Origin of the sequence: Neobacillus muris (genome assembly GCF_943193175.1) — a bacterium.
In the GTDB taxonomy this organism is placed as follows: domain Bacteria; phylum Bacillota; class Bacilli; order Bacillales; family Cytobacillaceae; genus Neobacillus; species Neobacillus muris.
On record NZ_CALPDF010000022.1, the window covers coordinates 1 to 57,671 of the forward strand.

General features: G+C 39.8%; 61 protein-coding genes, 1 tRNA gene and 1 riboswitch (1 of these 63 running past the window's edge). Of the genes, 12 read left to right on the forward strand and 50 right to left on the reverse strand.

Features of this window, described 5'->3' with window-relative positions; genetic code table 11:
• Positions 1-107: 107 nt before the first annotated feature.
• The gene (locus tag NFS43_RS14465; protein ID WP_251552405.1) at positions 108-917 is read right to left on the reverse strand and encodes a nucleotidyltransferase domain-containing protein; all 810 of its coding nucleotides are present in this window, start codon (positions 915-917) and stop codon (positions 108-110) included.
• 149 nt (positions 918-1,066) lie between these two features.
• The gene (locus NFS43_RS14470; protein WP_251552406.1) at positions 1,067-1,261 is read right to left on the reverse strand and encodes an IDEAL domain-containing protein; all 195 of its coding nucleotides are present in this window, start codon (positions 1,259-1,261) and stop codon (positions 1,067-1,069) included.
• 224 nt (positions 1,262-1,485) lie between these two features.
• Here NFS43_RS14470 and NFS43_RS14475 point away from each other — a divergent pair, with 224 nt between their 5' ends.
• Complete coding sequence (locus tag NFS43_RS14475) at positions 1,486-2,325, forward strand: alpha/beta fold hydrolase (RefSeq protein WP_251552407.1); 840 nt, start codon at positions 1,486-1,488, stop codon at positions 2,323-2,325.
• Between the two features lie 85 nt (positions 2,326-2,410).
• Here the strand turns inward: NFS43_RS14475 and NFS43_RS14480 are convergent, their stop codons facing one another.
• The 3 genes from NFS43_RS14480 to desA form a co-directional block, all read right to left on the reverse strand.
• Positions 2,411-3,010 carry a response regulator transcription factor gene (locus NFS43_RS14480; protein ID WP_251552408.1) on the reverse strand — a complete coding sequence of 200 codons (600 nt, stop codon included), beginning with the start codon at positions 3,008-3,010 and terminating at the stop codon, positions 2,411-2,413.
• Complete coding sequence (locus NFS43_RS14485) at positions 3,007-4,146, reverse strand: sensor histidine kinase (protein ID WP_251552409.1); 1,140 nt, start codon at positions 4,144-4,146, stop codon at positions 3,007-3,009. The genes NFS43_RS14480 and NFS43_RS14485 overlap by 4 nt, the downstream gene beginning before the upstream one ends.
• Positions 4,147-4,210: 64 nt before the next feature.
• Positions 4,211-5,221: a Delta(5) desaturase DesA gene (desA, locus tag NFS43_RS14490; RefSeq protein WP_251552411.1), complete on the reverse strand. Its 1,011-nt coding sequence runs from the start codon at positions 5,219-5,221 to the stop codon at positions 4,211-4,213.
• A 257-nt stretch (positions 5,222-5,478) separates the two neighbouring features.
• Between desA and NFS43_RS14495 the strand changes: the two genes are divergently transcribed.
• Entirely contained in the window at positions 5,479-6,258 is a 780-nt protein-coding gene (locus NFS43_RS14495; protein WP_251552412.1) for an alpha/beta fold hydrolase, read from the forward strand.
• A gap of 78 nt (positions 6,259-6,336) precedes the next feature.
• Here NFS43_RS14495 and NFS43_RS14500 read toward each other — a convergent pair whose 3' ends face one another.
• The 22 genes from NFS43_RS14500 to NFS43_RS14605 all read right to left on the reverse strand — a co-directional run bounded on the left by NFS43_RS14500 (position 6,337) and on the right by NFS43_RS14605 (position 30,797).
• Entirely contained in the window at positions 6,337-7,407 is a 1,071-nt protein-coding gene (locus NFS43_RS14500; protein ID WP_251552413.1) for an alpha/beta fold hydrolase, read from the reverse strand.
• Positions 7,408-7,428: 21 nt separating this feature from the next.
• The gene (locus tag NFS43_RS14505; RefSeq protein WP_251552414.1) at positions 7,429-7,992 is read right to left on the reverse strand and encodes a polyhydroxyalkanoate biosynthesis repressor PhaR; all 564 of its coding nucleotides are present in this window, start codon (positions 7,990-7,992) and stop codon (positions 7,429-7,431) included.
• Between the two features lie 14 nt (positions 7,993-8,006).
• Complete coding sequence (locus tag NFS43_RS14510) at positions 8,007-8,612, reverse strand: hypothetical protein (RefSeq protein ID WP_251552415.1); 606 nt, start codon at positions 8,610-8,612, stop codon at positions 8,007-8,009.
• Between the two features lie 3 nt (positions 8,613-8,615).
• A complete protein-coding gene (locus NFS43_RS14515) occupies positions 8,616-9,071 on the reverse strand; it encodes a hypothetical protein (protein ID WP_251552416.1) in 456 nt (151 codons plus the stop codon).
• A gap of 8 nt (positions 9,072-9,079) precedes the next feature.
• Complete coding sequence (locus NFS43_RS14520; RefSeq protein WP_251552417.1) at positions 9,080-9,859, reverse strand: SDR family oxidoreductase; 780 nt, start codon at positions 9,857-9,859, stop codon at positions 9,080-9,082.
• A 20-nt stretch (positions 9,860-9,879) separates the two neighbouring features.
• Entirely contained in the window at positions 9,880-11,514 is a 1,635-nt protein-coding gene (locus NFS43_RS14525) for a long-chain-fatty-acid--CoA ligase (protein WP_251552418.1), read from the reverse strand.
• A 453-nt stretch (positions 11,515-11,967) separates the two neighbouring features.
• Complete coding sequence (locus tag NFS43_RS14530) at positions 11,968-13,650, reverse strand: ABC1 kinase family protein (RefSeq protein WP_251552419.1); 1,683 nt, start codon at positions 13,648-13,650, stop codon at positions 11,968-11,970.
• A gap of 188 nt (positions 13,651-13,838) precedes the next feature.
• Positions 13,839-15,032, reverse strand: a complete 1,194-nt coding sequence (locus NFS43_RS14535; RefSeq protein WP_251552421.1) for an ABC transporter permease — start codon at positions 15,030-15,032, stop codon at positions 13,839-13,841.
• Complete coding sequence (locus NFS43_RS14540) at positions 15,029-15,721, reverse strand: ABC transporter ATP-binding protein (protein ID WP_251552423.1); 693 nt, start codon at positions 15,719-15,721, stop codon at positions 15,029-15,031. The genes NFS43_RS14535 and NFS43_RS14540 overlap by 4 nt, the downstream gene beginning before the upstream one ends.
• Positions 15,718-16,842, reverse strand: coding sequence for an efflux RND transporter periplasmic adaptor subunit (locus tag NFS43_RS14545; RefSeq protein WP_251552424.1), 1,125 nt, complete (start codon positions 16,840-16,842; stop codon positions 15,718-15,720). Before NFS43_RS14545 ends, NFS43_RS14540 begins: the two co-directional genes overlap by 4 nt.
• Before the next feature lie 86 nt (positions 16,843-16,928).
• Positions 16,929-17,600 (reverse strand): YknW family membrane protein, encoded by a 672-nt coding sequence (gene yknW, locus NFS43_RS14550; RefSeq protein WP_251552425.1) that lies wholly within the window; start codon positions 17,598-17,600, stop codon positions 16,929-16,931.
• Between the two features lie 182 nt (positions 17,601-17,782).
• Positions 17,783-19,414 (reverse strand): peptide ABC transporter substrate-binding protein, encoded by a 1,632-nt coding sequence (locus tag NFS43_RS14555; protein WP_251552426.1) that lies wholly within the window; start codon positions 19,412-19,414, stop codon positions 17,783-17,785.
• 161 nt (positions 19,415-19,575) lie between these two features.
• Positions 19,576-19,678: riboswitch (SAM riboswitch) on the reverse strand.
• Positions 19,679-19,819: 141 nt separating this feature from the next.
• Complete coding sequence (locus tag NFS43_RS14560) at positions 19,820-20,680, reverse strand: MurR/RpiR family transcriptional regulator (protein ID WP_251552427.1); 861 nt, start codon at positions 20,678-20,680, stop codon at positions 19,820-19,822.
• A gap of 39 nt (positions 20,681-20,719) precedes the next feature.
• Positions 20,720-21,493 carry an HAD family hydrolase gene (locus NFS43_RS14565; RefSeq protein WP_251552428.1) on the reverse strand — a complete coding sequence of 258 codons (774 nt, stop codon included), beginning with the start codon at positions 21,491-21,493 and terminating at the stop codon, positions 20,720-20,722.
• Positions 21,493-22,233 carry a carbohydrate ABC transporter permease gene (locus NFS43_RS14570; RefSeq protein WP_251552429.1) on the reverse strand — a complete coding sequence of 247 codons (741 nt, stop codon included), beginning with the start codon at positions 22,231-22,233 and terminating at the stop codon, positions 21,493-21,495. Before NFS43_RS14570 ends, NFS43_RS14565 begins: the two co-directional genes overlap by 1 nt.
• Before the next feature lie 97 nt (positions 22,234-22,330).
• Positions 22,331-23,293 (reverse strand): carbohydrate ABC transporter permease, encoded by a 963-nt coding sequence (locus tag NFS43_RS14575; RefSeq protein ID WP_251552430.1) that lies wholly within the window; start codon positions 23,291-23,293, stop codon positions 22,331-22,333.
• 158 nt (positions 23,294-23,451) lie between these two features.
• The gene (locus tag NFS43_RS14580; protein ID WP_251552431.1) at positions 23,452-24,744 is read right to left on the reverse strand and encodes an ABC transporter substrate-binding protein; all 1,293 of its coding nucleotides are present in this window, start codon (positions 24,742-24,744) and stop codon (positions 23,452-23,454) included.
• 292 nt (positions 24,745-25,036) lie between these two features.
• A complete protein-coding gene (locus NFS43_RS14585) occupies positions 25,037-25,963 on the reverse strand; it encodes an aldo/keto reductase (RefSeq protein ID WP_251552432.1) in 927 nt (308 codons plus the stop codon).
• Positions 25,964-26,135: 172 nt separating this feature from the next.
• Positions 26,136-28,214, reverse strand: a complete 2,079-nt coding sequence (fdhF, locus tag NFS43_RS14590) for a formate dehydrogenase subunit alpha (RefSeq protein WP_251552433.1) — start codon at positions 28,212-28,214, stop codon at positions 26,136-26,138.
• Between the two features lie 56 nt (positions 28,215-28,270).
• The gene (fdhD, locus tag NFS43_RS14595) at positions 28,271-29,065 is read right to left on the reverse strand and encodes a formate dehydrogenase accessory sulfurtransferase FdhD (RefSeq protein ID WP_251552434.1); all 795 of its coding nucleotides are present in this window, start codon (positions 29,063-29,065) and stop codon (positions 28,271-28,273) included.
• 80 nt (positions 29,066-29,145) lie between these two features.
• Positions 29,146-30,405 (reverse strand): L-lactate MFS transporter, encoded by a 1,260-nt coding sequence (locus NFS43_RS14600; protein ID WP_251552435.1) that lies wholly within the window; start codon positions 30,403-30,405, stop codon positions 29,146-29,148.
• Between the two features lie 319 nt (positions 30,406-30,724).
• Positions 30,725-30,797 (reverse strand) — tRNA-Val (locus NFS43_RS14605).
• A gap of 162 nt (positions 30,798-30,959) precedes the next feature.
• On the opposite strand from NFS43_RS14605, the gene NFS43_RS14610 reads away from it, so the two are divergent.
• The 4 genes from NFS43_RS14610 to NFS43_RS14625 all read left to right on the forward strand — a co-directional run bounded on the left by NFS43_RS14610 (position 30,960) and on the right by NFS43_RS14625 (position 33,067).
• Positions 30,960-31,205 (forward strand): hypothetical protein, encoded by a 246-nt coding sequence (locus NFS43_RS14610; RefSeq protein WP_251552436.1) that lies wholly within the window; start codon positions 30,960-30,962, stop codon positions 31,203-31,205.
• A gap of 83 nt (positions 31,206-31,288) precedes the next feature.
• Positions 31,289-32,017 (forward strand): alpha/beta hydrolase, encoded by a 729-nt coding sequence (locus NFS43_RS14615; protein WP_251552437.1) that lies wholly within the window; start codon positions 31,289-31,291, stop codon positions 32,015-32,017.
• A 108-nt stretch (positions 32,018-32,125) separates the two neighbouring features.
• On the forward strand, positions 32,126-32,638 hold the full coding sequence (locus NFS43_RS14620; RefSeq protein WP_251552438.1) for a YjcG family protein: 513 nt from the start codon (positions 32,126-32,128) through the stop codon (positions 32,636-32,638).
• Positions 32,639-32,644: 6 nt separating this feature from the next.
• Entirely contained in the window at positions 32,645-33,067 is a 423-nt protein-coding gene (locus NFS43_RS14625; RefSeq protein WP_251552440.1) for a GNAT family N-acetyltransferase, read from the forward strand.
• Between the two features lie 43 nt (positions 33,068-33,110).
• Here NFS43_RS14625 and spoVIF read toward each other — a convergent pair whose 3' ends face one another.
• The 7 genes from spoVIF to NFS43_RS14660 form a co-directional block, all read right to left on the reverse strand.
• Positions 33,111-33,365 (reverse strand): sporulation-specific transcription regulator SpoVIF, encoded by a 255-nt coding sequence (gene spoVIF / locus NFS43_RS14630; RefSeq protein WP_251552490.1) that lies wholly within the window; start codon positions 33,363-33,365, stop codon positions 33,111-33,113.
• A 114-nt stretch (positions 33,366-33,479) separates the two neighbouring features.
• Positions 33,480-33,602, reverse strand: a complete 123-nt coding sequence (locus NFS43_RS14635) for a YjcZ family sporulation protein (RefSeq protein ID WP_251552442.1) — start codon at positions 33,600-33,602, stop codon at positions 33,480-33,482.
• A gap of 108 nt (positions 33,603-33,710) precedes the next feature.
• Entirely contained in the window at positions 33,711-34,067 is a 357-nt protein-coding gene (gene spoVAE, locus NFS43_RS14640) for a stage V sporulation protein AE (RefSeq protein ID WP_251552443.1), read from the reverse strand.
• Positions 34,068-34,080: 13 nt separating this feature from the next.
• Complete coding sequence (spoVAD, locus tag NFS43_RS14645; protein ID WP_251552444.1) at positions 34,081-35,097, reverse strand: stage V sporulation protein AD; 1,017 nt, start codon at positions 35,095-35,097, stop codon at positions 34,081-34,083.
• Positions 35,098-35,571 (reverse strand): stage V sporulation protein AC, encoded by a 474-nt coding sequence (spoVAC, locus tag NFS43_RS14650; RefSeq protein ID WP_251552445.1) that lies wholly within the window; start codon positions 35,569-35,571, stop codon positions 35,098-35,100. It abuts the gene before it with no gap.
• Between the two features lie 15 nt (positions 35,572-35,586).
• Positions 35,587-36,054, reverse strand: a complete 468-nt coding sequence (locus tag NFS43_RS14655; RefSeq protein WP_251552446.1) for a YhcN/YlaJ family sporulation lipoprotein — start codon at positions 36,052-36,054, stop codon at positions 35,587-35,589.
• 312 nt (positions 36,055-36,366) lie between these two features.
• The gene (locus NFS43_RS14660; RefSeq protein WP_251552447.1) at positions 36,367-36,723 is read right to left on the reverse strand and encodes a DUF1360 domain-containing protein; all 357 of its coding nucleotides are present in this window, start codon (positions 36,721-36,723) and stop codon (positions 36,367-36,369) included.
• Positions 36,724-36,865: 142 nt separating this feature from the next.
• Here NFS43_RS14660 and NFS43_RS14665 point away from each other — a divergent pair, with 142 nt between their 5' ends.
• Positions 36,866-37,378: a CotY/CotZ family spore coat protein gene (locus NFS43_RS14665; RefSeq protein ID WP_251552448.1), complete on the forward strand. Its 513-nt coding sequence runs from the start codon at positions 36,866-36,868 to the stop codon at positions 37,376-37,378.
• 89 nt (positions 37,379-37,467) lie between these two features.
• Here NFS43_RS14665 and NFS43_RS14670 read toward each other — a convergent pair whose 3' ends face one another.
• From NFS43_RS14670 to NFS43_RS14680, 3 genes are all read right to left on the reverse strand, one after another.
• The gene (locus NFS43_RS14670; protein WP_251552449.1) at positions 37,468-37,977 is read right to left on the reverse strand and encodes a CotO family spore coat protein; all 510 of its coding nucleotides are present in this window, start codon (positions 37,975-37,977) and stop codon (positions 37,468-37,470) included.
• Between the two features lie 118 nt (positions 37,978-38,095).
• Complete coding sequence (gene fabI, locus NFS43_RS14675; RefSeq protein ID WP_251552451.1) at positions 38,096-38,866, reverse strand: enoyl-ACP reductase FabI; 771 nt, start codon at positions 38,864-38,866, stop codon at positions 38,096-38,098.
• An 87-nt stretch (positions 38,867-38,953) separates the two neighbouring features.
• A complete protein-coding gene (locus NFS43_RS14680) occupies positions 38,954-40,825 on the reverse strand; it encodes a monovalent cation:proton antiporter family protein (RefSeq protein WP_251552453.1) in 1,872 nt (623 codons plus the stop codon).
• 47 nt (positions 40,826-40,872) lie between these two features.
• Here NFS43_RS14680 and prpE point away from each other — a divergent pair, with 47 nt between their 5' ends.
• The gene (prpE, locus tag NFS43_RS14685; protein WP_251552455.1) at positions 40,873-41,613 is read left to right on the forward strand and encodes a bis(5'-nucleosyl)-tetraphosphatase PrpE; all 741 of its coding nucleotides are present in this window, start codon (positions 40,873-40,875) and stop codon (positions 41,611-41,613) included.
• Between the two features lie 86 nt (positions 41,614-41,699).
• On the opposite strand, the gene NFS43_RS14690 is transcribed toward prpE, so the two are convergent.
• The 4 genes from NFS43_RS14690 to NFS43_RS14705 are packed head-to-tail and all read right to left on the reverse strand — an operon-like array spanning position 41,700 to position 44,485.
• Positions 41,700-42,605, reverse strand: coding sequence for an RluA family pseudouridine synthase (locus NFS43_RS14690; RefSeq protein ID WP_251552456.1), 906 nt, complete (start codon positions 42,603-42,605; stop codon positions 41,700-41,702).
• A gap of 15 nt (positions 42,606-42,620) precedes the next feature.
• The gene (locus NFS43_RS14695; RefSeq protein ID WP_251552457.1) at positions 42,621-43,415 is read right to left on the reverse strand and encodes an NAD kinase; all 795 of its coding nucleotides are present in this window, start codon (positions 43,413-43,415) and stop codon (positions 42,621-42,623) included.
• Between the two features lie 42 nt (positions 43,416-43,457).
• A complete protein-coding gene (yjbM, locus tag NFS43_RS14700; RefSeq protein ID WP_251552458.1) occupies positions 43,458-44,096 on the reverse strand; it encodes a GTP diphosphokinase in 639 nt (212 codons plus the stop codon).
• A gap of 29 nt (positions 44,097-44,125) precedes the next feature.
• Complete coding sequence (locus NFS43_RS14705; protein WP_251552459.1) at positions 44,126-44,485, reverse strand: UPF0738 family protein; 360 nt, start codon at positions 44,483-44,485, stop codon at positions 44,126-44,128.
• Positions 44,486-44,590: 105 nt separating this feature from the next.
• On the opposite strand from NFS43_RS14705, the gene NFS43_RS14710 reads away from it, so the two are divergent.
• The 3 genes from NFS43_RS14710 (at position 44,591) to NFS43_RS14720 (ending at position 46,707) form a co-directional block, all read left to right on the forward strand.
• Positions 44,591-45,178, forward strand: coding sequence for a CYTH domain-containing protein (locus NFS43_RS14710; protein ID WP_251552460.1), 588 nt, complete (start codon positions 44,591-44,593; stop codon positions 45,176-45,178).
• 255 nt (positions 45,179-45,433) lie between these two features.
• Complete coding sequence (locus NFS43_RS14715) at positions 45,434-45,841, forward strand: globin domain-containing protein (RefSeq protein ID WP_251552461.1); 408 nt, start codon at positions 45,434-45,436, stop codon at positions 45,839-45,841.
• A complete protein-coding gene (locus tag NFS43_RS14720; protein ID WP_251552463.1) occupies positions 45,838-46,707 on the forward strand; it encodes a ClpXP adapter SpxH family protein in 870 nt (289 codons plus the stop codon). Before NFS43_RS14715 ends, NFS43_RS14720 begins: the two co-directional genes overlap by 4 nt.
• Before the next feature lie 501 nt (positions 46,708-47,208).
• Here the strand turns inward: NFS43_RS14720 and pepF are convergent.
• The 5 genes from pepF to spxA all read right to left on the reverse strand — a co-directional run bounded on the left by pepF (position 47,209) and on the right by spxA (position 53,498).
• Positions 47,209-49,026: an oligoendopeptidase F gene (pepF, locus tag NFS43_RS14725; protein ID WP_251552464.1), complete on the reverse strand. Its 1,818-nt coding sequence runs from the start codon at positions 49,024-49,026 to the stop codon at positions 47,209-47,211.
• A gap of 131 nt (positions 49,027-49,157) precedes the next feature.
• On the reverse strand, positions 49,158-50,366 hold the full coding sequence (locus tag NFS43_RS14730) for a competence protein CoiA (RefSeq protein ID WP_251552465.1): 1,209 nt from the start codon (positions 50,364-50,366) through the stop codon (positions 49,158-49,160).
• A gap of 118 nt (positions 50,367-50,484) precedes the next feature.
• Positions 50,485-51,996, reverse strand: coding sequence for a cardiolipin synthase (cls, locus tag NFS43_RS14735; protein WP_251552491.1), 1,512 nt, complete (start codon positions 51,994-51,996; stop codon positions 50,485-50,487).
• Between the two features lie 91 nt (positions 51,997-52,087).
• Entirely contained in the window at positions 52,088-52,756 is a 669-nt protein-coding gene (mecA, locus tag NFS43_RS14740) for an adaptor protein MecA (protein WP_251552466.1), read from the reverse strand.
• 346 nt (positions 52,757-53,102) lie between these two features.
• Positions 53,103-53,498, reverse strand: coding sequence for a transcriptional regulator SpxA (spxA, locus tag NFS43_RS14745; RefSeq protein WP_251552467.1), 396 nt, complete (start codon positions 53,496-53,498; stop codon positions 53,103-53,105).
• A gap of 546 nt (positions 53,499-54,044) precedes the next feature.
• On the opposite strand from spxA, the gene NFS43_RS14750 reads away from it, so the two are divergent.
• A complete protein-coding gene (locus tag NFS43_RS14750) occupies positions 54,045-54,230 on the forward strand; it encodes a hypothetical protein (RefSeq protein ID WP_251552468.1) in 186 nt (61 codons plus the stop codon).
• 49 nt (positions 54,231-54,279) lie between these two features.
• Here the strand turns inward: NFS43_RS14750 and NFS43_RS14755 are convergent, their stop codons facing one another.
• The 4 genes in view from NFS43_RS14755 to opp3b are tightly spaced (at most 17 nt apart) and all read right to left on the reverse strand, a layout consistent with a single transcriptional unit that may run on beyond the window.
• On the reverse strand, positions 54,280-55,218 hold the full coding sequence (locus NFS43_RS14755) for an ABC transporter ATP-binding protein (protein ID WP_251552469.1): 939 nt from the start codon (positions 55,216-55,218) through the stop codon (positions 54,280-54,282).
• A complete protein-coding gene (locus tag NFS43_RS14760) occupies positions 55,219-56,262 on the reverse strand; it encodes an ABC transporter ATP-binding protein (RefSeq protein WP_251552470.1) in 1,044 nt (347 codons plus the stop codon). It abuts the gene before it with no gap.
• A gap of 17 nt (positions 56,263-56,279) precedes the next feature.
• Complete coding sequence (gene opp3C / locus NFS43_RS14765; protein WP_251552471.1) at positions 56,280-57,308, reverse strand: oligopeptide ABC transporter permease; 1,029 nt, start codon at positions 57,306-57,308, stop codon at positions 56,280-56,282.
• Positions 57,309-57,671: the 3' end of an oligopeptide ABC transporter permease gene (gene opp3b / locus NFS43_RS14770; protein WP_251552472.1), read on the reverse strand. The gene runs 567 nt beyond the window's last position; only the last 363 of its 930 coding nucleotides appear in the window; the start codon falls outside the window, past its right edge; its stop codon occupies positions 57,309-57,311. It lies immediately after the preceding gene.

Below are 57,671 nucleotides of genomic sequence, written 5' to 3' on the forward strand. Positions count from 1 at the left end.
ACGGAAATCAACAGGCCCATTTGCATGGACAATCAATAAATTTGGTATTTAGATTCTGTGATAATAAAAAATTGCCGGAAAAATACCCTTTCTCGACAATCTGACCATCATAAGATGGTCTTTTTGATTGAACTGTTATTTTTAAACCATAGTTCTCGAAGAACTAGTCTAAATAATTCATTGAGTTCTGCTGTATAGTCATGTTCCCTTTTCCACACGGCTAAACTATTGATACTATCCTCTAACTGGCTGATAGAGATTGGAATAAATTCAGTTACGGACAGGATCTGTTCCTTTAATGCCGTTTCATATCCTTTCATTTTTCTATCTAACAGGAAGTGAATTTCCATCTTAACCTTTTCATTGTCAACCAAATGGTTCACCAGCTTCTGAAAGCTTAGAGGCGGAGCAGATTGATAGGCTGCAATCCACTTGCCAGCCAAGATTGGCCGAAGAATATTTAAATAGGCCTTAATGGCTGCCTCTTCTCCATGGATATTTTTTCGGCAGTTTCCCTTTGCCATATTTATATAGTGAAACAAGGAGGCTTTAGGCAAAAACAGCTTAGGCTGCATTTTTTTCATTTTGTCGGTTAAAGATGAAGATTGATAATAGACGATTGTAGATTGAAGCCATTCCATAATGGACGGATTAGACTTTTTAAACAATCGCAGCGCCTTTCGTAATTCCCATCCGCTTATATCAAGCCCCTCACTAATGGGCCGTTCTATCACTTCTTTTTTCTCCTCAATTGATAAATACCATTCTGGTTTGTGAACATAGATAAATCGGATATCGTAGTCGCTATCCGGTGCTGGATAACCCCAAGCCCTGCTTCCGGATTCAACTGCGCAGCACACTTTTATATGAAATTGTTCCTCTAGTTTATACATTTCCTTTACGATTGCTTCGCGCATGGCCATCTCTCCTATATCGATAGCATATCCATTTTTTTAATACTCCAATGCGGGGAAAACATAACTATCCGCTGCTATAAAAGGCCAAGAAGCCCTGTCCGTGATGGACAGGGCTTCTTCTTAGTGTCAGGGACAGTAATGAGACAGTGTCAACAAATCTTTTTAAGTTCTTCCGTGAGTTTGAGGAATAATTCCTTATTACCCTCTAGCAGCGTTTGGTCGATTTCCTTGCGGATTTTCTCCCTTTTAAATTCAAGCAGGGCATTTTTAAGGAACATCTCGGCTACAAATGAATCAGTGCCTTCATCAGAATGTTGTGGTGAATTAAGCAATTTCTTATCCATGGAAATCAACTCCTTAAGCTTTTTTCCATTATACAGTCTATTTTCAAAAAATTCAAACATTTTATTTTTAAAATTCATCTTTTTTTGGAAATTCAAGCAACAATCCTTGTTACAAACTGTTTGTCGAATCACTTTTTTGAAAAAACGTTTTAGGTGTAAGGTGAAATTTTTGGGGAACATTAATGACATCTGCTAGATAATCAAAGAATCAGGAGGAAGGATAGATGGAGAACGATGTATTGTCAGGGCATAAGTCAGTTAACAACATAGAAATTTACTATGAGTTTTACCCAAATCCAGGCACTGATCAAACCTTTGTTTTATTGCATGGTTTTCTTTCTTCCACGTTTACATATCGGCATTTAATTTCATTATTAAGGAAAGAATTTCAGGTGCTGTCGGTCGACCTTCCCCCTTTTGGAAAAAGTGCCAAGTGTAACCGATATGTCTATTCATACAAGAATTTGGCTGAAACCGTCATTCAACTGATTGAATCATTTGGATTGAAAAAAATGATGTTTATTGGGCATTCAATGGGGGGACAAATTGTCTTAAACATTCTGCATTTACGTCAAGAACTGGCAGACAAAGCGATTTTGCTCTGCAGCTCAGCCTATTTAAAACGGGCCAAATTTCCGCTCATTCTCACAAGCTATCTCCCTTTCTTTCATCGGTTTGTAAAATACTGGTTTGCCAGAACAGGTGTAAGAAAGAATTTGCAAGGAGCCCTTTATAACCATTCCCTTATTAACGAGGAAATGATCAACGGCTACCTTCAGCCATTCCTGCAGGATGAAATTTTCGTGGCGCTTACCCGGATGATTCGTGACCGGGAAGGGGATTTGCCACCTGTAGTTCTTAAACAAATTCAAACCCCTTGCTTATTAATTTGGGGAGACCATGACAAATCAATGCCGCTTGAGGTTGGAGAGAAACTGAACAAAGATTTGGTAAACTCCGAATTAATCGTATTAAAAGAAACAGGCCATGCCTTACCGGAAGAACGCCCATTTGAGGTATATCAATATATTAAAAATTTCATCAGTTCTCCGACCCTTTGCTGAGACTAGAGCGTATTGTTTTAGACTAGAAGGCGGAACGGCCGTCCTGCAGCTGGATCGACCGTTCCAGCTGTTTTTCAAACACCGTTTACTTAAACCAGCCCTTTTCCTTCGACTGGGTAATCGCCTCAATTCTGTTCTTTACTTCCAATTTATCAAGGATGATGGAAATATAATTTCGAACTGTACCAGCTTTAATTTTTAGTTGTTCTGCAATTTCTTTTGTATTCTTTCCATCTGCAACCAATTCCAGAACTTCCTTCTCTCTGTCGGTCAGCGGATTTTCCTCTGCATATACATCGTCCATTAATTCAGGTGCGTAAATTCTTCTGCCTTCCATCACGCTCCTAATCGAAGCCGCCAGTTCTTCACTGGGACTGTCCTTAAGCAAATAACCGCTAACACCGGCCTTTACTGCCCGCTGAAAGTAACCGGAACGGGCAAACGTGGTTAGGATGATTACTTTACAGTCATATCCCTTCAGTTCTTCTGCCGCCTCAAGACCGCTTTTTCCAGGCATTTCAATGTCCATTATGCAAATATCAGGTTTGAATTTTTTTACCAAAGCTACGGCTTGATCTCCGTTTTCTGCTTTTCCGACTACTTCCATATCGTCTTCCAAATTGAGTAATGAACCAAAAGCGCCTAACAGCATTTTCTGATCTTCCGCAATTACAATTCTAATCATTCTGTTTCCTCCTGATTATGACGAGGCTTTTGAACATTGGGAACTTTTATATTCAGGGCCGTTCCTTCAGATGTCTCAATATCTAAACTGCCATTGATAAATTCCAGACGCTCCTTCATTCCAATCAGCCCATGACCTTCCGCCAAGTGCCCATCAGACCCTTTAAACTTGCCATTGTCCCGGATTGAAAGCTCAATGCCGTTCTCAGACTGATTAATGGATATGCAGCAGTTCTTTGCCCCACTATGTTTAACCACGTTGTTTACGGCTTCTTTTAAGCACATGCTTAAGATATTTTCGATAAATAAAGAAACATTTGATAAGGAAAAGTCTCCTTTTATTTCCAAATCAATCTGGGCAGCATTTAAAATTTCTTTAATTCTATGAAGCTCCTCTTTAAGCCGGATTCCACGCATCGAGGAAACCATTTTCCTCACCTCGCTTAATGCAGTCCTGGCTGTTTCCTGAACCTCCTTTAGTTCATTTCTTGCCTGTTCAGGATCTTTTGTAATTAATTTTCTCGCTAAATCGGATTTAAGTCCGATCATAGACAGCTTCTGTCCAAGTGTGTCATGAAGATCGCGGGCAATCCTCTGCCTTTCTTCCAACTTTACCAATTCACCTATACGCTTATTAGCATCCTCCAGCTTTTCTTCCAGCTGGTCTCTTTCCTTTTTGTTATGGATACTAAACGGAAGTAAAATGACACTAATCCAAACAATAATAACAAATGGCAATTGCTGCAAGAATAATTTTTCTTGCATGACAATGCTGTAATTAATCGAAACAGAGGTACTAAGCAAGTGGATGAAATATAATGTCAGGAATGCTATCCTGTCCTTAATGTTACCTAAGAAATAGGCAAGGAAAAAGGCAAAATACACATAACTGAATAAACTGGTTGCTGTTATCGAAATCGCTATCAAGATCAATGTCCAAACATATACCAGCCATCCTTTGGAAATAAACGCTATTCGATACAGGATAAAGAATGATAATGTTAATAAGAGACCCACCACGATTTGTACGGTTGTCGGCGCTTGGAAGATAAAGTAAAAAGGCAATATACAAAGAATTGTCCAGATATAGGGTGCTATCCCATTGCTTTTCTGAAAGGTCATATACTTTTTAATCATGAACGGCTCCTTTTGGACAACTATTCCTCTTCTCTATCTTAACTGAAAATGGAATCGAATTCCTTTATACGCTCTTTATTTTAGCTAAAAGTTTTGCATCTTTAAACCCAATAAATTGCTTGTTATCCTCATCCCAAAGATGGAATTTCAAGGAGGACAGGCTTGTCGCCAAAGTAATGGTTGGGACATTTTGCAAAACTAAAGTTTGATTATGAACCTGTTCCAGCTTATAATTGGGCACCCTTGGGCTTAAATGGTGAACATGATGGTATCCGATATTTCCTGTCAGCCATTGCAGGAGTTTTGGCAGCTTATAATAAGAACTGCCCTCAACAGCCGCCCGCACATATTCCCACTGCTGGTCTTCTTCAAAATACGAATCCTCAAATGTATGCTGAATATAAAACAGCCAAATCCCTGCAGACCCGGCAATAAAAAAAATCGGCCCTTCCACTAAAAGAAATGATTCCCAGCCAAGCAGCCAGCAAAGAGCTCCAGCCAATCCGATTATCCCAATGTTTGTAAGATATGTGTTTAAACGCTCTTTTATCCGGGCACCTTTTCGGTTAAACCGGTTCTTTACGACAAAAACATAGATTGGTCCTAAAACAAACATGATAAATGGATTTCTATATAGACGATACTGGATTTTTTTCCAAACTGATGCCGACATATATTCCTCAACTGTAAGCATCCATATATCCCCCGTTCCACGCTTATCCAGATTGCTGCTTGTAGCATGATGAACGGAATGTTCATATTGCCACTGGCTGTATGGAAACAACGTCAAAATGCCCGTGATGGTCCCAAGAATTTTATTTGCTGTCCGATTTTTAAAAAATGAGTGGTGACAGCAGTCATGGAAAATAATAAACGTCCGAACCAAAAAACCTGCTGCCGCCACTGTAAATATAAGTGACAGCACATAAGAAAACGCCAGGCTCATATAGCTTAGAACCCATAAAAGGAAAAATGGCAGGAGGGTATTCATGATCTGCCAAATGCTTGATTTTGTGCTTGACTTCTCATATGGAGCTACCTGTTTTCGTAACGCTTTAACATTCTCTTTGTTCATTTTGATTCCCCTTCATTATTAGATATAAGCATTATAATGAAAAGGAATCACAAGCGGCAGTCATACATGTCATGTCCAAATCATGATAGTTGTCATGTCTGTTGATTTGTTTCAGCTTGTCCATATATGTAAATTACATCTATATGTAATGTTTTGTCACCTTCCGTTATATAATAAATTAACCGCAGCATATTTTAGGTTTGCACTGTAAAATTTTTGGGAACAAAGTCTAATAAAAACCAACGGGAGGAATAAAGTTGAATAAAGCAACGGAAAACTGGGCCGAGATCCCCTATATCCGTCTTGGTTCTGGAGAGCCTCTAGTGTTTATTCATGGACTTGGAGAAGTAAAAGAGGGCTGGGTCAAACAATTTGTGTTAGCCGATGAATATGAGTTAATCATTCCGGATTTAAGGGGGCATGGAGAGTACAATAATCCCGGTGAAATCTCGATTCAGAACTTTGCAAAAGACATCCTCTGTCTGCTTCATGAGCTAGGGATTGAAAGCGCTCATATTTGCGGCTTATCAATGGGAGGCATGGTTGCACAAGAAATTTACAGGCAGGCGCCTGAGAAGTGCCGGTCCTTAATGCTCGTCAGTACCTTCCATTATGCCCCAAAAAACCTTGGCAAATTATTTGTCAAGTACCGGAGGAACCGTGCAGAAAATAAATCCGTTGAAGCTATAAGAGAAACCGCTGCTAAGGTCTGTCTTTATTCATGGTCGCAAGAAAATATTGAAGCCTTTCATCAATACTATCAGCCAAATCGGGAATTTTATTTCAAGGCAATGGAAGCCTGTTTAAAAGTCAATAACTTGTGGCTTTTGCCAAAAATTCACGTCCCAACACTTATTATTGGCGGCCAATATGATTCCGTCATACCGGTATGGGTGCAATTCCTGATGCATAAACAGATCCCTCACTCGGAATTTGTCATTTTCAGGAATACGGGCCATGTTGCCAAATTGGAAGCCGCGGAAGCGTTTAATGGAGTCTTGCGAAGCTTTTTAAACAAGCATAAAAAAGCAAGCTAAAAGAGAAAGGGATAGGTACTTCCTTTCCCTTTCCTCAAGAAATATATATTACTTTGTACACTAAATTATGACACAAACCTAATTCAAGGGCTCAGAACGGCTTGCTGCCCATTGGTCTACTATTTTTGCAAATAATCCCGATAAAGCTAAGCCGACATGCCCTGTTTCCACAACTATATAGGTTTTATCTTCACTGGAAACCAAATCCATGATTGGCTTACTTTGCTCTTCCAGAATTAAATTATCTCTGGAACCCGAAATAACAAATAGATTAGCCTTAATGTTTTTTAGGTCTGCCTGCTTATTTCCGATTACTATTTCTCCTTTGACCAGCTTATTATCCTTAAACAAGTCGGTGGAAAGCTGCCTGTAGGCCTCCCCTGCAAAAGGAACCTGGTCGAGCGTCCATTTATTCATTCGCCGCCATTTATCCACATAGCGGTGATCATGGGCACGATGCAATAACATGGTATAGTTTGTAAAATAGATCGGGGCTCCAATAGCTCTAAACATTCCTTCTACAAACTTAGGCGGTATGTTTCCATATACATCAATAAAATGTTCAATATTCAAATCACCATTCCTCATGCCCTCTGCCCATTTGTCAGGGCCAATAAATGCGGAAAAGTCAATGGGAACAGTGGCAACGATTAAATTTTTGATCGGCTCGTCGGCAACGGATGCATAAATAGAAGCAATGGTTCCGCCTAAGCAATAGCCAACCAATGTAATCTCTTCTGCACCTGAATGTCGAATGGCTCGTTTAACCGCTGTCCTTAAATATTTGTCAATATACGTATCCAGACCGATTTTCTTGTCCTCGTAACCTGGTGTACCCCAATCTAATAAATAAACTTCATACCCTAGATTTGTCAGGCCCTCAATCACGCTTGTTTTGGGTGACACATCTAAAATATAGGGCTTGTTGAACAAGGAATATACGAAAAATAACGGTATTTCAAATTTGCGTTGTTTAGCAGGATAATGCCAAAGGACCGATTTATTTTTCCGCCATACTTCCACTCTTGGTGTATGTCCCATCTTTGGCTCCGGCTCCGTAAAAATTTTTAAAACATTTCTCCAGCGGTTAAGCTCTCTTTCATATGCTAAATTTGGCATTATGGTATTCTCCGATTTGTTTACAGCCATTTCCTGCCCTCCTTCTTATGCTTACTTTGATGTGCCAGCCCCAGTCAACTCATGTGCTGGATCTTTTTCCATAAGGCTTCTTAGAGCTTCAAGCTCCTCTTTAAATCCTGCCAGCTTCATTATTTCGAACTTCATTTCCTGAAGCTCTTCATGTAAATTTTTGGTGTCAGTAAGTTCTTTTTTCGTTTTAACTAATTCTGTCTTCAGCTGTTTCGTCAGTTTAATAATATCCTTGGATACTTCTACAACACCTTCGATTTCTTTGGCTTGGACTTTTACGGAGTCCTGCAGGTCCCAAAGCTGTTCCTCTAGTGCTTCGATTTTCTCCTCTGTCTGGATGGTCAGGTTTGCCACATTTGTTACATCACTTTTTGTTGGCAAATTAAGAACGCTGGCAAGTGCTTCTTGATTTTTTTTCATAGATTCCAAATAACGGGAATGAAGTTCTGTTCCTAAATTAGCCGCTTTCACAAATTCATTATTGTTGGTCCAAAGATAGATAAAATCATTGATTTGCTTTTCCCACAACAAACTGAACTTATGGAGTGTTTCAAACGGATCGTAGGTTTTGTTATTATCCGGCATATCTATTCACCTCATTAGGATTTTGTTGGCTCGGTCGGGTTATTCATGTACTTTTGAAAAGGAAAGATTGCTGCTTTCACTTGCTTTGATACAAGATCAACTAAAATTTTTTGATTTTCATAAAGAACATTGGTTGTCTTCTTCACACTATCGATATATTTTTCGCGGGCATTTTTTCTAAACTCTAAATATTTCTCCACTGTTTCCAAATACGTATCCAAGGCTTTGCCGCAATTCACAGATTTAATCGGGGCCAGGAGAAAGGAAGCTGTTTTATCCTGGATATCATCTGCAGCCTTATTGATTTGTTCATACGATTTAATCGGAAAGAAGTGCTGCAAAGTGGTGGTTGTAACAAGCAGTTCCTCACGGGCTGCTTTCTCCCATTCCTTCAATTCTTTGCTAAATTGCTCCGTAATCGTTTTAGCATTTTCCTGATTTTGCTTGACCCTGTCCACAAAGCTTCTTACCGCTTTCAAAAACAGTTCATCCCGCTTATTAAACCTCGCTGCCCAAGCATCCAATTCATCAGAACCAAGTTTCCAGATTAGGTCAAGGCTCGAGAGCTGACTTTCTTCTGAAACCATTTCAGCATTTTCTTTTTCATTTTTCTCTGCCATCTTTCATTCTCCTTTATCTTCAATTTGAAATAACAGTTTTAATTCGTTAAGCTCCGCCTGTAGTGTTTGGAGATTATTTAGCTTCATATCCTTGACTTCCACCTTTAAGATCGATCGTAACTCTTCCCAAGAATATCGGACTTCCCTTAGTTGGCTACTAGCATGATGATGAGCTGTGTTTGTCGAATAAACCGCATCGTCCATGGAATCCACTGTCTCTATCAGATTTACGGTTCGGACAGAAATCACTGCAAATTCATCCTTAGTGGGAATATTTAAACCATTTAACCATTGAGTGGTCATCCGTTTATATTTTTCTAATAGGGTTAAATGTCTCTCCATCGCCCTGCCGCATGCAGAGGTAAATGCCTGGCAATTCGTAAAGCCATGAATTTTTTTATTTATTTCTGCCTGCAGTTCCTGATAGAGAATATTGGGATCATGATCCATGGCTTCCATTCCAAGCTTTATTGAACTCCTGCAGTCGTTCCGCCGTCTACAACCAAAACATGGCCGTAAACATAATCGGACGCTGCCGATGCCAAGAATAGTGCAGGGCCTTTTATATCACTGTCTGAGCCAAATCTGCCAGCCGGTGTCCGTTCCAGAATTTTTTGTCCAGAATAGCCTAATATCGCTTTTGTCATTTTGGTTGGGAAGAAGCCGGGTGCAATTGCATTTACATGAACATGATAGGGTGCCAGTTTAACAGCCAGATCCTTTGTTAATGTAATGACAGCTCCCTTGCTGACAGAATAGCCGATTGCATCCATGACCAGCGGGTCCTGGCCGCCCATACCGGCAATGGAGGCAATATTAATGATTTTTCCTGAGCGTTGTTCCTTCATTATCCTTCCAGCCTTCTGCGAGAACAAAAAAACACCTTTTAGGTTAATGTCCATAACCTTGTCCCACTTATCGACAGGCATTTCCAATGCTGGAGCTCCCCAGCTTGTTCCGCTATTATTCACTAGAATGTCAATACGGCCAAACTCCTCCATGGCCGCATCGACCACTCTCTGGATGTCATCCTCATTCGAAACATCACATTGAACAGCCAGAGATTGTACCCCTTTTTGCTTTAAACTTTCGCATAATTCATGACACACTTCCACGTTTCTTGAACAAACGACTACATTGGCTCCAGCATCGGCAAAGGCCTCTGCAATTTGCTTCCCTAAACCTCGGCCGCCGCCTGTAACAATAGCCGTTTGCCCTTTTAAACTAAATAAATCTTCATTGATCACCTAAAATCTCCTCCAATCTATCAAACTTTAACTTTTACTTTTTCCTGGTCTCTTAGTACTCTTCTTAATAGTTTACCAACAGAAGATTTTGGGAGCTCCGGAAGTATTTCAACCTCTTTGGGTGCCTTGTATGGCGCAAGATTGTTCTTTCCAAATTGTTTGATTTCTTCTTCTGTCGCCATATAGCCGGGTCTCAGCTTGACATAGGCCTTTACAGTTTCGCCACGGTAAGGGTCAGGAACCCCGACAGCCAAGGCTTCTTCAATTGCCTCAAGTTGATAGAGCACCTCCTCTATTTCACTTGGATACACGTTATAACCGCTCGCAATAATCATATCCTTCTTACGGTCTACTATATAAAAGTAGCCATCCTCGTCCATTTTTGCGATATCACCTGTAAACAGCCAGCCATTTTTAATGGCTGCAGCTGTTTCCTCGGGACGGTTCCAATACCCTTTCATCACTTGAGGGCCTTTTACGATTAATTCGCCGGCTTCACCCACTGGTGCATCGACATAACCATCATCTGTTTCTAGAACAATTCTTACCTCCGTGCTTTGGACCGGAATACCGATACTTCCATACTTTCTAGGTACAAAGGGTGGATTGAAGATGACAGTAGGTGATGCCTCAGAAAGGCCGTAGCCATCAAGAAGTTTGGCACCGGTTCTTTTTTCAAATACCCTGGCAGCCTCCACTGGAAGAGGGGCACCGCCGCAGCTTATGTAATAAAATTGATCAAATCCGCACTCTTCCATTCCAGGCATGGAGTTTAAGGCAAAAAACATGGTCGGCACACCTGAGAATTGGAAGGGCTTCTCCCGCTTGACAATCTCCATGATTTCTTTCGGATCAAATCGCGGCAGGATAATTTGGTTCGCCCCTTCCCGAATTCCGCACAGCGCGGTGCTGGATAACCCGTAGACATGAAAAAATGGAAGGACTGTAATCATCTTAAATTCTTCCGGTTTGTTGTCGCATGCTTTATAGGCGAAATCACAAACTTGGTTGAAGTTAGCTAACAGATTCTTATGGGTCAGCATCACACCTTTTGACAGTCCTGTTGTTCCTCCCGTATATTGGAGAAGGGCCACATCTTCTTCGATCTGAATCTCCACATCAGGAATACTTCCGCCAGATAGAAGGAACTCTTCGAAATAATCATCCTGGTCATGAAGCTGCTGCTTGTCTCCCCCTAAATTAACGGCAATAATCTTTTTTAAAGAGGTATTGACTTGAATCTTTTTCACCTTCGGATAAAGAGCATCAAGAACTACCACGTATTCCGCTCCGGAGTCATTTAACACATGCTCAATTTCTCTTTCTACGTACATAGGATTAACCTGAACTGCAATGCCGCCCAGACGAAATACCCCGAATAATGTAAAGATGTACTGCGGGGAATTTGGAAGCATGACAGCCAGTCGATCACCTTTAGCAAAACCTGCTTGATGCAAAGCTGCAGCAAAACGATCGGTTAATAGCTTTGTTTCATTAAAACTCCAGACCTCCCCAAAAAATGTAAATGCAGGTTTTGTGTTGTAACGCTTTACAGCATCCTCTAAAAATTCATAAAGAGAGTTATGCTCAATTGAAACGTTTTCATTAATCCTCGGGTCATACACTTTTAGCCATGGCTTTTGCTGATAAACCATAAAATACTGGAGCCTCCTTTTGAACTTTGCTATCAACATTCCAGTTAACGGTGCATTATTCTAAGGGGTTTCGGCAAATTATAATTAGAATATTAATATAATTTTAATTATTATGGTAATTATTCGATTTGTAAACCTAACGTTATCGACAAAATTCCTCAAAATCATTAGTTTTCTCCGATAGTTAACAATTTCAAAAAACATTTTTTACCATAATAATGCCAATTCAAATAGAATGATTAGTTGTAATTTCTAAAAAAATCCACGAAAATTGTCGTTATTTATTTGATATCACCCTGGAATGCAGCTGCTGTTGTTCTAAAGAAACACATTTTATGCAAACGCTTTCATTTAAGGGTAAATAAATTAATATTTTCCTATAAAAAAATGCCCAGTCAAAGCTGACCGGACATTCTTCTCTGCTCTCAGATAGGTATGGAGAAATGGAATCCACTAAAATCTTCCAGATTTGATTATGGCCAGCAACAGCCAGAAAAATATTGCCGTCACTATAACCAAACCTATTTCAACAACAGGAAAGTTTGAAAACAATGCGATTGTTTGACCGGATAATGTCGTTCCAATAATGATCCCAACCATCAGGATGCAAAAAGACAGCAGGACAATACTGAATGAGATCCGATTACTGATCCGGGTTAATTTTTTTACAAACATTTCAAGTTCTGGGGTTGTAAGATCGATTTTCATTTTCCCATTTTTCATAATGGTCGTAATATCTTTTAGTGTTTTTGGGAAATCATTTAGGAATTCCCCATATTCATTCACTTGGGTCCAGACTCGTTCTGCCACATTTTTAGGACGCAGCCGCTCCAAAATTAATTGCTTACCAAAAGGTTCTGCTATCTTGATGATACTCAGTTCAGGGTCGAGTTTCTCCACAACCCCCTCAATAGTCAACAACGTTTTCCCCATTAAGGTTAAGTCGGTCGGCAGTTTTATTTGGTGGCGGAATGCAACCGAAAATAATTCATTAACGGCCCCGCCTACACTCATATCACTAAATGGAACATTGCTGTATTTTTCCCTTAGGTGGTCGACATCGATTTTTAATTGGTAAAGATTCACACTCTCTGGAACTAATCCCATTTTAGTAATTGCCTTTATGACATCGTTCGTATTTTGATTCATCATGGCGATAACAAAAGATGCGACATGATCCCGCATTTCCGGACTAATACGTCCGACAATGCCAAAGTCCATAAAAGCAATTTTTTCTTCTGGCAGTGCCAAAATATTCCCTGGGTGCGGGTCTCCATGGAAAAAGCCGTCAATTAAAATTTGCTGCAGGATAGAGTTGACCACTGTTTCAGCAAGGTTTTTTGTACAATAACCAGCTTCCTGAAGTATTTCCTCATCATTCAATTTAATTCCTTCAATAAACTCCATCGTTAAAACCTTTGGGGTTGTAAATTCCCAATAAACCTTAGGAATGATTACCTTCGGGTCATTTTTTACTTGAGCGGCAATTCTTTCTGAATTGCGTGCTTCGTTTTCATAATCAAGTTCTTGCTTGAGTGACTGGGCCAATTGATCGACAATATCACGGACCTGATATCGTCTGGCCCATTCTAAACGATTCTCCGCCAGCCTCGCTAAATCTTGGAGAATTTCCAAATCTGTTCCGATAATGGAATCGATATTGGGACGCTGTATTTTGACAGCCACCCGTTCGCCCGTCAACAATACAGCATCATGGACTTGGCCAATCGAGGCAGCCGCTATAGGGTCCTCATTAAAGATGGCAAAACAATTTTCCAGAGTATCTGCCAATTCATTCTCGACAATTTTCTTCACCTCTGCAAACGGGAAGGGGGATACCTGATCTTGAAGCTTCACTAATTCTTCAATAATGTCTCTCGGAATAATGTCTGGCCGGGTACTGGCAATTTGACCAATTTTTATAAATGTTGGTCCGAGATCCTCTAAAAACAATCTGATCCGCTCACCGGTCGATTTACTAGTAATTGTTTTATTACCTTCCAAAAATATCCTTTTAGGAACAGCTAATATGTCAAGGAGCCCCAACTCTTTCATGACATAGCCGAATCCATGCCGAGTAAAGGCGTAGACAATATCCCTAGATCTTCCTAAATGACGAATTCTTTTCTTAATCATAGTCATTTGCCTCATTTTTAGGAGATTTTATTAATATTGAACATCTCAAAGTTTTCCTTAGATTTCAAGTAGAATGACCCATGTTCCCAAAATATTCGTTTCTTTTTAGAAAACTTAAAAAGGATGACTCTTCTTAAGAATCATCCCCCTTATTTCATCATTCCATTTTTTTATGTGCAGCCGTCTTTCTATTCATATCGGAGCGATTCAATTGGGTCAAGCTTTGAAGCTTTATTGGCCGGAAGGATGCCAAACACCATTCCTATCACCATGGAGAATACCACTCCGCCAGCCACCACCTGCCAGGAAACCAAAGACGGCCAGCCGGCAAATAGGCTCACGATTTTGGCTGTGCCCCAGCCAAAGAAAATACCGATGATCCCGCCGATTAAGGTAAGAGTCATCGATTCAATCAAAAATTGCGTCAACACTTGCCCCCTTGTGGCTCCAAGTGCCATTCGAATACCGATTTCCCTTGTTCGTTCCGTAACGGAAACCAACATTATATTCATGACACCAATCCCGCCAACGAATAGAGATATACCGGCAATGCTGCCAATAATTAATGTCATAATTTGGGTAACCTGTCCGATTCCTTGAGAGATTTCCTCCATGTTGATGACCTGGTACGAATTTTCTGTATTATGCAGCTTATTTAAAAGGCTCGATGCCTTTTTTCCCGCTGTTTGAAGCTGCTCTGCTGAAGCAGCTTGAATGGTCAGCTGTGTGTAATCGCTGCTACCATACACTACTTTCCATGTTTGAAAAGGAAGATAGACTTCCATTGATCCAAACGAAAGAATTCCAGTAGGTTTTTCAAGCACGCCAATAATTTCAATGGGCTGGTTTGCTACTGTCATAATACTGCCAACTGGATTTTTCCCCTTGAAAAGCTCTTCTTTCAGTTTATTACTTATTAGTGCGGCCCGTCTTCCACCCAGAAAATCAGCAGTAGTAAAATTTCTCCCACTTTCAACTTTCAAGTCATTTAATTGTAGATAGGATTGGTTAATCCCTGTAACTGAAATATCCTTCGAATCCTTTTGGTATCTGGCAGCAGACATGGTCGTACTCGATGCCACCACTTGCTTAACTTCAGGCAATTGTTGAAGAGCCCGAATGTCCTCTTGTTTAAATGGCGCCTGCAATAAAATATTGGGATTAGCCTGTATTTCTTCTTCAGAAGGCTGGTAAAAAACCTCTATCGTATTCGCGGATCCGGTAAATTGAGATTTCAGCATGGCTTCACCGCCCTGCCCAATGGCCACAACAATAATCACGGCAGCAACCCCAATGACAATACCAAGCATCGTTAAAATACTGCGCATTTTATGCGTTTTTAAAGAATTTAACGCCATCACCAGGTTTTCCATAAAGCTCATAGAGGCGCCCTCCTATCAAGAGCTTCAGAGGGTTGAATGAAACCGTCCCTCACCATAATCGTCCGGCTGGCAAATTCGGCTATCTCCGGTTCATGTGTCACCACTACGATGGTGGCTCCTTCTTGGTTAAGCTCCTTAAAAAGATTCATAATCGACATGCTGGTCTTCGTATCAAGGGCACCAGTCGGCTCATCTGCCAAAATGAGTTTTGGATTGTTAACCATCGCTCTTGCAATCGCCACGCGCTGCTTCTGCCCGCCAGATAAAGCATTAGGCAAATAATTGAACCGATCGGAAAGTCCCATTTTTTCTAAAGCGCGCTCTGCTTTCTCATGTCGTTCTGCTTTAGAAATCCCTGCATAGATCATGGGAAGCTCAACATTTTTAATCGCTGTCAGACGGGGGAGAAGATGGAATTGCTGAAAAACAAATCCGATAGACTGGTTCCTTACAAGGGCCAATTCTTTATCATTATAGCTGGATACATCCTGCCCATCGAGCAAATACCTCCCAGTGCTCGGTTTATCCAAGCAGCCAATGATATTCATCAGTGTCGACTTTCCAGAGCCTGATGGCCCCATAATTGCGACAAATTCTCCCTCTTGAATAGATAGATTAATATCATCTAAAACATGGATCGTTTCCTTTCCCAGTAAAAATGATTTTGTAATGGATTCCAGTTGAATCATTTGATTGTCACATCCATCCCATCCTTCAGCTGATCTGGCCCCTTTACAACGACACGATCTCCAGAAGGAATGCCGCCCACTATTTCAATCTTTTTCCCGGAAGAAATGCCGATTTTTACATTCTGTTTACGAGCCTTCCCCTGTTTTACAACATAAACATAAGGCTGATCTCCATCATCATGAATAGCATCGATTGGCAGGACCTTAGCTTTCTTTTTATCTGTTTCAATTTCCATAATGACTTGAAATCCAGGTTTTAATGTTTGAATATCACCTGATATTTTCACCGTGACAGGATATTGAACGGCTTGGCTGTTGGATTGGCCAACGGTTTGATTTTGCTGCGGGAGTATGCCGATGGCCGTAATTTCCCCCTGCCACTCTTTATCAGGCACAGCATCGGACCTGATGGTTACCTTTTGGCCGGCATTGACTTTTAAAGTATCATATTCTGATAACAAGCCTGTAGCAATCATACTATCAATCTTGCCTATTTGTATCAGGGGTTCGGCAGCTCCCGAAGCAGATGACACGGCGGCTTCCTTGGCTGTTAAAATCACACCGTCAATGGCACTTTTGATTTCTAGCTCACTTTGCTTTTTTTCCAGCAATTCTTTTTGAAGATTGGCCTGTTTGAGATCGAGACCAGCCAATTTTTTCTCCATGTCCAAGCTTGCCTGCTCAGAATCCAGCTGCTTCTCTGCCTCCTCTTCCCCAATCTGGTCTGTTAATGAGGCTTTTTTTTCTTTCAGTTGTTTGATTTGTTTATCAAGGTTGGAAATTTTTAAATTGGCAGATTCAATGGCGATTTTGTTTTGCTCAATTTCCAATTCCAATTGAGGGTTGTCAAGTCTTGCCAGTACCGTACCCGTTTTTACCTCTTGTCCCTCCGAGACAAGCAGCTCTTTCACTTCTCCTTTTTCCGGAGAAGTGAAAATTTGCTGCTCTTCTTCCAGCTTCAACGTTCCTGGGACTAATAGCATTGACGAAATTTCTTCCTCTTTAATGGCCGCTGTTGTCACAGATGGCCCCTTGGCAAAAACCTGCCGATAGACACTCACAGAAATCATGATCGCAAGCAATGCAATAATTCCGACTGAAATCCATATCTTCTTTTTCATCGCATTTCAGACAAGACGCTGCCGGTATCCTTATAAGTCTTGTCCTGTCTCCTTTCATTGGGCGTTCTATTACGCGTTTGCTTACACTACAGTGATGGTGCCTCCGGCAATAACCCTCCTAGGAAACCAAAAGCAACACTTAATAAGAAGAATATAATCGCAACTGTCCATGAAAGCCCTTTGGAAAATTCAGCTGTTTTATGCAATCCGAAAGCCGTAAGTATAGTGGACCAGATTCCAAATACTTCAATTGACGCCAAACCGCCCGGCTTCTCCATATTAACCAGGCCGGCTAAACTCGTTACATAGGTTTCTGGATTGCCGCCAATTGCAAATCTAATAACCATATTTAATAGTAATCCAGCTGCCCCTATCACCATAATAAAAATATTCATTGAATATAGCTGCTTAAATGAAACATTTGATCTGGCAGCCTTGGCAATTACTAAATGAATAACACTTGAAAAAAGGGCACCAATGATCGGTGTGATAATTCCAGTGATCGCGACGGTGACTTTTGTTATTCCTAAAATGACATCAGCCTGATCTTCGGGCACACCCTGATCAATTAAGGTTGAGACATCCATTGCCGACACCATAAAGAACAGCCCAATCGCATAGAGAATGCTTACAACGAGGAGAGGCAGCCAGATTTTTGGGTTGGCTTTAATTCTGTTAAATTGTTCGCTCGGACTCGTAAACATGCCAATTAAACTTGGAGTCTCTTTCTTTGTATTTTTTTCTGTTTGAATTTCCATAAAAAAACCCCCATTTTCTTTTTATGTATAGCTGTCAATTCAGTATACGATATTGATTGGGAGGAAGATTCGTATTTTTACAAAATATTTGACAATCCTGCAAATTTTGGTATTTTTTCAACTTGAAACGGGGTTCATTTTTCGATAAAAAAAAAGTGCAGACCCCTGCACTTTTTTTAGTATTATTCTGAGATTTTTTTCGCAAACCGAAGGTCCGGTTCCGATAGTTCAGCAAATCGGATTCCTTCAAACTTTTTACTGACCAATGCGTTTTGTGCCTGATAGTATATCGGCAGAATTGGCAGTTCCTCCATCAAGATATCTTCTGCTTGATGAAGAAGTTCATAGCGCTTTGCTTCATCCTGCTCAATGGTTGCCTGCTCGATTAAAGCATCGTATTCTGAATTGCTCCAGCTTGTGAAATTATTGGAGTCAGTTGATGTATAGTGATGGAGTACTCCAATTGGATCTAGAAAGTCTCCGACCCATCCCATTCGCGCTGCCTGGAAATTCTTTTGTTTGAATGTATCAATAAAGGTCTTCCATTCCTGGTTTTCCAGTTTCACTTCGACGCCAAGATTTTGTTTTAGCATTTCCTGAAGGGCTTCTACAATCTTCTTGTGGTTGTCAGCGGTATTGTATTTAAAGGTAACAGCTGGCAGTTCAGCTAAACCTTCTTCCTCTAACCCTTCTTTTAATAATTGCTTAGCCTTTTTCGGGTCAAATGGATAATATTTTGGGGCTTCGTCACGGAAGTCCTTGCCTGAATCTGTTTTGACTCCATTTGGGACGTATCCATAGGCTGGTATTTCTCCAGCTTTTGATACGCTCTCAGTAATGGCTTTGCGATCAATAGCGTACGAGAAGGCCTGTCTGATTTTTTTGTTATTAAATGGCTTTTCATTTACGTTAAAGGTATAAGTATAAACACTAAATTGCGGATGAGAAACAAATTCCGCATTGCTCTTTTCCTGTTCAATAGAGTCAATTGGAAGCTGTTTAATTAAGTCCAGTTCTCCAGTTTTAAACATTTGGTAATAGGTAGTTGCATCCGCAACCATTTTAAAATGGATATCATTCATAGTAATTTTTTTTGCATTCCAATAGGTTTTGCTCTTGGTAAGCGAAAGCTCTGCATCATGCTTCCAGTCTTTCACTGTATAGGCTCCATTTGTTACAATTCCTGCTGCCTCAGCCGCCCAGTTTTTATTTGCCTCGACCACCTTTGGATTAACCGGCAAATATGCCTCACTCATCATAATTTTAGGAAAGAATTTTAACGGGCTGCTTAATTCTACAACTAATGTTTGATCATCCACAGCTTTAATTCCGACATCCTCCACATTGCCTTTTCCGGTATTATAAGCTTCTGCCCCCTTAATATAATACATGGAAGAAGCATCATAGGCACCGGTTGCTGGATTCAACACCCGCTTCCAGGAATATTCGAAATCCTTCGCGGTCACTTTGTCTCCATTAGACCATTTTGCTCCATCACGGATGGTAAAAGTATAGGTTTTTCCATCATCAGAGGTTTCAATTTTGCTGGCAGCACCTTCTACAATATTTCCTTTTTTATCATAGGTGTACAAACCTTCATATAGATGGTCAATAACCCAGAAAGAGGTTGTGTCTGATGCAAATGCAGGGTCTAGGGTATATGGTTCACCTGCCAGGTTTGTTGTGATTTCCTGCTTAATGTTTTTGGCTGCTTGCCCTGATGTTTGATTCGCAGTTTCTTGGTTCCCGCAGCCGGCAAGTCCAGTAATAGTAATTAAAATAGCTGCAGTCATTAAAAGTAAAGCTTTTTTCATGTTGTTTCCCCCCATGATGTTATCGTTTATTTGCGTTAGAGTATGAAGGCTCAAATTATTATTATAAAAATAATATTTTTCCTTCAAATCTATTAACCCTAACAAAAAAACCTCTTCCCGGATAGGAAGAGGTTTAATACGTAAAATATCATGTACTACTCTTCTTATCTATCAGGAATATCCTGATGGAATTGGCACAGTGTTCAAACGAACCCGCTGCCGAGACTTCATAGGGCCATTTCCCTCCATCTCTCTCGATAAGACTTTTCACTATGTACTTGTCACAAAACTTAGAATAATACTTTTTTAAACCATCGTCAATATATTTTTCTAAAAAAATAATTTAATCAGCAAATTCTTAACATTGGATGATTGCCATTGCATTTTTACTACGTATTACCTGCCTTATCTTGTATGGCCAAACTCATCTTGAATGGCTTTTCTTGATTTTTCAAGCCTTACAACTGCAGAATCATAATTAGTTCCCGCAACTCCTGTATATAGCACATCAATGATATAGAGCTGGGCAATTCTTGATGATGTTGCGGCACTTCTAATATTCGATTCTTTTGCGATTATGCCTAAATGGAGATCACTTATTTTACTTAACTGGTTTTTCCCGTACTTTGAAATAACTATGGTGGCTGCCCCTGCATTTTTTGCTTGGCGGATTGCCGATATCACCTGGCTGGTTTCTCCTGTATACGATATGGCTACCGCTACATCATTATGGGATAAATTTGCTGCCGAGGTAAGCTGCAGGTGTACATCAGTATAGGCTGTACAGGTCTTACCGATTCTGGAAAACTTTTGCTGGGCATCTTGAGCAACCAGCTGTGATGCACCAACACCGTAAAAATCGATTCTAGCTGCTGCTGCTAATCGTTCAACTGCTTCCTGGATTTTTTTAGGGTCTAGTGAGTGAAATGTCTCCTTAATAGAGGCAATTGTATTAATAGCTAATGAATTCATTAATGTTGGGATATTATCATTAGGCAATATTTCACTATATTCTGGATTAATGGCTGCAGCATTTGGAAGATCTCCAGCAATTCTTATTTTTAAATCTTTAAAGCCATTAAATCCAAGATTTTTACATAACCGTGTAATCGCCGCTTCACTCGAATGGCTCGCTTCTGCAAGCTGCTGAACAGAAAGATGAATAATCTTCTCCGGGTTATCAATAATATATTGAGCTGCATTTCTCTCTGATGGTTTCACGCTTGAAAGACATTCACGAATTAACAACAGTCCACCTTTCGACATGAATATGTTCCTTTCATTTAAAAGATCAAATACATTCTTTTACCCTTCAAAAAGTAAACTAAACTCTTCAATCGATTGAATCACCATTTTTGGCAGCTCAATCTTAGTATGCCCCTCTAAAACACTGCCCGTCTCCCTCATCCATTTCTGTTTATAAAACTCATAGAATATAGGATGTTTTATTCTTTCAAGGTGAGGATATGGTATAACTTCCTGAGGCAAATTTCGGGAAATGAACACCGAAGTAATATTTAGTCGATTAGCCAAGCACACATCATGATCAATTCGATCCCCAACGTGAGCAGCCACCTTTCCTTCCTTCAATAGATCCGAGACAATCCTTACATCCGGTTTAGCATAACCAGCTTGATCAGGAGTAATAAAGCAATCAAATAATCCGCTAAGTTCTAATGCATCTACAACTGGCTGCTGATATTTTCTATACCCATTTGTTACAATTGCCAACCGGTAGCCGTTTCTTTTTAATCGAGACAATGATTCAAGCAAGTGGTCTTCTAACAAGTAAATTTTCGGAATAACGGAATGTTTTTTCACTAGATCTTCAATTGAAATTTCTAAGTCCACATGATGATTTTGAAGGATCTGTAATAAGATATGATCCCAGTCATATGCTTCAACAACTTTGTTTAGCTTCATCCGCCGGTTATGTTCTGCAATCATGGTTTCTTTGGCATCCACTTTTCCATTTGTTTTTCGGAGTACCGATTCCCTAATTTCTGGAAAAACCCAGCTTACAAATGGATTTTGCATCAGAGTCCCATCAAGATCAAACGTTATCCATCTTTTACTCATCATTTTAATGCTCCTGATGTTAAGCCTTCAATAAATAACCGGGAAGCAAATATAAATGCAATTAATAACGGCAAAGAAGAAATGGTCAATCCAGCAAACAATAAATTCCATTCCGTATCATATTCTCCAAAAAGTGTCAACATTCCAAGTGGAATAGTCCTTAGCTCATCAGCCTTAATGAAAATTAACGGATAGAAAAAATCATTCCACACGTTAACTAAATTTACGATTCCAACAATAGCAATTGGAGGCTTCATTAGTGGCAGCATAATTTTATAATAAACTTGGAAGTCATTGCAGCCATCTAACCGAGCAGACTGTTCCAGATCTTTTGGCAGCGTTCGAAAAAATCCGTAAAATAAAAATACAGCAAATGGAATGCCTCCTGCCACATATACAGCAATTAGTGAGAAGTGCGTATCTAATAGCTGGAAATTTCTCATGAGTAGATAAAGAGGAATAATGGCAAGCTTCATTGGCAGCATCAATCCAATCATAAAAAAGAACAGAACGAATGAATTCCACTTAAAAGAATACCTGGAAAGATAATATGCAGCCAAAGAGGAAACAAAGATAACGACTATTACAGAAACACCGCTTACAATCACACTATTCCAGATATATCCGGAGAAGTTCACTTTTTCCCAAACCACTCGATAATTTTCAAAAGAAAAGTTTTTTGGCAAACTAAATGGGGACATCATGATTTCAAGCTTAGGCTTAAAAGATGAGTTAATCATCAATAAAATAGGATATGAAATAAGGATAGTCATCATTGCTAAAATTATATATTTAATGGATTGAATAGGCCATTTTGTCCGCAAAAGTTACGCCCCCCTATCTTTCAAAATCTTTTCGTTTAAAATAAATCATTAGAATCGCTGTTGAACAGGCAATAATTAAAAATAGGACTACTGCTATTGCCGACCCTAATCCTATTGCTTGACCGCCCTCCACTGAACCAAATGCCAGCCGGTAAAAATAGGTCCCTAAAACATCTGTGGAATAGTACGGCCCACCGGACGACCCTTGCATGGCATAGATGAGCTCAAAGGTTTCAAAACAGCCGATAAAGGTTAAGATAGTCATGGTCATAATAGCATTCATGGTCATAGGAATCGTAATAGTAAAGATAGTTTTCAAAGTAGAAGCACCATCTATCTTTGCCGCTTCAAATATTTCTTTATCGATTGACTGCAAGCTGGCAAGAAAGATAAGCATTGAAAATCCAACACCCGCCCAGCTATTAATTAAAATGATCGTAATAAGCGCCGTATCGGTACTTCCTAACCATGGATGTGCCAGGAAATCCAGTCCGACAGATTTTAAGAATAAGTTAAGTGCACCAGTTGTAGGATTTAAGATAAGACTAAAGAGGAATCCGATAACAATGACGGAAAGCAGTTTAGGAAGAAAGAAGATAGTCTTAAAGAATTCCTTCCCTTTCAGTCTGCTATTAATAATTAAAGCCAGGATATAAGCCATTACTAATTCAGAGCAAACGTTAACGAAAAAAAATGTCCAGTTATGTTTAAATGCATTTACAAATGTCTCTTTATAAGGGGACTCTGTAAACAAAGTAATAAAGTTCTGCAGTCCAATAAAGGAATCACGGCTAAATCCTTTCCATGAATAAAAGCTGTTTATAACTGCTGTTATCAGTGGGAATAGCTGAAATGTGCCATATAGAAGAGCGGCTGGCAATAAGAATAAATGAGCTAAGTGTTTCCTCGCATTAAAAGTTTTTCTGGCTGGTTTAGCTGAAACTTCTATTAGAGATGAAGGTTTTAATTCAGGCATAAATCTCCCTCCTTATGCTTTTCTAAAGAAAAAGCTGACCCTTAAATTTTGTCTTCCCCTACTAGATAATATCTAATGTTAACTTCATCCGGCTTTAGATAATGATACGTAAGGGTCAAAAACAATTATTTTGAGTCAGCTAATGATTTCAGGTTCTATTATTCTTTTGCTGCCCTATCAGCATTTTTCTGAGCTTCATCAATGACCCCTTCAACCGTCAATTTTCCTAAATACATGCCTTGCAAGGCATTTTCAAACGTCGTTTTAGTAGTAGGTTCCCCTTCTCCAAAATGAACAAGCATTAAATAAGGAGTTGAATGTTTAGCAGCTGCGGCTGAAATCTCCTTCACGATCGGATGTTTAGGTGTCACACCATTTATGGCACTTAGACGATCTGATTCATCCGTGAAAATTTGTCCGAATTCCTTTGAGGCTAAGAATTCCATGAAAAGCTTCGCTTCTTCAGGATGCTTTGTATTTTTAGCAGCTGCATATGACCCATCAACCCAAGTTGTAACAGCCAATTCCCCGCCATCTTCGGCCGCAAATCCAGGAATTACCCCAATTGACATATCAGGTGCAGTTCCTTCTATTGTTGCTAAACGGTAATCACCATTTATATACATAGCAGCTTGGCCAGTATAGAATAGGGTTTGAGCGTCATTATCTTCAAGTGCAATAAAGTCTTTTGGGAAAAACTTTTCCAAATCCTTCATCCTTTGTACAGACTCCACAAATTTGGGATCCTCAAGATTTGCATCGCCTGAAACAATCTTATCAACGAAATCATTGTGCCCGTAAGCATCTGGACCAATGACTGCATGGGTCATGGATAACAAATAAGCAGCTCTACCGGATTGAGCTATTGGGATAATATCGTTTTTCTTTAACTTCTCACACACTGTCATAAATTCATCCCATGTTTTCGGTACTTTTATTCCTTGCTTCTCGAATATCTCTTTATTGTAAAAAATTACACCTGAATTCAATGAAAGTGGTACACCATAGACCTTCCCATCACTTCCTTTAGCAGCATCAAGATACTCTTTATTGATGTTCTCAATACCTGTTAAATCGTCAAGAGGAAGCAAATAATTATTATCTGCTATTGTTGTTGCACCAGAGTATGGACGCAGCTGAAGAATATCAGGACCATCACCGGAAACAAGAGCATTAGATAGAATGGTATTGTATTCCGTTGATTCGTACGGCTGGAAATCGATACTGATTTCAGGATGCTTCTCCTGAAATTTCTTTATCGCTTTTTCATACATTTCGCGATCCTCAGGTCTCCAGCTGTACATCGTTAATTCTACTTTTTCAGATACCTTTTCAGCATCACTTCCTTCTTTATCGGTATTCTCTTTACTTGTCTCACTACTGCTGCAACCGATAATGGCAAAACTAAGGACTAAAAGAAGCCCCCAAACCAAGAAACGTTTCACCTTCATTTTTCCCACTTCCCCTTCTTTTTTTCTGTATGTTTATAATTATCTGATAATTAGACTGTAATTTACTGGTAGTTTTATGTCAACAAAAAATTTCAAATATTACGAAGATTTCTAAAATAAAATTTTAAATATTATATGCCCGGAAGAAGCCTGAAACAGTTAGAAGTTTTGGTAACAGAGCGTCATACTGACTTTTAACCCAAATAAAAAAGACTGATCTTATTGAAGTGTCAGCCTTTTACCTCTTTCCTACTCTGAACAAAATGGATAGAAAACGAGTCCCCATATTTTCTTATGGCACCATATTGCCTGCTGCCCGATAAATCTGATACCATTCCTCACGAGTCAATTGGATCTCTGAACCTTTGCAAGAATCTATTATGCGCTGCACCTTCGTTGTACCAAGCACCACCTGCATATTAGCCGGGTGGCGTGTAATCCATGCTACCGCGATGGCTGTGCTGGTAACGCCATATTTTTCAGCCATCTTGTCAATGGATTTATTTAATTCTGGGAACTTTTCCAAGTCTCCAAGAAATACTCCCTCAAAAAATCCATACTGAAACGGTGACCAGGCTTGAATCGTAATATCATGCAAACGGCAGTATTCGATTATACTGCTATCCCGATTAATCGATTGATCCACCTTCATATTTAAGGCAATACCGGAATCAATCATCGGGGTATGCGCAATGCCAAATTGAAGTTGGTTTATAACAAGCTTGTATGGCAAAGCTTTCTGTAACAGCTCTATTTGGAGAGGATTAAAATTTGAGACTCCAAAATACTTCACTTTTCCACTCGTATGAAGCACTTCAAATGCCTCTGCCACTTCTTCAGGTTCCATTAACGGATCGGGACGGTGAAGAAGCAGGGTATCGAGATAATCTGTTCTTAACCGCTGCAATATTTTGTTTACGGAGTTAATAATATGCTCTTTTGAAAAATCAAAACACCCCAGGTCGGGACGAATACCGCATTTACTTTGAATCATCATTTGTTCTCGTATCGCAGGATTCATTTGGATAGCTTCCGAGAAAAGCTCCTCACATTGCCCCTTCCCATAAATATCTGCATGGTCAAAGAAATTAATTCCTTCCTCCATTGCTGTACGAATTAACTTTTCCGCCTCTGATAGTGATAACTGATTGATTCGCATATTGCCCATAATCATATTTGATGCTTTTAACTCAGTGTTGGCAATGTTTATGTATTTCACCATTAAACCTCCCTATTAGCGTTAATTGATATTCTATTCTATCATATCCTTGTTTCTTATAAATTTCATTTTGAAACGTTTTTATTTTAATCAATCCTTTCAAAAATTAAAATCTTTGCAAAAAAAGGCATAACTAGTGAATTTCGCTAGCTATGCCTGCTCTCATACATCATTACTGCGCTTCTGAAAGGGAAATAGTCTCCTCTAGTGCTTCAATCTTCACAGCACATGCCTTAAACTCGGCTGTACCCGCAAGTGGATCTGTTGCATGAATGGTCAAGACATTCGTACTTACCTGATCCGGAAAATGGAAGGTCATAAATACCAATCCTCTTGGCTGTTTATTGCTTATTCTTATTTTTGTAACCACACTGCCTCTTCTTGAACTTACCTTGACCGGATCACCGTCATTAAATCCATTTTGAGCGGCATCTTCCGGATGAATTTCTAAACCTTCTTCCGCATTTTTTACCTTTTTATAATTACTTGTTTGCACCCCGGTATTATAAAATTGAAGCCGTCGTCCTGTTGTCAGCATTAAAGGATACTCATGATCAGGCACTTCCGCAGGCGGCTGGTAATGGGTTGGCATAAATTTGGCTTTCATGCCGACTTCTTTTGACCATAGACGGCTATGAAGGAATGGGGTCCCTGGATGATTTTCATCAGGACAGGGCCATTGCAGACCGCCTTCTTCATCCAATCGCTTATAGGTTACGCCAGCAAAATTGGGCGCAAGCAGGCGAATTTCCTCCCAAATATCTTCCGCAGACTGATAATTCCAGTTAACGCCCATCTTTTTGGCAACGTCCTGGACAATCTCATGATCATGTCGGGATATGCCTGGCCCTTTTAAGGCAGGACGGACTCGTTGAATACGCCGTTCAGAATTAATCAGTGTCCCATCGTTTTCAGCCCAGCCTGTTGCCGGGAGCACAACATCAGCCAGCATCGCCGTTTTGGTCATCAAAATATCTTGAACAACCAGAAACTCAAGATTTTCAAATAGTTTCTGTATATGATTTCCATCTGCATCGGATTGAACAGGATTTTCTCCAATCACGTAAAGGGCTTTAATTTCTTTCTGTTCCATTGCATCAAGCATCAGTGTCTGATGCTTACCCATCTTTTCCGGAATCGGTACACCCCACACTTGCTCATGGAGCCTTCTTCCTTCAGGATTATCGTAATCCCAGCCGCCGACAAGGCGATTGGGCAATGCTCCCATATCCCCGCCTCCCTGCACATTGTTTTGTCCACGGAGCGGATTTAAACCAGATCCATATTTTCCGATATGGCCGGTTAATAAAGCCAAGTTAATTAAGGAAAAGACGTTTTCTGTTCCATTATGATGTTCCGTTATGCCTAACGTCCAGCAAATCGTTGCTTTCTTAGCGGAAGCATACAGACGTGCAATCTCACGAATATCGTCTGCAGGAATGCCCGTGATTTTTTCAGCATATTCCGGCGTGTAAGAGTGAACAGCCTCTTTATATAATTCAAATTGTTCGGTTGCATGTTGAATAAAATCTTGATGAACGAGATTCTCTTCAATAATGACATGCCCCATGGCATTGGCGAGTGCGATATCAGTGCCGACACGAACAGGCAGATACTTATAGGCCAGCTTAGTTTGATCAATTCGACGCGGATCAATGACAACCATTTTTGCCCCATTTTTAATTCCGCGGCGCATATGGTTAAAAATAATCGGGTGGCATTCCTGTGTATTGCTTCCCCAAACAAGAATTACATCTGTATTCTCTAACTCATCATAGGAGCCTGTCGCTGCCCCCGTACCAAACGCTGTCACCAGACCGGTGACACTGGGAGCATGTCACGTTCGGTTGCAGCTGTCAATATTATTCGTGCCGATGACTGTACGCATAAATTTGCCGGCAAGATAGTTTAGTTCATTTGTAGATCTCGAAGAACTGAAACACCCAAATGCATCTGGACCATGTCTTTCTTTTAACTTTGAAAATTTTTCAGCAATAAGAGTTAAAGCCTCATCCCAGCTGGCAGGCGTCAGCTTTCCATTTTGTCGAATCAACGGCTCGGTTAATCGTCGGTCACTATTAATATATTCCCAGCCTAGAGCCCCTTTGACACAAGTCTCCCCATGGCTGGATGGATTTTCTTTAAATCCTTTTACTTTACTGATCTTATCATTTTCCACCTCAACGACAAGACCACAACCCGTTCCACAGAAACTGCAGATCGTTTCCACTTGCTTTACATGAGTTTCCATGAAAAACACTCCTCTTCTAATCTTCCTATCTGTTAGTCTAAGTAATTATCATTCATTTAATGTGATTCCACTATTCGATCTGGCCGCGTATAAACATTCAACGATGTATTTCGAATAAAGCCGACCGTTGTAATGCCCAGTTCTTCTGCTAGTTCAAGTGCCAGTTCCGTTGGAGCTGATTTAGATAGCACTACCTCACATCCAATTTTCGCCACCTTCGCTAGAATTTCTGAGGAAATGCGCCCGCTAAAGACCATCACTTTATCTTTTAAGGAAATTTGATTTCGCAGACAATAACCGTAGATTTTATCCAGTGCATTGTGCCGCCCGATATCGATACGGGAAAGGATGATTCCATCTTTGCTGCATAAAGCGGCATTATGAACACCGCCCGTTTCTAAAAACACACTCGAGTTTTTTTGCATTTCTTCCATAAATCGAAAGCATTCTTCATACGTTATTTTTACGTTCACTTCCTTAAAGTAGTGCGACATTCTTGCATCATTGAAAAAAACGAATCCCTGTCTGCTTTTTCCACAGCAAGAGCTAATATAGCGTTTTGAGTGGAATTTCTCGTAAAAATGATTGAGATAATTGGTTTTAACATGAGCAAATCCTTCATTTTCTTGAATCCAAATATCATCAATGTCCGCAAAACGCCTTATTACCCCTTCTGAAGCTAAAAAGCCGATGACCATATCCTCAATATACTCTGGTGTACAGATTAGAGTCGCAAATTCATTTTGATTCAATTTGATGGTAATCGGATGTTCGGTAACAATAGAATCTTCGATTTCCTCTATGTTTCCCAGCGTATAACGGATAACCGGCCGTTTAATACTTGTATTCATCACTTTAACTTGCTCTCTCCCCGGACACTCGACATTGTTGTATAGATTATTCGAAAAACAGCCCGCAATTTGCATGTGATTTAAGCCGTTATTCCGGTTTCTTTTTGTTTTCGAAGCTTTGAAATGTCCGTCCGGATTAACAGTGAAATAATGAAGGCAGCCACGAATAATCCGGCAAAGACGTTTAAGCTGCCTGCGTAGGTCCCTGTAGTATCTTTAATATAGGCTGCAAACATCGGGCCTACCAGGCCAGCTGCTGCCCATGCAGTCAAAATATAACCGTGGATCGCACCAAGCTGTTTTGTTCCAAACAAATCACCAATATACGCAGGAATAGATGCAAATCCTCCACCGTAACAGGTATAGATAACCGCCAGCATCACTTGGAATAGGAGAACATTCATCGTGTGCGGCAACAAGAAAAATAAGCCAATCTGAAGAACAAAAAATGTTGTGTACGTATTGGGACGGCCAATATAATCAGAAGCGGACGCCCACCCGATGCGCCCTAAGCCATTAAATACTCCAATCGCTCCGACAAGAGCTGCTGCTGCTGCCGTATCAATGCCAATCGTCTCCATCGCCAATGGTTTTGCCACAGCCAAAATGGCAATTCCGCATGTGACGTTGATAAAAAGCATCAGCCATAAATACCAAAAGCGGCTTGTTTTCACAGCTTGATTTGCAGTCAATTGGGATAGGTCCAGGCTTGATTTAGCTGCACCAGATTGGACTTTTTCTTTATACCCCTTAGGTGCCCATCCTTCAGGCGGTCTTTCCAAATACAACGAGGATGCTGTCATTAAAACGAAGTAAACGCTTCCTAAAATAAAGAAAGTATTGGCCACTCCCACATTTACGATTAAACTATTCATTATTGGACTAGCAACAGCCGCCGCAAAGCCAAATCCCATAATCGCAAGACCAGTTGCCAGTCCGCGGCGATCAGGGAACCACTTCACTAATGTTGATACAGGAGCAATATAACCCACACCCAGGCCAATTCCGCCCAACACACCATAGAACAGATAAAGCAGCAATTTGGAACCTGCTAGTACGGCTACACCTGAACCAGCAATGCCTATTCCAAAAAAGGCAGCGGCCAAGAGTCCTGATTTTCTCGGTCCATATTTTTCTACAAAATGCCCTAAAAATGCTGCTGAAAGACCTAGGAACAATATCGCAATACTAAATGTTAATGCTACCTCAGAATCTGACCAGCCAAACAAGTTCTTTAGCGGGTTAGTAAAATTGCTCCATGCATACACGGACCCAATCGAAATATGGATCCCAACAGCTGATGCTGCTATAAGCCATCGATTCTTTTTCGTTTCTGCCATACAGCAAATCCTCCTCTTTATTCTTCTTGTTTTTCTCTTAGTAAAAATTTTGAAGATAATTATCAAATCAGATAATTTAGACTATTTAAATAATAGTAACATACAATTATTTCCTTTTACAACATGAATATGGTTATTAATCCTTCTTAGATGGATTAATAACCTTCTGCCAATAAATTTAACTATTTCTTTATGGAGAAAGACCATCAAAAAAAGGCAGCTAAAAATTTGCCGCCAATCAAACTGTATTATAAATTTAAAATCATCTGCAACAACAAAAAAACCTTGATAATTCAACATTATCAAGGTTTTTTTATGATGACCTGTGAGGGACTTGAACCCCCGACCCCCACCCTGTCAAGGTGATGCTCTCCCAACTGAGCTAACAGATCATTTTATAAAATAAATATTTTGTTAAGTACAAATATAATTATATTAAAAAAGATAAAAATGTCAATATAATTCTCTTCATTTTTTATATATAATTCCATCGAGAACACATGTTCCTGTTTTTCTTGAATAAAGAACGAACGTTCGGATATAATGTATATAAAATGAAGAAAGGCGTGATGAATATGGATAGCTTGTTGACAAAATCAGTTGCAAACCATACACCGTTAGAAATGATATACCTTGCTGAAAACCAGAAAATTTCCCAGCGCAAATTCATTGTCATGGAAGTGAATGATGAATATATCAAAGCTTATTGTTTGCTTCGCAAGCAAATAAGAACTTTTAAACGCGAGAATATCTTAGCCATCATGCCTGAACACCAATCGAAGCAGCGATACCTCCACTAACTCTCCCCCTGAAATCCTTTTACCATTCCTATATTCAATATGTTAAAATGCATTTGTATTTGGCCATTTTAGGGGGAATTCAAATGGAAATACCAAAAGGCTCTATGAAGGAAATGTCCATCTTCAGTCACGAACTAAATGAAGTACTTCAGCTTCTCATCTATCTTCCAGCTAACTACTCTCCATTATACAAGTATTCTATCTTGATTGCCCAGGACGGCCGTGACTATTTTCAACTTGGCCGTATTGGACGAAAAGCAGATGAGTATCTTTTTAAAAAAGAAATAGAAAATTTAATTATTGTTGGGGTACCCTATAAAAATGTAGAAGACCGCCGAAAAAAATATCATCCAAGCGGTGCTTTGAATCAAAAATATATCAGGTTTCTTGCCCATGAATTAGTACCCTTCCTTGATCAAGAGTTTCCGACCTATCAAGTTGGGTCCACTAGGGCATTGCTTGGTGACTCATTGGCAGGTGCTGTTTCGTTTTTGTCCGCACTGCAGTACCCCAACACGTTTGGCAAAGTGTTGATGCAGTCTCCTTATGTGGATGAAGCGATTAAACAGGCAGCCGCTTCCTTTACACAGCATCATGCATTAGAAATTTATCATGTGATTGGCACCAGGGAAACCGAAGTACGAATGACAAATGGGGAAACCAGTGATTTCTTAACCCCCAATCGGGAGCTTGCAAAAATTCTTCTAAATAAACCATTTACCTATTTTTATAAAGAATTTGAGGGTAATCATACTTGGACTTATTGGCAGCCGGATTTAAGCCGTGCCTTAAAAACGGTTTTTCACTTCTAAACCAATAATTTCATCAATTTAGAAAATTTGTTATAATAGAATGAAACTTATTGTATCTTGTGTCGAGGATTGTTCATGTGCAAAGCTAAATACAACGGAGGTAACCCTATGAAATTTGGAGTTGTTATTTTTCCATCCAAAAAACTTCAGGATTTAGCAAATTCCTATCGAAAACGCTATGACCCGCACTACTCGTTAATTCCTCCCCATCTTACTTTAAAAGATGCTTTTGAAGCATCAGAACAGGAGGCCGATGCATTTGCTGATAAACTCCGGCAAATTGCTCAGGATACCCAGCCATTTATATTGAAAACTTCGAAAGTAAGTTCTTTTTATCCTGTTAATAATGTAATTTATTTTAAAATAGACCCAACGACAGAACTTAAAAACTTACAGAAGGATATCAACCAGGAAATTTCCAGCCAAAACCCGGATTATGCTTTTGTTCCTCACATAACAATCGGCCAAAGGCTTTCAAATGATGAGCACTCCGATGTTTACGGGTCACTCCGGATGACTAAATTTGTTCATGAGGAAACAATCGACCGGTTTCACCTGCTATATCAACTAGAAAATAAATCTTGGACAGTATTTGAAACATTTCGTCTTGGAAAGGAATAGGTAATCGTGACCGTTAAAATTGCAGAAAATCAAACAGAGCTTGAAGATGCTTTTTCAATAAGAAAGACTGTTTTTGTTGAAGAACAAAATGTGCCAGTTGAAGAAGAAATTGACCAATATGAAGAGGACGCTATCCACTTTATCCTGTATAACAATGCTGTTCCGGTTGCAGCAGGACGGTTCCGCAATGTCGAGGGATTTGGGAAAGTCGAGCGGATATGTGTATTAAAAGACGCTCGAAAGCTAGGAGCAGGTAAAGCCATCATGAATAAAATTGAAGCTTATGCAAAGGAAAACGGGTTTCATAAACTGAAACTAAATGCTCAAACTCATGCGATCCCTTTTTATGCGCGGCTAGGGTATGAGGTCGTTTCTGAAGAATTTCTCGATGCCGGCATTCCGCATAAAACGATGATAAAGACCATTTAGGATGAAAAAGGCCTGTTTCCATTAAGGAAAACGGCCTTTTTGATTATTTTTTATTAATCATGTTAGAAATGGTAGTAAAATCTAGATTCTTTCCATCCTTGATTATAGTCCTAACAATTTGGTCTTCTAATTCTTTGCTGACTGGTTTTTGGGCAAGCTGCGAAACTTTACGAATAACACCACGGACCGTCTTTTCATCATTAAAGTTAGCATTTTGCAATGAATTCGCTAATTCAAAAATATCCTGCATATTCACGCCAGTCTTCTTCTCAATGTTCTTAAAGAAACCATTGTCCACGTCGCTTTCACACTCCTTCATAAACTACTTTATTTTATGAAGGGCACCGAAAATGGTGAATAGAAAGGGCTGGCCAAATTTTAGGCCAACCCTTTCCATCGTGTGCGCTTAGTTTTAATACCAGCTTGCACCAACAATGATTAACAGAATAAACAATACTACGATTAACACGAAAGTTGAGCCGCCAAAGCCCCCACCGTAACCGTAGCCGCCAAAGCCGCCATATCCAAAGCACATAAGTGATTCACCTCGCTTTAACAGTTTCACTATAAGATATGAAACCCCTAAAGAAAGTGTATAGGCACTGGCAAGCATCTGCCGCAATACAATAAAAAAATGAGCAAATTATCCTTTAGGCTTAAAGACTAGTGCTCCAATAAAACCAAATATAATGGCCGCCGAAACCCCAGAACTTGTTACTTGGAACATTCCAGTCAACACACCGATCAAACCGTGATTTCTGGCATCCTGAAGAGCCCCATTGACTAACGAATTGCCAAAGCTAGTAATCGGGATGGTCGCTCCCGCGCCGGCAAAATTGACGAGCGGCTCATATAGGCCAAAGCCTGCTAAAACAGCTCCTATTACTACCAACAAACTTAACGTATGTCCTGGTGTCAATTTGGCTACATCAAACAAAAGCTGTCCAATGACACAAATTAATCCACCGATGACAAAGGCCCAAAAAAACATGGCTAACATAAAGATGCCTCCTTCAATCATTCATTTCAATCGCAACAGCATGGGCAATACAAGGAATGGACTCTTTTTGTTGAAAACTAAGGGGTGATAACAACGCCCCTGTTGCCACTAATAAAATTCGTTTGTAATGGCCTTGTTTCATCTGATTGAGCAAATGCCCATATAGGACAGTGGCTGAACATCCAGCTCCACTCGCACCGGCTTGTACGGGCTGATCGTCCTTATAAATTAATAAGCCACAATCTTGAAATTGGCCGTGCTGCATGGTAATCCCGCTTTTTTTTAATAACTCCGACGCGGTATCATGGCCAACCCGTCCCAAATCACCGGTTACAATTAAGTCATAATAAGATGGGTCTAACGCAAGGTCACGAAAATGAGCCTTGATCGTATCGGCTGCAGCCGGGGCCATCGCCCCCCCCATATTAAAAGGATCTGTTAATCCCATATCCACTACTTTACCGATGGTTGCAGAAGTGATAACCGGGAGTCTCTGCCCCGCCTGATTTTCTCGAACCAATGCCACGCCTGCACCCGTAACCGTCCATTGCGCGGTAGGGGGCTTTTGGCCACCATACTCTGTTGGGTATCGAAACTGTTTTTCAGTAGCAGCATTATGGCTTGAAGCCCCGGTAAGCACGTTTTTTGCCCCATGATAATTTACTACAAACGAGGCTAATGCCAGCCCCTCCATGGAGGTGGAGCAGGCCCCGAACAAACCAAAATAAGGGATCTGCGCTGTTCTTGCCGCAAAGCTTGAGGGAGTAATCTGATTAATTAAATCCCCTGTAAAAAGGAAGTCAATCTGTTCCTTTTGCATATTTGCCTTTTTTAAAGTAATATCAATTGCATCCTCCAACAGCACCCGCTGGGCCTTCTCATATGAATCTTGCTCTAGCCACAGATCCTCATACAATAAATCAAAGTCATTAGCTAAGTTTCCATTTGCCTCAAACGGCCCCCCTGTTACCCCTGTAGAGACAATCATTGGCCGATTGGCAAATACCCAAGACTGCTGTCCCTTTAACAATTATAATACCCCCCATATAACAAGCAGCGTTTTAATGAGTGCAACCACAAAGGCAGCAAACACACCAAAAAGGAGGACTGAACCAGCAAGTTTAAACATATTCCCACCTACACCTAGGACAAATCCTTCCGTCCGATGCTCAATGGCTGCTGAAATAACGGCATTTCCAAAACCAGTAACAGGAACTGCGCTTCCTGCCCCTGCAAACTGGCCAAGCCGATCATATACACCAAAACCGGTCAGCAGCATGGATAGGAAAACCATCGTGGCAACCGTTGGATTCCCAACACTTTGTTCAGTAAAATTAAAGAAATAAATATAAAAGTAACTAATAGCCTGTCCGACCGTACATATCAACCCACCAATAAAAAAAGCCTTAATGCAATTTTTCAATACTGGCCTTTTTTTCTCGTGTTTTTGCTGCAACTGCTGATATTGCTGCTGTTCATGTGTCATGTTCTGTTTATTGGCCATATTTAATCTCCCTTTCTACTTCATATCTTCTGTCATTTCTACAATTTCATTAAATCGTTTGTCCGCCTGTCGATCCGATATTGACCCCGAATGCATTTTTTCATTCAACCTGACAACCTCAAGGAAAATTTTATAGTCACTTGAAACCGTAAAGTTTTCTTTTGGAAACTCATCTTCTAGTTTCTTTGTCATTTTTTGTTCAATTTTTTTCATGTTAAATCGCTGTAAATGTTTAACTTTATAAGCAACAAGGGTCCCTTTTTTTCCTTTTACTACGGCAACATCGTAAATTTCGGGGAACGAGCTAACCTTATGTTTTATTTTTTCAGCTTGGTCACTCCCTGCTTTTCCGTCGGTGACAATGGGCTTTGGATCGGTAGTTTTCATCAATGCCAACCGGCTGTCCTTCGCTTGTTGCTTATCCGTACAAGAAGTAAGGCCGGCTAAAATGATTAGGGCAATTATAAAACGAATCCAGTTCATGTCATTTTCATCCCTTTATGTAAATTCATGATTTTAACTACATGTAGTTTTTTCTGATTTGAATTAAATTATGAGTGAGCTGGGCATTGTTCATAAAAAAAACTGCCGGGTCTCTCCAGCAGTTTTAAAACCTATTTTTTTCTCTTTTTGCTGCAGCCGCATCCTTTTTTGGCGGGTTGGGCTGTCTTTTTAACCTGTGTCTGCGCCGATTTCATTCGCGTTTTTCTCACAAACCTCTCTCCTCCCAAATATACTTTCATTACTACTAATAGAATATGATTGCAAAGCAAGTCTTGTCTCAGGGTAAATCCCTTATTTTTCAAGGATCCGCTGGACAATTGTCTCTAAAATAGCTGCCAATCCTGCAACAGCCAAAAGAATAACAAAAGGAGCAGTCCATTTTGGAAATTGATATAAGAAGAGAATAATCGCTCCTGTCGTCCATATTCCCGTACACCAATAACAGCTCAACAGCTCTCCAAAGAAATGCCTAAAGCCCTTTTCTTTGGGAATATAAAATATTTCCCGTTCTCCATTTTCATTTTCCTCTTCGATTTCATCAAAAAACGGAGCCCGGATAAATTCAGTTATCTTATCATAGACCACCAATCTTGTCAGCCGGAAACTTGCCAGTGATAAAATAATCAGATTTAAAAAAGTAATTTTCATAACACATCTGTCCCCTCTTTTTTGCCTAATAGATTGTAACCGCCTAATTTTATTAAAAAAGGCAATTGTCCGTAACCCATAAGGGCTGTGCGAAATATGTTAGTAATGTAAGATACATTACGGGTTAAGGAGGAAAAAACAAATGGGTTGTGGAAAACATCGTGATGACTTTCACGGCGGAAATTGCGTATGCGAAGTAGTGCGTGCAATTCTAGATATACAAAATGCAGCTGTTGAAGATGAATGCCAGCCTTGTACTAGCTGCTTTAACGAACCGCTTGGATCTCTCGTATCACCAACAAGAACAGCACCGGATACTCGCGTATTCGCATTAAAATCAGCCGACGGTTCACCGTTTCATGCATTCTTCCACGAAGAGGGCATCAGCTGCTGTGTATCAATCTATTTCCGGGTTGAAGAAGTATTTGATAACTGCTGTGCTACACTTCGGGTATTAATACCTGGAACAACCGATTCTGCTGGACACTTTATGCCGATTAATTTGGTAAGCAGCGGTGATAAGTGCTGTATTAACCTTTCAAAGGTTTGTGAGGTAACAGACTTCGAAGCATCTGAAGATTGTGTTACAGTTGACCTTAGCTGCTTCTGTGCTATCCAGTGCATTGCCGATGTAAACTTAGGAATCTGCGACTAAAAAATAAGCCAGTCGGTATATCGGCTGGCCTTTTTTATATCTTTCAGGACACTAAGCTAGGCAGTGCAGTGTATTGCTTTTAAGGAGGTTTACCTTCTAATGCCAATCATAATAATGTTTTTTAAATCCTCCATCGGAATAATGATGTTCGAGGATTGATTTGGAACTTGAATCTCAACCTGGTCATTTTCGTATCCAACCAAAACCCCCAAATATTTTTCATCATCTGTATAGAAAACGCACTTGACCGGCGGGAGAACTTTCGGAAAGTCCAACAGGTAATCAATTCTCTCTGTTAAACTCATCTCCTTAAACGGCTTGACTCTGCTTAAAGCAGGCCGTCTTTTTTCTTGACTTTGCGGAGCCTGATCCTGTTCTGGCTCTTCCTGCTGCATCATTTCAATCGGCACCGGACTCTCTGCAACTTCCGGTTCAAGAATAGGTTCAAGATTAATGGTTTCTCCCACTTTCAGAACTTCTTCGGGCTGCACCCTATCCTGCCTGCTTGTAAATACCTCTTGCATGTGAAGATTTTGTGGCGTTCTCATAAAAGGCTGTTCAATATATAACAACGGTCCCTGAAGCTTTTTACTAGACATGCACGGCACCTCCTTTACCTCACCTTACACTCTATATATGTATGCGAAATGCCTAATTCCGTTAACTATAATTTTAAACAGCAAAAGAGGCTGACACGTAGTGTCAGCCTCACTTCTGTTAAAGAATATGGTAGCCGGAATCAACATGGATATTTTCACCGGTAATTCCGCGGGATAAGTCACTAAATAGGAACACAGCAGTATCTCCGACTTCTTCAGGGGTAGTCGTTCTTCGCAATGGAGCTGTTTCCTCTATTTCTCTTAAAATGGAGTTAAACTCGCCGATAGCTTTAGCCGAAAGGGTTCGGATTGGTCCAGCAGAAATTGAATTAACGCGGATATTTTCCTTGCCTAGGTCGGCAGCCAAATAGCGGACACTTGCATCTAGTGATGCCTTGGCAACACCCATGACATTATAATTTGGAATGGCCCGCTCTCCTCCCAAGTAAGTTAAGGTAACAATGCTTCCGCCCTCTGTCATGAGTTCCCGGGCTTCTTTGGCAACTGCGGTTAATGAATACGAGCTGATATTTTGTGCCAGCAGGAAACCGTCCCGTGTTACATTGAGATAATCGCCTTTAAGCTCCTCGGTTTTAGCGAATGCAATACAATGCGCAATCCCATGAATCGTACCAGCCTCTTGCTTAATTTTTGCAAAACAATCAGCTATCGCTTCATCACTTGTCACATCGCAAGGAAGCACCATCGTGCCTTCCGCTCCAAGAGATTCAGCCAATTCGCGGACACTGCTTTCAATTCGTTCCCCTGCATAGGTAAAGATCAGCCTTGCCCCATAATTATGAAGTGAACGGGCAATCCCCCAAGCAATACTTCGTTTATTGGCAACACCCATTACTACAAATGTTTTTCCAGCTAATGAAAGAGTCATATTTTAGATCCTCCTACTATCATAACAAGATATTAGTACTTGGTCCTAATTCTACACTAATTCTTAAAAAATGAAAAGCCACTCTCGCTAATAAAAATGCTGATCAGGTGTTTCATTAAACTCCAATTCTTGAATAAGCTCGTCTACGTACTCCCTGCTCCCTGTTACTATCAGCCGGTCATTCATCTGCAGTTCCGTTTCTCCATGGGGCACAATGGAATCCTTGCCGCGGAATATCCTTACAAATATAATATCCCCGGTAAACGGAAAACGGCGAAGCGAAATGCCATCGTATTGGTTATTTTTCATAACGATTTCATAGAGCCCCGTTTCCTGATTGGTTAAAATGTTAATCACGGCAGGCGACTCAATAAGCGCCCGTAAGAGCACTCTTGTGGACATAAAGGATGAAAACACTTCAATATCCTGTTGACGCAGGTTTTGTTCTACAGATGGATTTTCAATCCTGGCAATGACCCTGGGAACACCGTTTTGTTTTGCAGCTGAAGCCAGCGATGCATTGAGTTCCTCATTCCCGGTTGAAATAACCACAATTTCTGATTGAAAAGCTTTTGTTCGATTAATGGTTTCAATAGAATAATCAGCAATTTCTTCAATTTCAAAAAGGGAATCCGAAATTTGCTCCCCTTTTTCTATTTTAGGGTGATAAATGACAGGCTCATAAAGACCTGTCTTTAGTTCTCTTGATACCGGAAGTGAGATCTGGTTAGCTCCCAAAAAGGCGATCGGGATTTTTTTATTCAATGCCATCTCCCGAGGGAACAATTTTTTAAACACAATCGGTGTGATAATCGACGTAATGACCGCCACCAGTATAAAAGTCCCTTTCATTTGCTCCGTAATAACCTCTATTCGTTCACCGATTGTGGCAGCAGCAATAACTAAAGAAAGGGTGGACGTCAATAAAAATCCGGAGGCAACAACCGTTTTGGTACCGTACCAAATTTTTAATATATAAGCCGGAACAAGCTTTGATAACAATAATCCGAGTAATAGAAGAGGAATCAATGCCAGCATTTTCCGATTGCTGAGCAGTGACCAAATATCCAATTCTACTCCAATCATCACAAAAAAGATGGGAATTAAAAATCCATACCCAAATGAATCGAGTTTGTGAATCAGTTCTTGGTTAGGAGATAATAATGAAACGAGCACACCGGCTATAAAAGCTCCAAGGATATTTTCTGCTCCAACCGTTTCGGATAAACCGACTAGTACAATAATAAGGGTAAAAACCGCTCTTGTTCCAATTTGAACCGTTCCGGTTGACAGTGTTTCCATAATCGACCGATTTTTAAACCTTTTGCCGATGAAATAAAGGACCAATCCTGCCGCTAATAATATGAATAACAGCCACGTGCTCCCATGGCCTTCTTCGTATATCGATACAAAAACAGCAAGCAGCACCATGGTCACCAAATCGGCTATCACCGCTGTAAGTAAAATAATTTGCCCAATGCCTGATTTCATCAAATGCGCTTCTTTAAGGGTCGGAACCACAACCCCTAAAGAAATGGTAGAGATGATTAGGGTCATTAGAAAGGCATTTTCAATAAATCCTGCGATGACAAATAAATAGGATAATCCTAATGAAATAATAAAAATTCCGATAAATATGGCAAACGAAACTGTAAACGAGTTTGGCTCTTTCTTGCCATTCGGTAATGTCTCCCGTTGTTTCCCGCGGGAAAAAGCAGTAAAATCAATTTCCAGCCCGCTTAAAAACATCAGGAAGATAAAACCAAGTGTGGACAAAGTAGAGAGCCATGTATCTTCATGAACGATATTTAGCCCGCTTTGTCCCAGAATCAAGCCGACGATAATTTCGGCAACGACTACAGGAATAAAGTTTAATTTAAACCTATGCAGAATGATGGGGGTTAAAAATGCCATCGTGACAACGATTACTAAAGATGTGACAGATACTTGATGTTCCAAATCACTTTCCTCCTTTAAATCAATTATTCAGCAGAAAGGGTATTTTTATGAAAATAGACATTATTGGCGATATCCATGGTTGTTATCAGGAAATGGCTGAGTTGACCGCAAAGCTGGGTTATCGATGGGATAACGGGATTCCCATTCACCCAGAGAATCGAATTCTTGGTTTTGTTGGCGATTTAACCGACAGAGGACCACAGTCACTTAAAGTAATTGAACTGGTCTGGCAATTAGTGATGCAAAGGAAACTGGCCTGCTATACCCCAGGAAACCATTGCAACAAGCTCTATCGATACTTTCTTGGCAATAAGGTCCAAATTAGCCATGGCCTCGAAACCACTGTGGCAGAATATAAAGCACTAAATAAAGACGAACAACAATCGATTAGAAGAAAATTTATCGAGTTATATGAAAATGCTCCACTGTATTTAGTTTTAGATCAGCAAAGGCTCATTATTGCTCATGCGGGTATTCGTCAGGATTTTATTGGCAGGACGGATGCTAAGGTAAAAACATTTGTATTGTACGGTGATATTACAGGGGAAAAACATCCTGACGGCTCTCCAGTTAGAAGAGATTGGGCGATCCATTATCATGGCAAAGCCTGCATTGTTTACGGACATACTCCCGTCAAGGAGCCTAGAATAATCAATAATACTTATAACATTGATACGGGCGCAGTCTTTGGAGGGAAGCTCACTGCCTTACGATATCCAGAGATGGAAATTTTCTCTGTTCCTTCTACTATGCCATATGTGGAAGAAAAATTTAAGCATTTTGTATAGAAAAAGAAGAAGACCCGTCCTGGAACTAGACCATTCTCAAAGAGTAAATTTGTGAGTTGATGACATTAAAAGACAAGAGGCTGAACTTATTTCAACTGTTCAGCCTCTATAACTTTTTTCATATCTAAAGGCAGAGCTGCCGTAAATACGAGTTCCTGATGTGTAATAGGATGAATAAAAGCAATTTTTTTACAATGAAGGGCCTGCCTGTTTATGATGGCAGTATCACCTCCATATAGATCGTCACCAAGCAGCGGATGGCCCAAATAGGACATATGAACCCGAATTTGATGGGTGCGGCCCGTTTCCAGATTCAATTCAATTTGGGTAAATTGGCTGTATCTATTAAGTACCCGGTAATGTGTTCGGGCATATTGGCCGTCAGGCCGGACCTCCCGCTCAATAATACTTTGCTCTTTTCTGCCTATCGGCGCCGTAATCGTACCTGTATCAGCGGAAATCCCGCCTTCTGCAAGTGCCTCATAGGTTCTATTCACTAAATGGTCCCGCTGCATCATACTAAATAAATGATGAACATGGCGATGCTTGGCGATCAAAACAATCCCTGAAGTATCTCGATCAAGCCTGGTCACAATATGTGCAGTAGCCGGCAAGCCTATTTTTTCGTAATAGCCCATTAGAGCATTCGCTAAACTGCCTGCAGGGTGTTCACGGGATGGAATGGTATTCATATAAGCCGGTTTATTAACAATCAATAGATAGTCATCTTCAAATATGATGTTTAACGGAATGTCCTCACCGGAGAAACCGGCGCTAGGCTCCTCATTTGGGAAAATGACTGTCAATAAATCCTGTGCCTTCAGAGAATAACGAACCGTGACAGCTTCCCCATTGACAAGAATATCCCCGCCTTTAAATTTAATATCCGTCAGGGCAGTACGGGAAATTTCTTTCCGTTTTAAAAAGTCACGAAGGATTAGTCCAGAATCCTCTTTTTCAATCACCCACTCAAGTTGAAAACGTGATGGCATTTGTTCCTCCCTGGCTCAATCGGAAATAAATGAATCATGTACTCTCTTCCAAAATGGAAACGGACGAAAGCGGGCAAACCGAATTTTTTCTTCAGAAACTCGATACTGAATCGACTTAACATCCTTATGCAGCATGGTCAAGTGGTCCACTGTCACCTGGAAATCCGTGCGATTCACCGGTTTTAACATGCAAGTGTGATGGGCTGGCAGTATGAGCGGTGAGCCAACCGTTCTAAATACCCGGTTATTAATGGATGCCATTTCAGCAATTTGAATGGCATCGATGGAAGGATGGATAATCGCTCCGCCAAGCGCTTTGTTGTATGCTGTACTCCCTGAAGGAGTCGAAACACATAGGCCGTCACCGCGAAAACGCTCAAAATGCTGTCCTCGGATTTCTACATCCATTACCAAAGTGCCTTCCACACTTTTAACTGTCGATTCATTTAATGCCAGATATGTGGATTCCTTCCCCGCATGAGAGTAACGGATGATCACTTCAAGCAAGGGATATTCCACGACCTGAAAGGGCGTTTTGGCAATGGCAATAACAAGCTTTTCGATTTCATCAGGGGTCCAATCTGCATAAAATCCAAGATGTCCAGTATGAATCCCGACAAATGCAGTTTTGCTTAACCGGCTGCTGTACCGGTGAAAGGCATAAAGCAAGGTTCCATCACCGCCAATGGAAATGACAATATCCGGTTGGTCCTCATCGTATTTTAGATCAAAATCATGTAAATACGTTCTCATTTTATGCATGAGTATATTCGAATTTTGATCGCCTTTTGAGGTAATCGCAAATTTCATAATGGTTTCTCCTTGTGCTAAAAGTGCATAATAAGGGTCCGTTTAATTATTTTCTTCCTGTGATGCTTCTTTTTTTCTTGTAAAAAAGGCTTGGGCTTCCTTTATTTCACCACGAATAAGTGACATTTCTTCATCAAGTCGAAACGCCGCTTCAGCTGCCCGTTGCAGCCTTAGTTTAATATCTTCAGGAAACGCTCCCATATACTTGTAATTCAGTGAATGCTCAATGGTTGCCCAGAAATTCATGGCCAGTGTCCTGATTTGAATTTCTGCGAGGATTTTCTTTTCACCATGTATGGTTTGTACCGGATAGCTGATGACAACGTGATAGGACCGGTATCCGCTTGTTTTTTCATGGGAGATATAATCTCTTTCCTCCACGATTTCAAAATCGTTGCGATTTCTTAACAGTTCGACAACCCGGTGGATATCTTCCACAAACTGGCACATAATTCGCAAACCGGCTATGTCCTGCATTTCTGTTTCTAATTTATCCAAGGATATTCCCTTTTGGTTTGCCTTATCCAGAATACTTGCAATTGGCTTTACCCTGCCTGTTACAAATTCTACTGGTGTATGTGTGGAATCGAGCTCAAACTGGCCTCTCAATCCCTTTAGTTTGACTTTAAGTTCATTTACAGCCTGCTTGTAGGGGGCTAAAAATTTGTCCCATTGCTTCATGCCTTCACACCTCTGTCCACCAATTTGCGCTAAAATATTGCTTCCACCTTGGTAACCATGTCGTTTCCGTAGTTACTATTGCCTTTTATATTTGCAATCAAGTTTTCCATTTCTTCATGAAAGCCCTCGAGTTCGATTTGGTCATCCCCATATCCAATATACAAAGGAAGTTTTTGTTCCAGAGCCATTTTCAAGAAAGGCCAAATTGCTTCAGGCAATACTATGTATGTATAATCGATTTGTTCCTCCATTATGTAAATGAATGAAAAATGGTCCGAATCTACAAGAATCTGCCCGCTTGGAATCAGTCCCATAATCTTCTCAGCTGCCTGTAATAAAAGTTTATCATTTTGGGCAATTGCACTTATAATAGAAATACTCTTCTTCATATTTAATAACCTCCATAAGATACGTATATATTTTAGCATAATTCATGAATTTCTCCCAAGAATAGCTCCAGCATAAACTAAGGATATTATGAAAGGGTGTTTGAATTGTCGCAAACGATAGAAATTGAATTTAAAAATATGCTGACGAAACAAGAATATGAGGCTTTATTGAGAAATTTTAAGCTGGATGAAAAAGACAAGTTTTCTCAGGAAAACCATTACTTTGACACCCCCCTATTTGCATTAAAACAGCTGGGGTGTGCCTTAAGGATCAGAAATAAGCAAAATTCTTTTGAAATGACCTTGAAACAGCCTGCAGCAGTAGGGCTTTTAGAAACCAATCAATGGTTGACCAGTGAAGAAGCAAATCAAGCTATCCAATATGGAAAGCTTCCATTAGGTGCCATTAGCGGGATCCTTGAAGATAAAGGCATTTCATTTTCAGATATTGAATATTTTGGCTCATTGGTTACCCATCGGGCAGAGACTTCCTACAAACATGGATTAATAGTGTTAGACCATAGTATTTATTTAAATCATGAAGATTACGAGTTAGAATTTGAAGTACCTGATTTTCAAGAAGGAAGAATCGAATTTTTGAAATTATTGCAATGCTGCGGCATACCTAAACGGGAAACAGAAAATAAGATCCAGCGTTTTTATCATCAAAAATACCGGATCACTTCGAATTAAAACAAATGGACTAAATTTCCATTCCATTTCTGAAAATAGATCGGCAAAATGCATACATTAAGAACATAGTCAAAAAGATAAAGTTAGTATCACAGTGCAATTCATTTGAGATATAAAATCGCCATTGATAAAATAAAGAAAAACATCTGTTATCTAGTCCATTAGTTGCAGTTAAATTCCAGCTATTTCGATATGAATGGAATTTTATTAGCGGCTTTTGTCTAGCCATTATTTGAAGTTAGAGGAGTTGTCAACATGATTGAAAACAAGCTAGCACCATTTGAGGCCATTGGGGAAGAAACGCTGCACCAACTTGTGGACACTTTTTATGGCCTAGTTGCACAACATCCTGATCTTGCTCCAATATTCCCAAATGATTTATCAGAAACAGCTCGAAAGCAAAAACAATTCTTAACTCAATTCTTAGGCGGACCGTCCCTTTATACAAATGAGCACGGACACCCAATGCTGCGGGCCCGGCATCTTCAGTTTCCAATTACACCAAAACGTGCCCAAGCTTGGCTTTCCTGCATGAGAGAAGCGATGGATACCATAGGTTTAAATGGCCCGATAAGGGATGAATTTTTTTCAAGACTCTATCTGACTGCCCAGCATATGGTTAATACGCCTGACAGCGGCCAGACCGATGGTGATCAATCGTGAATAGTCCTTCCTCTCAAAGCCAAAAGCATTTTTGTCATGGCAGTGACAGAAAGCCGATTGAAATTTATATGTTTATTGACCCGCTCAGTCCGGAATGCTGGGCTCTAGAACCAGTATTGAAGAAGCTCCGGATTGAATACGGCCGTTACTTTTCACTTAAACATGTATTATCCGGGAGATTAGCGAGTTTGAACCAAAGCAAGAAAAAAAATTATGAGAATATCGCAGAAGTTTGGGAGAAAGCCGCAAGCAAATCGGGTATAGCCGGTGACAGAAATTTATCATTTGAAAATTCAGTGACCGCTCCTTATTACGTTTCGATTGCATTAAAAGCAGCCGAACTACAGGGAAGAAGAGCAGGCAATCGCTATTTGCGCTACTTACAAGAAGTTTTATATATAGAGAGACAATATATCACGGATATCCAGACATTAATTGATTGTGCCCAAAGAGCAGGACTTGATGTGGAAGAATTTATGAAAGACATGCATTCAGAAAGTGCTGCAAAAGCATTCCAATGCGATTTAAAAGTGACAGCCGAAATGGATGTTTGTGAAATCCCAACCCTAGTATTTTTTAATGAAAACGTGGAAGATGAAGGGATTAAAATCACTGGGACATATCCGTATGAGGTTTATGTTCAAATCCTGGAGGAAATGTTGGCGGAAAGACCTGTCAAATCTCCCCCGCCAGCGTTAGAAACCTTTATAAAAATAAATAAATTCGTGACATCAATAGAAATTGCTTTAATTTATAACATGCCAATCTCGCAAATAGAACGGGAAATGAAAAAATTAATCTTGAAGCAAGTGGTAGAACAAAGACCTGGAAGCTATGGCACGTATTGGAGGTACATCGCGGAATAGCTCTTTGCTCTCCCGCCCCAAAACTATTTTCGGTAAAAAGTGAAAATGCCTTGCAGGGGATCTGCAAGGCATTTTTCTATTAATACGAACAAAGGGGATGGGAGAAATTTTTCACGGTCAAACAAAGGGGTATATGTTTGTTGTGATCAACTTCACGTATTTAATATATCACTCATAAATAAAGCTGGCAATAACTATGTGCTTCTTTTCACATAATTGTCAAATTATCATAATTTCACCGAATCGAAATATAATTTACCTGTGGGACAAATTTGGGAAGGAAGGTTACCATGAAACGATTTTCATTGTTGCTGATGCTAGTGTTTTTCCTTGCTTCTTTTTTCCTGCAAATACTCGCTCTATTAAAAGTTTTTCCAGTGTTAATCAGTTTTCCTCTACTATTTATAGCCATTTTCATCATCACCTTTACTTTTAATGACCGCAGGAGATTTAAGGGATTTTAATAAAGGGATAGCACAAATTCTGCGCCATCCCTTCCTGTTAAGATAATAACTGTTCTAATTCACCCAGTTTTTCTTCAAATACTTTACAAGCATTTTTAATAGGTTCGGCACTATTCATGTCAACACCTGCTTTTTTCAGGACCTCAATCGGATAATCGGAGCTTCCGGCGCTCAAAAATTCGATGTAACGTTTCACTGCCGGCTCCCCTTCTTCAAGGATCTGTTTACTTAAGGCAGTGGCAGCGCTGAAACCTGTCGCATATTGGTAAACGTAATAATTATAATAGAAATGAGGGATTCTTGCCCATTCCAGCCCAATTTCTTCATCAATTACTATGTCGTCTTCCCCAAAATACTTTTTATTTAGCTCATAATACATACTTGTTAACGAATCCGCTGTTAATGCCTCATTACTTTGGGCTTTTTGATGGATTAAGTGTTCAAATTCCGCAAACATCGTTTGGCGGAAAACAGTGCCCCTAAAACCTTCCAAGTAGTGGTTTAGCAAGTAAATCCTCTTTTGTTCATCGTCAATCGTCTTCAGCAAATAATCATTTAACAATGCCTCATTGCATGTGGAAGCAACCTCAGCAACAAAAATGGAATAATTCCCATATGGGTATGGCTGATTTTTTCGCGTGTAGTAGCTGTGTACCGAGTGGCCAAATTCATGGGCCAATGTAAACAAGTTATTCAGATTATCCTGCCAGTTCAACAAGATATACGGATGTGTCCCATATGCACCTGAAGAATAAGCCCCGCTGCGTTTCCCTTTATTTTCATGCACATCAACCCATCGATTTTCGAATCCATCTTTTAAAATACTTAAGTATTCTTCGCCTAGGGGAGCTAGGCCCTTTAGAACAAGCTCTTTTGCTTCCTCATACTTAATTTCCATTTGTACATCTTTTACGAGGGGTGTATACAAATCGTACATATGCAGCTCATTAAGCCCCAATACCTTTTTTCGGAGCTTTATATACCGATGCAGCAGGTGAAGATTTTCATTTACCGTGTTTACAAGATTATCATAAACGGTCTCGGGAATATTATTGGAAGCAAGTGCAGCATGTCTAGCAGAATCATATTTTCGTACCCTTGCAAAGAAATTATCTTTTTTGATATTACCGCTTAGCGTACTGGCAAATGTATTTTTGAAATGCCCGTATGTTTTATAAACAGCCTTAAAAGCATCACGACGTACCCGCTGGTCTTTACTCTCCAAGAATCGGATATAACGCCCATGGGTAATTTCAACTTCATCCCCATTTTCATCTTTAATCGAAGGGAACTCTATATCCGCATTGTTAAGCATGCCAAATGTATTGCTAGATGCATCCATTACTTCACCAGCTTCTGCTAGGAGAGCTTCCTGCTCTCCTGACAGTACATGAGGTTTTTGCAGGTTAATCTCCTCAAGAGCATGTTCATAAAGCTTTAATTCCGGTTTTTCATTTAAAAATCCATTTACCATGCTTTCATCAATGGACAAAATTTCAGGTACAATAAAGGCAAGTTGGCTTGCTGCCTGCGCATAAAGATTTTGAATACGGCTGTCTAACCCTTGATAAAAAGAATTGGTTGTATCTTGGTCATATCTCATATGGGCATATGTATATAGCTTTCCAAGTCTTTCCAATAGCTGATCTTGATATTGCAGGGCTTTATAAAGGATCTCGGCACTTTCTCCTAATTTGCCTTCAAATTCTTTTATTCCAGGAATTAATTTGGACACCTCTTGAAATTCCTGTTCCCAATCCTGATCACTCGCAAAAATCTCTTCTAATTTCCAAGTTTCCTCTACAGGGATTTCACTTCTTGAGGGAAGTGATTTTACCGCAGCTTCGTTCGCCATTTTTATCCTCCATTCCAAATCTAGAAATATGTTGCTACCATACCATTTTATTCTTTATGTCCTGCCATTTTCCTCTTTTATGCTTGCAAATAAATGCGAATTCTCCCTATATTATGCCCAAACTTGCGGTTTCATTTATGGATTTTCATCACGTGGCCGTATTTCTCAAGAAAAGCCAGCTTTCTCGTTTCACTTTGGCGATTTGTTGTGGGGATAGACAACGGCTGTCTTATAAATAGGGCGTAGGATTTTTCATCAAGACTTATCATGTCAAATTGGGCTAATAAATGGAGGTATTCCAATAACGGCTGGATAGGAACCTGTTCCTGCTCCAACTGGGGCAGATGCCTAAGGATAATTTGTTTTCGGTTGACCCGTTTATTAAAATGACTCTTGATCTCTTCAAATGAAATAATATCACCAGCTTGCCTATTTTTCAGGACATCCAGATAGAAATAAGTCTGCCAAATGAGGGGAGGCGTTTGAATGTAGAGAGTGTGTGGGACGGGAAGCCCAATTTCGGGAGGCAGCAAGAAAAGATTAAGGGACTGCTGATAGATTTCTGAGAGAAACGGGCTGTTGCCCACATCCGCATGAACCGACCACATCATTTTGGTCCGTTCAAGATTTTTAATCCAATAAGCCATTGGGATTGGTCTGTTTATTGATCGAGGTTCCAATAACTCTTTCAGTTTCATGCTTTCAAGCTGGTGAAAGCTATGGCTGGCAAAAGCATTTTTGATTGAATAAGGCGTAATCGAGGAAACAAAATGAAAAAGCTGTTTTTCGGAGCTGTAAGCAGGAATATAAAGATTTCCGGAGGGCGAATTTCTTAAAAATAAATAATCAAAGCCCGAAAGCGTGGCAAAATCTCCTTTTCCATGTTTAAGATGGTCACTTGATATAATCCAAAGCGGCACATAATCATTTTTTAAATAACTGGCGGTCCGTTTGATAAAATCTTTTTCTGCAATAGTAGAACACTGATATTCCAAAGCATATCTTTTTCCATTAAAATGAAACATAATATCAGGGCGCTGCTGAATCTCCCGGTCATAATGTTCCAAAATGCATGGAATCCTTTGCCTGGCCAGCCATTGAAATAATTGCCGTTTCCCCTCCATGTGGCGGGCTGTTTCCCCCTCCAGCACTATTGAACAAGTCTCGCCTTTTTTATGGGCAAAATGAAAGATTCGTTGATCTCCTAATTTCAGCGTAACACTTTCCCCGCATATAGGACAAAGGAATTCCTCTTGAGCTCGAAGCTTCAAAAGGGTTTCCTTTCTGTAGTCCAATCCAAGGCATAGCAATTTTCCTGATTTAGTTTTTGCCGTTAACAATGATTATCTCCTCCCTTTCCACCTAATACATTCTCCAATCTTGCCGAAAATCCTTTTCAAAAAATAAAAACCCGTCAAATTCGACGAGTTTTTCAAAGTGAACATACATAATAAATATTTATAAGAGCGGAGATAACAGCCTTGCTGTAGATTCGAGCAGCCTGTAACCAAAATGACGCTCTTGGAAAGTTTTCAAGTCAAGCTGAATCGAGTATTCAAGATCCTTTAAATATTCCGCCACTAGCTTTTCGGTACTTTTTGTCCGGAACAAAAATGCATTAACTTCAAAATTCAAATGGAAGCTTCTCATATCCATATTAGAGGTGCCAATCGAAGCAAGCTCACCATCGACAATAACAATCTTACTATGCATAAATCCCCGCTCATATTGGTATACTTTAACCCCTGCTTCCAAAAGCTCAGGAAAATAAGACCTTGAAGCATGAAAAACAATTCGTTTGTCAGGACGATTAGGCACGAGCAGCCTTACATCAATCCCGCTTAATGCTGCGATTTTTATCGCCGAAAAAATATCTTCATCTGGAATAAAATACGGAGATGCAATCCAAACGGACTTCCTTGCTGAACTGATCATCGAAAAGAAAATATTCTTAATGACACTCCATTCATTATCTGGTCCTCCTGCAATCAGCTGGACTCCTCCATGAGTTTCTCGTTTAATTTGGGGTGATAAATATTCCGCTGTTAAAAAGCTATGATTGGTCATATAATACCAATCTTGCAGAAAGATAAGCTGCAGAGTACGGACCGCTTCACCTTTCAGCATTAAATGAGTATCCCGCCAAAAACCAAAACCAGGATTTCTGCCAAGATACTCATCACCAATATTCAGCCCGCCAACAAAGCCAATATTCCCATCAATCACAATAATCTTACGGTGGTTGCGGAAGTTAAATTTATTATTTAAAAATGGAAGTCTTACAGGTCCAAACAAAACTGTCTCCACTCCCGCTTTTTTCAATTCACCAATATATGCTTTAGAAAGCTGCCAGGAACCAACGGCATCATACATAAACCGAATCTTAACCCCTTGAAGTGCTTTTTCAATTAATATGTTTTTTATTTCCTGGCCAATTTGGTCATGGCGTATAATGTAGTATTCTAGGTGAATATGGTGTTTTGCCCTTTTTAGTTCCGTTAAAATATGGCTAAAGGTTTCATCGCCATTGGTTAAAACCTTTGTTTCTGTATCGAAAGATATCGGACTATTTCCTAGCTTTTGAGCCAAGTTAAATAATTTCCCCTGATGTTCACCCATTAATCGCTGCTTTTCTTCACTTCTTGGGTCAGCTTCTCCCTCAACCGTTAAAAATGCCTGCTTATCTAGAAAGTACTTCTTTCGGAACATTCTTTCTTTCCGATAGTTTCTTCCGAATAGGAGATAAAAAATAAAACCAACCAGCGGAAAACTTCCAAGGACAACAAGCCAAGTAATCGTTTGTGTAGGATGGCGGTTCTCTAAAAATATGACAAACCCAATAAACATAACAGATAACGTGATTAAAACACTTAAAAACCCTAAAATGCCACTTTCCAACCGATGCCTAAACAAAAACAAAAGAATAATAAGTGCCAACAAATAAAGAATTACCCTTACTGTGTTTTTCAGTGTCGATCACCTCCTGAACAAAGGATTCATCCAGAGAATATTTCCCTGTTCAATCAAAAAAACCGATTTCAATAAGAAATCGGTACGTTTATTAGTTAAAGTGTTTTCGCAATTCAGCAAAAACATTGTCAGAAATGATCTCTTTCCCGTATTCTTGAATGCGATGGATCGTCAGCTGTGTTTCATAACCATATTCGAGGAGAATACTCAAAATATCATCTATCTCATCTTCCTCAAATAAATCTTCTGGGAATTCAGTATACAGATAATATTTTCCTTCAAAGAAATATAATTTCGTTATTAAATCATCTAAACCCGGCCTCTTCGACAGCATAATAACATCCTCAAAATCCTTAAAGGCTAGGATAAATTCCAATGTTTCATCTTCAAGTAAAATATCGTCATCAGAAAAATTCGGTTGAAAATGCTGATCCAAAAGTTCCTCAATTTTTTCATCGACGGGCAGGTCTTTTAGTTTTTCATTTGGGATTGGGAGTTCAAATTTCTGGCCATCCTTTGAAATCTGCGCCTTCGTCACTAGGATTTCAAGACCTTTATCAAGAGCTTGAACCTGAATCCAGAGCGGTCCTTCTACTGCAAACTCTTCCTCATCATGAACTTCATCCATCATTTCCCAAAATAATTCTTCACTTCGTTCGCGATTGTACCAAATTTCCTCGCGGTCAAAGCCTCTTTCTTCTATATCAACATAGGAAATATAAAATTTAACAGTATTTTCATTGATACGTTCGATATCCATCTAAACCTCTCCCTTCCACTGTCCATATTGAAGGGACTAAATACCCCCAAGCAGATAATGCCTATAGCATTTACCCTTATAAAAAAGTTTATTCTCCATCATGCCTTTTTTATGAATAAATACTCTTGTACTTTATTTTATGACAAAAGAAGTAAATAGGGAAATAAAAAAGTCCAAAATAGCTAAAACAATCATTTATCCTATATCCTTTAGGGCCTATAGCCAGTTACCAAATTATAGAATAAAAAGTTCCGCTATATATTCCTTTTATTATATCAAATTCAGGGGAAAATCACAAATATATCCTATAGAAAAAGGACCTCCAAATGGAAGTCCAAGTTTTCATCTAATTTACCATACGCTGCGCTTCACGCAGTTGATAGGTTCTAACTTTTCTAGGTAAGAAACGGCGGATTTCGTCTTCGTTATAGCCAACCTGAAGACGCTTTTCATCGATGATGATTGGACGGCGCAACAGACCAGGATTTTCTTTTATCAATTTAAATAAATCTTGAAGCGGCATTGTATCTAGATTAACATCTAATTTTTGAAATGTCTTTGATCTGGTTGAGATAATTTCATCTGTTCCGTCCTCCGTCATGCGCAGGATTTCCTTAATCTCATCCATAGACAGCGGCTCAGAAAAAATATTTCTTTCTTTGTATGGAATTTCATGCTCTTCTAACCATGATTTTGCTTTCCTACATGATGTACAACTTGGTGAGGTGTATAGTGTTACCATCCATCTTCACACTCCTCTAAATTTTACAATCGTTGCGATATATTTGGTACGTCATTTTAAACAGATTCTTAATAAATTAAAATAATTATAAATAAGGAATTTATATCATAAATTATACACCACTGTTTCAGAAAAAGATATGCTTTTTTGAAAAATAATCATATTACAAAAGTATCGATTTTATAACAATCTCTCTATAATTAGACGAATATTCCTTGCAAATGTTTCATAAATTTTCGATTATATAAGTTAAAATTTTCTTAATGAGGTCTTTCTACTATATATTTTTCGTTTATTTGTGCTACTTATTTTTCGGCCTTCAGATAAATACGCCCATTTTCAATTTCTTAGTTTAAAAACTTATATAAGTTGATAATAAAACAGCAAACTTCATTATCAATTAAACCGCATGAATGAAAACGCATACAAAAAACTCGAGACTGTTTTTTGTTTTTTCCTTTCCATTAGATGAAACTTCTTTTAAAATAAAGGTAAGGGATACTCCTATTCATACGAAGAAGAATTCACATAAAGTGAGGGATGCATATGGCTGGTTACATAACTGATTTACTCGTTGTTGCTGTATTGATTATCGGAATTACCGCCATCATGGGTGTATTGACAAATGGAATTGGAAAGGCTTTATTCGCCAGGGGCCGGCGGAGTGAATTTGTCGACCAAACAGCAAAATACCAAACTGGTTGGAAAATGGTTGGCGGCAAAAGAAAATAGATATTTATTTCTATATAAAAAACGATCTCAACTTTGAGATCGTTTTTTATTATTTGACTTGGGCTTGATAAAGTTTGAACTCTTTTTCTGAGCAAAGGACAAAATGCCCTGGAGTTACCTCTCTAAATTCAACGAGTTCGTTTTCATTATATTGATGGCTTGCAGGGTCATAACTTTTACGTTTCCTTGTTCTTTCACTAATTGGATCCGGAGATGGGATCGCAGATAACAAGGACTGAGTATATGGATGCAGCGGGTTTTTATATAATTCTTCTGCCGGTGCAAGCTCCACCATTTTTCCGAAATACATAACGCCAATCCGATCACTGATATATTTTACCATAGAAAGGTCATGGGCTATAAATAGATAGGTTAATTCCTTTTCCTTTTGCAGCTGCTTCATGAGATTTACGACTTGGGCCTGGATCGAAACATCCAATGCTGAAATCGGCTCGTCCGCAATAATAAATTCAGGCTGTACGGCCAATGCTCGAGCAATACCAATCCGCTGTCTCTGCCCGCCAGAAAATTCATGCGGATAACGGTTGGCATGCTCTTTATTTAATCCTACGGTTTCAAGAAGTTCATAAACTCTTTCCATCCGTTCCTGTTTCGTTTTTGCCAGCCCATGAATGTCAATTCCCTCAGCAATAACATCAGCAATTTTCAAACGGGGGTTTAATGAAGCATATGGATCCTGGAAGATCATTTGCATTTTTCGGTTGAAGTCTTTTAATTGTTTTTTTGATTTTTTGCCATGAACATTGACTCCATCATACAGGACTTCCCCGCCAGTGGCATTGTATAACCGAATGATTGTACGGCCAGTTGTGGACTTGCCGCAGCCTGATTCGCCTACAAGTCCCATAACTTCGCCCTTATAAATATCGAATGAAACGTTATCAACTGCCCGAACTTCATTTGGTTTGCCGACATTAAAATATTGTTTTAAATTTTTTATTTCAAGCAGCTTTTGTCTTTCAGCCAATTATTTCCCCCCCTTTATTCCAACATATTGATTTTGGCGTCTCTTTACAGCCTCCGGCGGTTCTACCTTTGGTGCATCCGGATGTAGCAGCCATGTTGCAGCATAATGGGTATCAGAAACCTTAAAGAACGGCGGTTCCTGCTCTAGATCGATTTTCATGACATATGGATTTCTTGGTGCGAACGCATCACCTTTTGGAGGATCCAATAGGTCTGGCGGCGTACCTGGAATCGAGTATAACTCCTCATCATCTGTATCCATGTCCGGCATTGAACTAATAAGCCCCCATGTATAAGGATGCTGTGGATTATAGAAAATCTCATCTGCCGTTCCGATTTCAACAATTTTCCCGCCATACATAACCGCTACACGGTCTGCCACATTAGCAACGACACCAAGGTCATGGGTAATGAAAATAATGGATGTATCAATTTTCTTTTGCAAATCCTTCATTAACTCAAGGATTTGTGCCTGGATCGTTACATCTAATGCTGTCGTCGGCTCATCCGCAATCAGAATTTTAGGGTTGCATGCCAATGCAATAGCGATCACCACACGCTGCCTCATTCCTCCAGAAAATTGGTGCGGATATTGATTAACGCGTATCTCCGGTTTTGGAATCCCAACGAGCTTTAATAATTCAATTGCTCGTTCTCTTGCAGCATGCTTGCTCATATTTTGGTGCTTGATTAACGGTTCCATAATTTGTTTTCCTATTTTCATGGTTGGATTCAAGGAAGTCATTGGATCCTGGAATATCATTGAAATATCATGGCCGCGAATTTTTTGCATATGCTTGTCATTCAGTTTCGTCAAGTCCTTGCCATCAAAGAGAATTTCCCCGCTTTTAATCTCTGAGTTATTCTCGGGAAGCAAACGCATGATGGCCTTCGTTGTAACGGACTTACCTGAACCTGATTCCCCTACAATAGCTAAAGTTTCCCCTTTATTCAAGTCAAAACTAATGCCTCGAATCGCCTTAACTTCCCCCGAAAACGTATGGAACGATATATTTAAATCTTTAACCTCTAGAATTTTCTCCACTGTCATTCACCTCTCTTCTAATCACGCATTTTTGGATCAAGTGCGTCACGTAAACCATCTGCTACCAGGTTAAAGCAAACCATAATTAATGCAATCATTATCGATGGAATAATCATTTGATATGGGAAAGCAATCATTGATTTATATCCATCATTCACCAACGAACCCAATGATGCATTCGGTTCTTGCAGCCCCAGGCCGATAAAGCTAAGGAATGCTTCAAAGAAAATTGCGTTCGGGATTGAAAACATCGTATTAATAATAATGATACCAAACATATTCGGAATCATATGTTTGAAAATAATCGAAAAATTCGAAGCCCCTAAGGTTTTGGAGGCCAATACAAACTCTTGAGCTTTAAATTTTAATACTTGTGCCCGAACAACACGAGCCATGCTTGTCCAGCCTGTAATCGTCAAAGCGATAATAATTGGGATAATTCCCGGCTTCAAAACAAGTATCATTAATACAACAATAATTAAGTTTGGAATACCCACAATAACCTCGATGATCCGCTGCATGATACTATCTGTTTTTCCCCCAACATATCCTGAGATAGCACCATAGGAAACACCGATTAGCATATCAATTAAGGCAGCCATAAAGGCAATGAATAAAGAAATTTGCGTACCTTTCCAAACACGGGCAAATAAATCGCGGCCCAGGTTGTCAGTACCAAACCAGTAATATGCATCTACTTTACGCACTTCATAGGCATTATACTCCGTGCCGTCTCTTCTTGATAAAGTACCGTCAAAAGGAAGCCAATGAACATTTTCTAAACCTTGAATTCTTGGCGGCAGGTTATTATGCTTTGTATTTTGATCACTGTACCCATAGGGTGTTAATAATGGCCCAACAAAAGCCATAATAATTAACAGAATAAGAATAACCATACTGACAATAGCAGCTTTATTTTTCTTAATCCGGAGCCAGGAATCCTGCCAGAAGTTTAAACTGGCTTTCGCAATTTTTTCACTCTTATTAGGATCGACATGGGCAGGTTCAAACATGTCTTTTGAAATCGTTAAATCTTTATTAAGCATTTAGTTTCCCCCCCCAGATAGTCGGATACGCGGGTCGATAATTCCATAAAGAATATCAACGAGCAAGGTAACGACAACAAATAGAACAGCAAATAAAATATTTGTCCCCATGATTACCGGATAATCGTTCATATTAATTGATTTTACAAATTGTTCTCCGATTCCTGGTACACCAAAAATCTGTTCAATTACTAGTGAACCGGTCATTAAACTAACCGCTAATGGCCCTAAAACTGTAACAACCGGAATTAGCGCATTTCTCAATGCATGTTTGATACTGATTTGCCAATAGCTTGCTCCTTTAGCTCTTGCTAAAGTAATGTAATCCGATCCTAATACTTCAACCATTTCAGTCCGCATAAA

Bases quoted from the DNA above. Each gene is read 5' to 3' on its own strand.
- pepF (WP_251552464.1), bottom strand. From the start codon at position 49,026: ATGGCGAACGAAGCTGCGGTAAAATCACTTCCCTCAAGAAGTGAAATC.
- NFS43_RS14660 (WP_251552447.1), bottom strand. From the start codon at position 36,723: ATGAAAATTACTTTTTTAAATCTGATTATTTTATCACTGGCAAGTTTC.
- NFS43_RS14615 (WP_251552437.1), top strand. From the start codon at position 31,289: ATGGAAATACCAAAAGGCTCTATGAAGGAAATGTCCATCTTCAGTCAC.
- NFS43_RS14540 (WP_251552423.1), bottom strand. From the start codon at position 15,721: ATGATTCAACTGGAATCCATTACAAAATCATTTTTACTGGGAAAGGAA.
- yjbM (WP_251552458.1), bottom strand. From the start codon at position 44,096: ATGAAGCAATGGGACAAATTTTTAGCCCCCTACAAGCAGGCTGTAAAT.
- NFS43_RS14750 (WP_251552468.1), top strand. From the start codon at position 54,045: ATGGCTGGTTACATAACTGATTTACTCGTTGTTGCTGTATTGATTATC.
- NFS43_RS14690 (WP_251552456.1), bottom strand. From the start codon at position 42,605: ATGCCATCACGTTTTCAACTTGAGTGGGTGATTGAAAAAGAGGATTCT.
- fdhD (WP_251552434.1), bottom strand. From the start codon at position 29,065: ATGAATACAAGTATTAAACGGCCGGTTATCCGTTATACGCTGGGAAAC.
- NFS43_RS14575 (WP_251552430.1), bottom strand. From the start codon at position 23,293: ATGCCTGAATTAAAACCTTCATCTCTAATAGAAGTTTCAGCTAAACCA.
- NFS43_RS14485 (WP_251552409.1), bottom strand. From the start codon at position 4,146: ATGATTAAAAAGTATATGACCTTTCAGAAAAGCAATGGGATAGCACCC.
- NFS43_RS14535 (WP_251552421.1), bottom strand. From the start codon at position 15,032: ATGAGCTTTATGGAAAACCTGGTGATGGCGTTAAATTCTTTAAAAACG.
- NFS43_RS14525 (WP_251552418.1), bottom strand. From the start codon at position 11,514: ATGGTTTATCAGCAAAAGCCATGGCTAAAAGTGTATGACCCGAGGATT.
- NFS43_RS14620 (WP_251552438.1), top strand. From the start codon at position 32,126: ATGAAATTTGGAGTTGTTATTTTTCCATCCAAAAAACTTCAGGATTTA.
- spoVAE (WP_251552443.1), bottom strand. From the start codon at position 34,067: ATGTTAGCCATGTTTTTTTGGGCCTTTGTCATCGGTGGATTAATTTGT.
- NFS43_RS14635 (WP_251552442.1), bottom strand. From the start codon at position 33,602: ATGTGCTTTGGATATGGCGGCTTTGGCGGCTACGGTTACGGTGGGGGC.
- NFS43_RS14480 (WP_251552408.1), bottom strand. From the start codon at position 3,010: ATGATTAGAATTGTAATTGCGGAAGATCAGAAAATGCTGTTAGGCGCT.
- NFS43_RS14560 (WP_251552427.1), bottom strand. From the start codon at position 20,680: ATGTCGAAAGGTGGACTGTTGTTAATTCGTGAATGTCTTTCAAGCGTG.
- NFS43_RS14580 (WP_251552431.1), bottom strand. From the start codon at position 24,744: ATGAAGGTGAAACGTTTCTTGGTTTGGGGGCTTCTTTTAGTCCTTAGT.
- prpE (WP_251552455.1), top strand. From the start codon at position 40,873: ATGAAAATAGACATTATTGGCGATATCCATGGTTGTTATCAGGAAATG.
- NFS43_RS14465 (WP_251552405.1), bottom strand. From the start codon at position 917: ATGCGCGAAGCAATCGTAAAGGAAATGTATAAACTAGAGGAACAATTT.
- NFS43_RS14670 (WP_251552449.1), bottom strand. From the start codon at position 37,977: ATGTCTAGTAAAAAGCTTCAGGGACCGTTGTTATATATTGAACAGCCT.
- mecA (WP_251552466.1), bottom strand. From the start codon at position 52,756: ATGGATATCGAACGTATCAATGAAAATACTGTTAAATTTTATATTTCC.
- NFS43_RS14510 (WP_251552415.1), bottom strand. From the start codon at position 8,612: ATGGCAGAGAAAAATGAAAAAGAAAATGCTGAAATGGTTTCAGAAGAA.
- NFS43_RS14705 (WP_251552459.1), bottom strand. From the start codon at position 44,485: ATGAAGAAGAGTATTTCTATTATAAGTGCAATTGCCCAAAATGATAAA.
- NFS43_RS14655 (WP_251552446.1), bottom strand. From the start codon at position 36,054: ATGAACTGGATTCGTTTTATAATTGCCCTAATCATTTTAGCCGGCCTT.
- yknW (WP_251552425.1), bottom strand. From the start codon at position 17,600: ATGGAAATTCAAACAGAAAAAAATACAAAGAAAGAGACTCCAAGTTTA.
- NFS43_RS14555 (WP_251552426.1), bottom strand. From the start codon at position 19,414: ATGAAAAAAGCTTTACTTTTAATGACTGCAGCTATTTTAATTACTATT.
- NFS43_RS14665 (WP_251552448.1), top strand. From the start codon at position 36,866: ATGGGTTGTGGAAAACATCGTGATGACTTTCACGGCGGAAATTGCGTA.
- NFS43_RS14505 (WP_251552414.1), bottom strand. From the start codon at position 7,992: ATGCCGGATAATAACAAAACCTACGATCCGTTTGAAACACTCCATAAG.
- NFS43_RS14610 (WP_251552436.1), top strand. From the start codon at position 30,960: ATGAAGAAAGGCGTGATGAATATGGATAGCTTGTTGACAAAATCAGTT.
- NFS43_RS14500 (WP_251552413.1), bottom strand. From the start codon at position 7,407: ATGGCTGTAAACAAATCGGAGAATACCATAATGCCAAATTTAGCATAT.
- NFS43_RS14530 (WP_251552419.1), bottom strand. From the start codon at position 13,650: ATGATTAAGAAAAGAATTCGTCATTTAGGAAGATCTAGGGATATTGTC.
- NFS43_RS14545 (WP_251552424.1), bottom strand. From the start codon at position 16,842: ATGAAAAAGAAGATATGGATTTCAGTCGGAATTATTGCATTGCTTGCG.
- NFS43_RS14600 (WP_251552435.1), bottom strand. From the start codon at position 30,405: ATGGCAGAAACGAAAAAGAATCGATGGCTTATAGCAGCATCAGCTGTT.
- NFS43_RS14570 (WP_251552429.1), bottom strand. From the start codon at position 22,233: ATGATTAACTCATCTTTTAAGCCTAAGCTTGAAATCATGATGTCCCCA.
- fabI (WP_251552451.1), bottom strand. From the start codon at position 38,866: ATGACTCTTTCATTAGCTGGAAAAACATTTGTAGTAATGGGTGTTGCC.
- NFS43_RS14470 (WP_251552406.1), bottom strand. From the start codon at position 1,261: ATGGATAAGAAATTGCTTAATTCACCACAACATTCTGATGAAGGCACT.
- NFS43_RS14475 (WP_251552407.1), top strand. From the start codon at position 1,486: ATGGAGAACGATGTATTGTCAGGGCATAAGTCAGTTAACAACATAGAA.
- NFS43_RS14515 (WP_251552416.1), bottom strand. From the start codon at position 9,071: ATGGAAGCCATGGATCATGATCCCAATATTCTCTATCAGGAACTGCAG.
- spoVAC (WP_251552445.1), bottom strand. From the start codon at position 35,571: ATGGCCAATAAACAGAACATGACACATGAACAGCAGCAATATCAGCAG.
- NFS43_RS14715 (WP_251552461.1), top strand. From the start codon at position 45,434: ATGATTGAAAACAAGCTAGCACCATTTGAGGCCATTGGGGAAGAAACG.
- spxA (WP_251552467.1), bottom strand. From the start codon at position 53,498: ATGGTAACACTATACACCTCACCAAGTTGTACATCATGTAGGAAAGCA.
- opp3C (WP_251552471.1), bottom strand. From the start codon at position 57,308: ATGCTTAATAAAGATTTAACGATTTCAAAAGACATGTTTGAACCTGCC.
- NFS43_RS14565 (WP_251552428.1), bottom strand. From the start codon at position 21,493: ATGAGTAAAAGATGGATAACGTTTGATCTTGATGGGACTCTGATGCAA.
- desA (WP_251552411.1), bottom strand. From the start codon at position 5,221: ATGAACAAAGAGAATGTTAAAGCGTTACGAAAACAGGTAGCTCCATAT.
- NFS43_RS14695 (WP_251552457.1), bottom strand. From the start codon at position 43,415: ATGAAATTTGCGATTACCTCAAAAGGCGATCAAAATTCGAATATACTC.